Below are 57,671 nucleotides of genomic sequence, written 5' to 3' on the forward strand. Positions count from 1 at the left end.
CAACCTGCTCAACGACAGCCAGTTTAAAAGACAGAGAGTAATCGCGTTGTGTACGTTTAACATACTGTTTCATCACATTCTCCTGAAAACACCGGGTAAATGTGTCAACGCTATTCAGGACGGGTCAGTCGTAACAAAAAGGGAAGCCACTGGCTTCCCTTTTTTTATGCCTGTCAGGCACCGCCGCTGATTATGACGCGCTCGCCGCTGACCCAGGCGGACTCTTCAGATGCCAGAAACAGTGCAACCTGCGCCACATCCTCCGGCAGACCAAAACGCCCCAGCGGGGTAGCAGCCAGCAGTTGTGCCTTGAGCTGCGGACTCATTCTCTTCGCAGCCAGTAATCCTTCGGTCAGAATCATTCCGGGTGCCAGCGCATTAACCCGGATATTTTTTGCGCCCAGCTCGCGCGCCAGCCCCTGAGTCAGCGTATCCACCGCACCTTTGGTGGCCGCCCAGAGTACGGAACCCGGCGTGCTGTTTTTACTGTTCAGGGCACTGAGATTAATAATGCTGCCGCCATGGGCAGGAAAGTGACGAATCGCCTGCTGACAGACCATCAGCGTGCCGAGCAGGTTAACGTTAATCTGCTGCTGCATCTCCTCCTGCGTCAGCGCCGCAAACTCGCCGTGATGAAAGCTGCCCGCATTATTCACCACAATGTCCGGTGCGCCGAAACAGGCGACGGTGGTTGCAAACAGCCGTTCAACGTCCCGCAGATGAGAGATATCTGCCTGTACCGCCACGGCCTCACTCCCCAGCGTGACGATATCGCTGACCACGTCTGCCGCTCCCGCTTCATCCTGACGATAGTTGACCACGACCCGAGCGCCCGCTGTGGCAAACGCGATGGCAATCGCTGCACCAATGCCTTTTGAGGCTCCTGTCACCAGTGCGATTTTATTCTGCAGTGCTTTCATTATGTCATTCTCCGCCGTAATGATTGCGTCGAAAGACTATGCGCGCGGGTAACGAAAAGCGGGTAGCGCAATCCTGCAAGCTTCTTGCACGATCCTGCAAAAGTGCGGCAGCAGGACAGGCATTTCGCCAGACGTCAGGTAATATCGGCACAGAGAGCGGAAGGGGAGAACGCAGTGACAGAGAGTGACAAGTGGCAGGCGCTGGCACAGTTAATTGCGCGTCATGCGCCGGAGGATGGCCGGCATTCCAGCGCCATCGATTGCCTGTTTTTTGGCCGTGTTTCAGCTCCCACTGAGCCGATGCATTTTGCTCAATGGGCCAGTTTTGCGCTGGTGGCGCAGGGTAGCAAAGCGCTGCATATGGGGGAGGAGGTGCTGCACTATGGACCGGGGGATCTGCTGCTGGTGACGCTGGATATGCCGGTACGTGCCTGCGTGACCGTTGCTACGCCAGAAAAGCCGAATCTCGGGATAGGTATCGCCATCAATGAATCCCGGCTGATGCGCTACCTTGAACAGTTTCCGCCAACGCTACCGCTGGCGACAGCAGACAATGAACGTGGTGTTACCGTGCATAAGGTTTCACCCTTGCTGGTGGATGCGGTCATCCGGCTGGTGCGTCTGCTTGACCATCCGGAAGATATTGAGGCGCTGGCTCCGCTGATTGAGCAGGAGATCTTCTACCGGCTGCTGACCGGGCCGGAGGGCTCGCGCATCCTGAATATGGCGCTGGCTGAGCGGCCGGGTAACCGGGTGGCGCAGGCTGCCCGCTGGCTGCGGGAGAATTTTCATCAGCCGCTCAAGATCGATCAGCTCGCCAGCAGTGTCGGCATGAGTATCTCTTCGCTGCATCATCACTTCAAAGCCGTAACGGCCATGACGCCGATGCAATACCAGAAACAACTGCGGCTCAATGAGGCGCGGCGTCTGATGATGGTGGAAAAGCTGGATGCCGGTACGGCAGGCTATCGGGTGGGCTATCAGAGCGCATCACAGTTCAGCCGGGAGTATCGCCGCCTGTATGGGCAATCTCCTGCCAGGGATAGTCGTCAGCTGGCGGTGAGCCCGGATAGCCTGCGCCCACCGCAAAACTGATTACAGACTGTTTGCCGCTTCCATCGCAATCGCAAAGGAGCGCAGACGTGCCTCGCAGTCAAAAATCTGGCCATTAACCATAATTTCATCCGCCTGCGTTTCACGCATCAGCGAGGCCAGGCCATGACGCACCTTGTCGGTATCGCCCACCAGCGACATGCTGAGTGCCTGCTGAACGCCATACTGCTCTGACGGCGACCAGAGGTTATCCATGTTCTCAACCGGGGCTGGTAACGGGCCGGGTTTGCCGCGGCGCAGGTTAATAAACTGCTGCTGCTGAGAGGTAAACAGGAAGCGCGCATCACGCTCATTATCAGCGGCCACCACGTTAATGCAGACGGTGGCATACGGCTTGTCGAGACGCGCCGAGGGCTGGAAGTTCTCACGATACACGTGCAGCGCCTGGAACAGCTGGTCAGGTGCGAAATGGGAGGCAAAGGCAAACGGCAGGCCCATTTTCGCGGACAGCTGCGCGCTGTAGAGGCTTGAGCCGAGCAGCCAGACCGGGATCTTCAGGCCCAGACCTGGCACTGGCTGAACCGGCAATTGCGCATCCGGGTCAGTATCAAACCAGTTAATCAGCTCAGCCACATCTTCGGGGAAAGTGTCCGCGTGCATGCTGGCCTGATGACGGCGCAGGGCCATCATGGTGCGCTGGTCAGAACCAGGCGCGCGACCTAAACCGAGATCGATACGGCCAGGATAGAGAGAGGCCAGGGTGCCAAACTGCTCGGCGATGACCAGCGGCGCATGGTTAGGCAACATAATGCCACCGGAACCCAGCTTTAATTTCTCGGTGTTTGCCGCCAGATAGCCGATCAGCACCGACGTCGCAGCGCTGGCAATTCCTGTCATGTTGTGATGTTCAGCCAGCCAGTAGCGTTCGAAGCCCAGTTTTTCAGCCTGACGCGCCAGCGCCAGGGAATTATGGAACGCATCCCGTGCGGTTGCACCCTGTGGAATCGGCGCAAGATCCAGCACGGACAGGCGAAGAGGTTTTTTATCAGACATGACTACTCCCGTTGTATGGCGCAGGCGTAAAAACCTGCACCATTTAGTATTACGCATCATTCCTTATATTAAAACTGCTAACCTCAGCAGGAATATAGCCGGTATGTGCTTTTACTCAGGAAGCCAGCGTCATACCCGCCAGTTTGCGCCAGTAACCGTTACAATCGCAGCCTTTCGCGACCATAAGCGGAGCCTGACCATTTTCATTGGCGCGGAAACGGTCGATCTCCGCCAGCGTCGACGTATCCTGCGGCGAGAGTCTCACGCAATCGACCTTGCCACGCATCCCCACCAGATCGTTACCCAGGTTATAACAGTAGCCGCTCATGGTCTGGATGCCATTGAGGACGAATACCTGTTGTCCCTCCTGAGAGTTGACGCGGCGACCTGTCGGATAGTTGATGCAGCAGGTTTCGCAGTCATCTTTCGCGCGGTTTTCCGAGCGGGCAGTGAAACAGCGCGCCGAGAGCGCCAGTGGCAGATGACCGTAGCCCATCACCTCCACCTCAAACTGGTTCCGGATACCCCGCGTCTCGCACTGCGCCAGCAGCTGTAGCAGCCAGTCACGCGACATCTCGACCGGCATACACCAGCGCGTCATGCCCTCTTTGACCAGCAGCTGCAGCGTGTCGGCATTGTAGACATTCAGCGTGGGACCGGCGACAAAGGGCAAATGGCGCTCAGCGGCCATATTGACCGTGCCGATATCATTCGCTTCAATCAGGAACTCGCCGTTTTCTACGTAGCGCTGCAGCTCTTTCAGCTCAGAGGGTGATTGCAGCAGCGCCAGCGTGCTGAGTACAACCTGTTTGCCGCTGGACGCCACGTCACGCGCCAGCGCCATCCAGCGGGCATAGGGCGTGGCGCGGCGTTTACTGCACACCGCTTCGCCGAGATAAATAATATCCGCACTGCTGCGGACAGCCTGCTGGTAGAAATCTTCCAGCGTATCGGTCGGCCAGTACCAGAGCACCGGCCCCAGGGCATATTGCATCATGACTCCTTATTGCCATTCACGGTGATAAGCACCCAGCGTGGTTTGTGTGCCTTCGGAGAGATCGCCCAGCGTCTGCATCCACTGTGGCGCGACGTCAAACTGTTCCGGCTGCGCCTTGCAGCGATCGATCGCCTGACGCCAGACGCGCGCCACATCAGCGACGTAGGCGGGACTTCGCTGCCGGCCTTCGATTTTCACCGAGGCGATGCCTGCCCGCAGCAGCACCGGCAGCAGCTCCAGTGTGTTGAGGCTGGTGGGCTCCTCCAGCACGTGATAACGCTGATTGTTAACCTCATAGCGTCCTTTGCAGAGCGTCGGGTAACCGGCGCTCTCATCGGGCGCGTAGCGATCGATTAACACCTCATTCAGGCGTGACTCCATGCCCTGCGGCGTCTGCTGCCAGCGGACAAACTTCGCCGGGGAGCAGGCACCTGCGCTGTTAGGTGATTCGCCGGTCATCCAGGAGGAGAGGTAGCAGCGGCCTTCCGCCATAATGCACAGACTGCCAAAGGCGAACACCTCCAGCGGCACCGGCGTGCTGCGTGCCAGTTGTTTAACCTGATGAATCGACAAGACGCGCGGGAGTACCACCCGCTGCAGATTGAAGTGGCGATGATAAAAGCGAATCGCCTCAAGATTGGTTGCCGAAGCCTGCACAGAGAGATGACGTTCAACCTGTGGGTAGTGCTTCGCGGCGTACTCCAGCGTAGCGATATCAGCCAGAATCAGGGCATCTGCCCCGTTTTGCGCCGCCACATCAATCGCCCGCTGCCAGCGCCCCATGCCATCGGGATGGGCAAAAGTATTGATTGCCACATGCAGTTTGCGCTGATGCTGATGGAGATAGCGCGCCGCTTCAGCAAGCTTTTTATCGGTGAAGTTCAGACCCGCAAAGTGACGGGCATTGGTGTCATCTTTCAGTCCCACATAGACCGCATCCGCGCCATTTTCTACGGCGGTGCGCACTGCGGGTAAGTTTCCTGCCGGGCAGAGCAGTTCCATAGGTGTTCCTCTCAACATGCGATGGGCGTCGAGTCTAGGCATCTGGTCTGGTCTGCGTGTTGATTTGGGGCAGTGAAATTTCAGTTCATCTTTCCCGGCAGCGTTTTTTCCCGCTATAGACGCGTTTTTTATTGATCCCGGATGAGGCGCGCAGAAAAGGATATGGCAATATACGTAAAATTTTCTGAAGGGAGTGACGAAAGTGTTAGAGCGGATACATGCCCATTGTGTGAAGAACGGTCCAAAAATCTTAGGGTTACCTGTAGCGCTCACCCCATTCCCGGTCAAAAAGTTGATGCTGCAACAACTCTTAAACTGGCAATTTCGCCATGCTTTGGCTGAAGGTGAGTTAGACTTTCTGAACGGTCGCCTGCTGGGTATCGGGATTGCCGATCTCAATCTGCAATGGATAACCACGCTGCAGGATGGCCGACTGGCGGTATTGCAACAGTCCGAAGCGGATGTCTGGTTTCGGAGCAATGCCAATGATCTGTTGCTGGTGGCAGCACGTAAAGCAGATCCCGACATGCTGTTCTTTCAACGCCGTCTGGTGATTGAAGGTGACACAGAACTGGGACTTGAGGTGAAGAACGTAATGGATGCTATTGAACCCGAGGCTATGCCCACCGCGTTACGCACGGCTATTGAGCAGATGGCGGCATTTGTCGACGCCGGTATGAAACAGGACGCGAAGGCCACACAGGCACGCGCGGGTGCCGCATGTTGATCCGTAGCGAAATTGGTGTTGATGCCGCAGGCATCGACGTACTGCTCAGACGCTGCTTCAGTACCTCCGCTGAGGCGGAACTGACTCAGGCGCTGCGTGAAGATGGCCTGCTGACCTTAGGCGTGGTCGCCACGGATGACGAGGGACAGGTGCTGGGCTATGCCGCATTCAGTCCGGTCAGCGTTCAGGGCGACGATCGCGGCTGGGTGGCGCTGGCACCGCTGGCCGTTGATGAGACGCTGCGCGGTCAGGGCATTGCCAGCAAGCTGATTTATGAGGGGCTGGATACGCTTAATGAATTTGGCTACAGCGCGGTTGTCGTGCTGGGCGATCCGGCGCTGTTCAGCCGATTTGGTTTTGAACCCGCTGCACGCCATGGCCTGCGCAGTCGCTGGCCGGGAACAGAGACAACGTTCCAGGTCTACCGTCTGGCGGACAATGCCTTTGACGGCGCGGAAGGGCAGATCGACTACGCCGAGCCCTTTAATCGCCAGCCGTAATACTTAGCCAGCTCTCCAGGCTGATCGGCTGACCCGCCACCAGCAGTAACTTCTGCTGACGGGTCAGTTGCTTAACCTGATACTCCAGTCTGGAGGCGCTGGCGCGATCGCCCGCCTCACAGTGAAACACCAGGTCCAGCGGACCTTTGCCGCGCAGCGCGCGGGCACCGCGTCCGCTCTGGTGCTGAGCAACCCGGCGCACCACATCCGTGGTGATGCCGGTGTACAGGCTCCCTTTCGCCGTCCGGACGATGTAGAGTTGCCACTGCTGACTCATCGCAATCATTTCCCAAAAAAAGGTGCCGGGCAGTGTAGCGCGCTTCACGCTCTGGTGCACCGCCAGGAGTTTATCTTGTCCGATCACGCCCATCTGGTTCGTTACCTCAGAAAGCAGCATGTGCTTTCACTCTGCTGTGCCGCCGACGATCAACTCTGGTGCGCTAACTGCTACTACGTCTTTGATGAGACACGCATGGCCTTCTGGATTATGACTGAACCCGATACCCGCCACGGTGAATTAATGGTGAAGAATCAGCAGGTTGCAGGTACCGTCAATGGCCAGCCCAGAACCGTGCTGCTGATTAAAGGGGTGCAGTATCGTGGCCGGGTCAGACGGCTGGAGGAAGCAACAGAGCAGATCGCGAGAGCGGCTTATCAGAAACGTTTTCCGGTCTCACGCAAAGTGTCGGCCCCGCTGTGGGAGATTGAGCTGGATGAGGTGAAGATGACGGATAATGCGCTGGGATTTGGCAAGAAAATTGCCTGGCAGCGGGAAAAATAGAACGCCCCTTTCCGCTGAAAAGGGCGCAGCGGATTTACAGCGCTTCGAGAATCCGCAGAGATTCACGGTTAAAGGCCGGTAAATCGTCCGGCGTACGGCTGGTGACGAGCTTATCGCCGTCTACAACCACTTCCTTGTCATGGAAGTCAGCACCGGCATTGATCAGGTCAATGGCAACGGCTTTAACGGTGGTCATCTTGCGACCGCGCACGCCGTTCGCGCTAATCAGCAGCTGTGGACCGTGGCAGATGGCAAAGATCGGTTTGCCGCTGGCGACAAACTCTTTGGTAAAGGCAACAAAACGATCGTCACCGCGCAGAGCGTCAGGCGAGTGACCGCCTGGCAGCAGCAGGGCATCAAATTCCGCCGGGCTGACATCATCAATGCTGCGATCGATGGTTACTTCCGCTTCGCCTTTTTTGCCTTTAACGACATTACCGGCCTGCTTCTCAATGGTCACCACCTCAAAACCCGCGCCTTTGTAAGCTTCCGCAGGTGAGGTAAATTCTGAGTCTTCAAATTCGTCGGTAATCAAAACCGCAACTTTCTTGCTCATCTTTTTTCCTCCTTAACGTTGTGGAGCGCGAGGGGCGCTTTTCGGATAACGCTGTAAGCCTGGTCGCTGAGCGTGAGAACGCAAGCCAGCCCGTTAAGATCAGCTATCTTTTAAGCCGTCAGCAGTGAAATAAGGACGAATCTGAGATGAATCGCGTATTACTGACCGGTGCTACCGGCTTAGTCGGGTCGCATCTGCTGCGTTTACTGATTGAGGATCCCCGCATTGACGAAATCATTGCGCCAACCCGCCGGCCACTGCCCGCGATGCACAAAGTGGTGAATCCGGTAGAAGCCGATCTCACCGATGTTCTGGGACCGCTGCAATGTTCGCTGGACACCGTATTCTGCTGCCTGGGTACGACGCGCAGGCAGGCGGGCAGCAAACAGGCCTTTATCCATGTCGATTACACTCTGGTGGTGGACAGCGGATTAAGCGGATTACGTCTGGGGGCAAAGCAGATGCTGGTTGTCAGTGCGCACGGTGCCAACCGTCACTCCCCCTTTTTGTACAATCGCGTCAAAGGCGAAATGGAGAATGCGTTGCGTCATCAGGGTTGGCCGCGCCTGACGCTGGTGCGACCTTCACTGCTGCTGGGGGATCGCAGGCAGAAACGTCAGGGCGAAAGCCTGGCGGGGCCACTGTTTTCACTGCTGCCGGGCAACTGGCGGGCGGTTCACGCACGCGACGTGGCACGCTGTCTGCATCAGCAGGCATTCACGCCGGGCGGTGAGAGCGTCAACATCATTGAGTCGGGCGACATCCCGCGTCATTCAGCGTAACTGCCAGACGATCTGATTACGGCTGCCGCGCCATTGCAGCGTGGCATCCTTCTCCTCTTCGACAAAGCGGCCATCGATCAGCACGTCGAGATAGTCCAGCACGGCACGCTGTGCCGCATTCAGCTCCTGCATCCGATAGCCGGTCCAGAGCCAGATATCTTTACCAGGGCATGTCTGTCGCACCCGTTTCACCAGACGGCGAATGTGTGGCACGTTATGCGGATGAAGTGGATCGCCACCGCTCAGCGACAAGCCCTGGCGCGGAATGCGTGTGTCCTGCAAATCCGCCAGCAGTTGCTCCTCCATCGCCAGCGTAAAGGGCACGCCGGAATCAATACGCCAGGTGCTCTGGTTGTAGCAGCCGCGACACTGATGTTCGCAACCGGCAACAAACAGCGTGCAGCGGGTGCCGGGACCATTAACGATATCCACATCGTAGTAACGATGAATATGCATCATCCCAGCGGTCCTTCGGCCAGATGCTTAACGCGACGCTGCACTTCCTGCTGCTTACCGGCGTTGAAGGGTCGTGCATCCGGGCTGCCAAGATAGCCACAGACCCGCCGTGTAACAGAGACGCGCGCCGGATCGTGATTGCCACAGTTCGGACAGGTAAAGCCACGGCTGGTACAGGTGAACTCGCCGTTGAAGCCGCACTCGTAGCACTCATCAATCGGCGTATTGGTACCGTAATAGGGCACGCGGTCATAGCTGTAATCCCAGACATCCTCCAGCGCTTTGAGGTTATGCTGCACGTTCGGGTATTCGCCGTAACAGATGAATCCGCCATTCGCCAGCGGCGGATAGGGCGCTTCAAAGTCGATTTTGTCGTAAGGATTCACCTTCTTCTCAACGTCGAGATGGAAGCTGTTGGTGTAGTAGCCTTTGTCTGTGACGCCCGTCACCAGACCAAACTGCGCGGCATCAAGACGGCAGAAGCGGTCACACAGATTCTCACTCGGCGTGCTGTAAAGGCTGAAGCCGTAGCCTGTTTCCGCTTTCCAGCGGTCGGTGGCGGCGCGCAGGTACGCAATGATCTCCACGCCTTTGGCGCGCAGCGCCGCGTCATCGTAAGGATGCTGATGACCGCCACTAAGCGCATTCAGGGTTTCATGCAGGCCGATATAGCCCAGCGACAGCGACGCACGGCCATTGCGGAAAATAGGTCCTACCTCATCATCGGCATTCAGCCTGACGCCGCAGGCCCCTTCCATATAGAGGATGGGCGCAACGCGCGCTTTGGTCTTCTCCAGCCGCGCCACACGCGTCATCAGCGCCCGCTTAGCCAGCAGCAGGCGCGCATCGAGCAGCGTCCAGAAGCGGGCTTCATCCCCTGCCGCCTCCAGCGCGATGCGCGGCAGGTTCAGGCTGATCACACCAATGTTGTTGCGCCCCTCATGGATTTGCTCACCCTTCTCTTCATAAACGCCCAGGAAGCTGCGGCAGCCCATTGGCGTTTTGAACGAACCGGTGACTTTTACCACCTGATCGTAGTTGAGAATGTCGGGATACATCCGCTTGCTGGCACACTCCAGCGCCAGCTGTTTGATGTCGTAGTTAACATCGCCCGCCCGGCGGTTGACGCCTTCACGAATGCTGAACACCAGTTTAGGGAACACCGCGGTTTTGCGATTTTTTCCCAGACCGGCCAGACGGTTGCGCAGAATCGACTGCTGGATCAGCCGTGCCGCCCAGTCAGTCCCCAGGCCAAAACCAAAGGTGACAAACGGCGTCTGGCCGTTGGCGGTGTGCAGGGTGTTTACCTCGTACTCCAGCGACTGAAAGGCGTCGTAGCACTCTTTCTCCGTACGCTGGCGTGCATACTGTTCAGCCTGAGGAATCTGCCACTGTTCGGCGATCGCCAGATGCCGGGCATAGCTCTGCTCAACAAACGGGGCCAGCACTTCATCGATACGGTTAATGGTGGTGCCGCCGTAAATATGGCTGGCGACCTGGGCGATGATTTGCGCCGTCACGGCAGTGGCAGTGGCGATCGATTTAGGCGGCTCAATCTCAGCATTGCCCATCTTAAAACCGTTGGTCAGCATGCCTTTCAGATCGATCAGCATGCAGTTGAACATTGGGAAGAAGGGCGAATAGTCGAGATCGTGATAGTGGATTTCGCCGCGCTCATGCGCCAGAACGATATCGCGCGGCAGGATCTGCTGCTGTGCGTAGTGCTTCGCCACGATCCCGGCCAGCAGATCACGCTGCGTCGGGATCACTTTGCTGTCTTTGTTGGCATTTTCGTTCAGCAGCGCCGCGTTGGTCTGATCGACCAGACCGCGAATGGCGTGATGTAACTGGCTCTGACGATCGCGGGCGACATCACGATCGTGGCGATATTCAATATAGGCGCGTGCCAGCTGCGGATAAGGACCCGCCATCAGCGTCTCTTCTACCGCACACTGAATCTCACGGATATCCACCTCCGGACGATCGGCCAGCCGCAGGGCAACGCGCTCAGCGACCTGCGCACACCAGGCCACATCATCGACCTCTGCTGCCCGCGCCGCCGCCGCGACGGCCTGCTCGATACGCTGCGCATCAAAACCTGTCCGGCATCCATCACGCTTGATTACCACCGTTGCCATTACTCTCTCCATCAACTACATATAGGGGTTGCGTGAATTCTATTCCCTACATGTAGTGATTTCCGGAAATTAATGCGCACGGCTTTGACCTGAAACAAAGAAGGCTCAACATGGTGGATCGTGCTGACGGGTATAAAAAGGGAGAGCAGGTTAGCGTCTGGTGCGGGGGAGCGGCGGGGAGCGCGGATGCGCTGGACCCGCCGCCGTGACGTCAGGCCGGGCCGCTGACCGAATGACGGCGCACCAGCGTCGGGCTGAACATGTGAGTCACTTCCGGCAGCGGCAGATTGTTGGCCAGCGCCAGGGCCAGCTGGGCCGCCTGCTGTGCCATCGTAACAATCGGATAGCGGACGGTGGTAAGACGTGGTCGCACATAGCGCGACACCAGCACATCATCGAAGCCGATCAGCGACATCTCTTCCGGCACGCGGACGCCATTATCGCTCAGTACCGCCAGCGCGCCTGCGGCCATGGAGTCGTTGTAACAGGCGACGGCGGTGAAATTCCTGCCGCGTCCCAGCAGTTCCGTCATCGCCTGCTCACCGCCCACTTCGTCCGGTTCGCCCCAGGTCACCAGCCGATCGCTGCACGGCAGACCGTGCTCTTTCAGCGCGTCGTAGTAACCCTGCAGGCGATCTTCGGCATCGGAGATGGTGTGGGTTGAGCAGATAAAGGCGATATTCTGGTGGCCGAGCTGGATCAGATGACGGGTCGCCAGCCAGGCACCGTAGCGATCGTCGAGTGCAATACAGCGCTTTTCGAAGCCTTTGATCAGGCGGTTGAGCAGCACCATACCCGGCACCTGCTTCATCAGCACTTCCAGTTCGCCGTCGGGAATTTTCTTGGCGTGCACCACCAGCGCCGCGCAGCGGTGGCGCATCAGCTGTTCAATCGCCTGCCGCTCTTTTTGCTCATTATGGTAACCGTTACCAATCAGCAAAAAGTTACCGGTGTCGCCTGCCACTTCATCCACGGCTTTAACCATTGCGCCAAAAAAGGGATCGGAGACGTCGCCGACAATCAGGCCGAGCGTTTCGGTCGATTGCTGCGCCAGCGCGCGTGCGTTGGCATTCGGGTGATACTGAAGCTGCTCCATCGCCTGACCTACGGCCTGACGGGAGCTGTCGCTGGCTTTGGGAGAATTATTGATTACACGGGAGACTGTGGCGACAGAAACGCCAGCCAGTCGCGCAACATCCTTTATGGTAGCCATGCGTTGACCTGCTTTGGGGAAAACGTTTACACATCGCATCAGTGTTACGGAAAAGGGCGGACACATCAACCCGACAGAATGCCAGCGTTGTCGCAAAAAGGGGCAAAAACGGCCGCTGTTGCACATCTTCTGCTGAGACGTCGCACCATGTTATGCTCAGTTCCCCACCGGGCTACCGTGAAAAAACAACGATGAAAACCAAAGTGCCACATCTGGCGCACTGGGGCGCGTTTACCGCCGTCACTGAAAATGGTCGACTGACCGGCTGCGAACCTTTCTTCGCCGATGCCGATCCGTCGCCGATGATCCACACCATTCCTGAGCTGGTCTATTCAGACAAACGTATTCGCCAGCCGATGGTGCGCCGCTCGTGGCTGAAGTCACGCGAAAAGAGCGACCGCACGCTGCGGGGCCGGGAAGATTTTGTCGCCGTCGACTGGGAAACCGCGCTGGATCTGGTGGCGGAAGAGAATCGCCGCGTCCGCGAGCGTTACGGTGCATCGGGCATTTTTAACGGCTCCTACGGCTGGTCATCGGCCGGACGCGTTAACCACGCCCGCACCCTGGTGCGTCGTTTCTACTTTCAGGGCGGCGGCGGCGTCGATCAACAGGGCAACTACAGCTGGGGTGCCGCGCAGTTCTTTCTGCCCTATGTGATCGGCACCTATATGCCGCTGACCGGGCGCGTCACCGAGTGGCCGCAGGTGGTGGAACATGCCGAAATATTTGTCGCCTTTGGCGGGCTGGCGCTGAAAAACGCCCAGGTCGCCTCGGGTGGTGCAGGGCAGCACAGCCTGAAACCGGCGCTGATGCAGCTGGCGGCCAAAGGCACGCCGGTCATCAACATCAGCCCGATGCGCGATGACTGCCCGGAATTTGTGAACGCCGAATGGATCCCGATTCGCCCCAACACCGACGTGGCGCTGATGCTGGCGCTGGGGTATGAGATCACCCAGCGCGGCGCGGCTGACGAGGCGTTTCTCGCCAGCCACTGCACCGGCTGGCCGCAGCTGCGCGCCTATCTGCTGGGCGAAACTGACGGCGTAGTGAAAGCCGCCGGCTGGGCCAGCCGTATCACCGGCATCCCGGCTGACCGCATCGTGCAGCTGGCGCAGCAGCTGACCGGCAAGCGCAGCTTTATTACCTGCTCCTACTCCGTGCAGCGCGCCCATCGCGGCGAGCAGCCTTACTGGATGATGATTGCGCTCTCCTCAATGCTCGGGCAACCTGGCCTGCCGGGCGCGGGGTTCTCTTTCGGTCATGGGTCGATGAACAGCGTCGGCAATCCCCGTCAGGAGGGGCCTGCCCCGATGATGAGCACTGGCCCCAATCCGTCAGGGCTGTCGATTCCGGTGGCGCGCATCAGCGATATGCTGCTCAATCCCGGCCAACCTTACCGTTTCCAGGGCGAAACGTTGCACTACCCCGATATCCATATGGTGCACTGGGCGGGCGGCAATCCTTTCCACCATCATCAGCAACTGAACCGGCTGGTGGCGGGCTGGCAACGGCCTGATACGGTGGTGGTGCAGGATATCGTCTGGACGCCAGCGGCGCAGATGGCGGACATCGTGCTGCCTGCGACGACCACACTGGAGCGCAACGACATCGGCGGCTCGTCACGTGACCGCTTTGTGCTGGCGATGCATCAGGCGATTAAGCCGCAGCATCAGGCGCGCAACGACTTCGATATTTTTGCCGACTTAGCAGAGCGACTCGGCTATCGCGACACCTTTACCGAAGGGCGCAATGAGATGCAGTGGATTGCGCATCTTTATCAGCAGTGTGCGACGGCGCATCAGCGCAAAGGTATCGATTTCCCGGAGTTTGATGAATTCTGGCAGCGCGGCTTTGTGGAAATTCCGGAAGGCGGCAAGCCTTATCAGTTTATGGAGGATTTCCGTGCCGATCCGCAGGCCAATCCAATCAAAACCGCCAGCGGCAAAATCGAGCTGTTCAGTCAGACCATTGCGGACTACCAGCTGGATGACTTCGCCGGTCATCCGGAGTGGCGTGAACCGCAGGAGTGGCTTGGTTCGCCAGTCAGCCGCGACTATCCACTGCACATGATCTCCATTCAGCCTTCCGACCGGTTACACAGCCAGCTGGATGCCACCGACACGGTGCAGAGCAATAAAACGGCCGGACATGAAACGCTCTGCATGCATCCAGTGGATGCGGCTGCGCGCGGGCTGGTGGAAGGCGATGAGATTGAGGTGAGCAACGCACGTGGTGTGATGCTGGCGGGTGTGCAGATCACCGAGGGTGTGACGCAGGGCGTGGTGATTATCGCTACCGGTGCGTGGTTTGATCCTGGCTTCGGCAAGGCGTGGCAGCCTTTTGATCGCGCCGGTAACCCCAACGTACTGACGCTCGATATTGGTACGTCGTCGCTGACGCAGGGGCCAAACGCTATGAGTTGCCTGGTGGAAATCAAAAAACATCAGGATTGCACAATAGCGTAAGGATCTCATGGCTGGTTACATTTTGCGGGTAACTGTTGCGTTTGAACGATGGCAGCCGATCAATCCCCTTTGCTACATTCAGGGTCCCAGAGGTATTGATGGGTGAACATCAATAGATTTTCTTGATTACACCAACCTGCGCAGATGCGCAGGTTTTTTTTGCCAAAAATCCGTTGCCAATAACGAACTGATACACAGTTTTCCTGTTATACGGCCAGCGCTTTCTTTATAACTGCTGGCACCAGCCCCTTTCTCTTTATTTTGCGCAGCGGAATGCCATGCCCCGGATTAAAAAACTACTGGGAAAAGACCAGATAAAAGCGCCGTTCAACCCTTTTCGTTTTCGACTAATCTGCCTGGGTGTCACAACCTGTCTGGTGGTGCTGCTGGCGCGCGTTGCGGACCTGCAGTTCCTGAATCAGCCGATGCTGGAGCACGAAGCGGATCAGCGATCGCTGCGAACCGTCACGCTGCCCACCAGCCGCGGCACCCTGCTGGATCGTAACGGTGAAGCGCTGGCGCTCAGCGTGCCATCGCGCGATGTGATTGCCGATCCACTCCGGGTGCTGGAGAGCAACCCCGATTTTACCAGTGCCAAATGGGCCTATCTTGCGGCCGCGCTCAACACCCGTCCTGAAGAGCTGGCCGCGCAGATCACCGCCAATCCAAAACGTCGCTTCCTCTACCTGGGGCGTAAAGTCGAACTGGGCATCGCCAAAGACATTAAAGAGCTGAAGCTGAAAGGCATCAGTGAAGTTTATGACGACAGCCGTTTCTATCCGATGAGCGAAGCCTCTGCGCCGCTGATCGGCATCGTTGGGGCGGATAACGTCGGCCTGAACGGGCTGGAAAAAGGCTTTGATAAGGTGTTGCAGGGCGAGCCGGGCAAAGAGGTCTATCGTCAGGACGCGGCGGGCAATATCATCGCGATGATCAACTACCAGCCGCCTACGCAGCCGCCCACGGTGCAGCTCAGCATCGACAAATATGACCAGTACACGCTCTACAGCAAACTGCGCGACGGCGTGCTGATCAACAAGGCGGACTCGGGTGCCGCCGTGCTGGTGAAGATTGACACCGGTGAGATTCTGGCGATGGCTTCTTATCCGTCGTTTAACCCCAACAACTATGAAGGGGCCACCCCGGCGCAGATGCGTAACTCGGCCATCAATGACAGCTACGAACCGGGATCGACCGTCAAGCCGTTAGTAGTGATGGAAGCGCTGGAGCGCCATCTGGTTCGCCCGGACTCGGTGATCGACACCACGCCTTACAGCGTTAACGGCCACCTGATCCGCGACGTCGGCCACTGGCCGCGTCTGACCATGACCGGCATTCTGCAAAAATCGAGCGACATCGGGGTCTCTCATCTCGCGCTGGCGATGCCCGCGGAAGCGCTGGTGAATACCTATCATGCGTTTGGCCTGGGCAAACCGACCGGATTAGGGCTGACCGGCGAAAGCGTCGGTTACTTCCCGCTGCACCGCACCCGCTGGGCCGATATTGAGCGGGCCACCTTCTCCTTTGGTTATGGCCTGCGCGTCACGCCGCTGCAGATTGCCCGCGAATATGCCACGCTCGGCTCTTATGGCGTTTACCGTCCGCTGTCGATCACCCGCGTCACGCCACCGGTCATGGGACGGCAGGTCGCCAACCCGGAAACGGTGAAAGAGGTGGTGCATATGCTGGAGAGCGACGTGCTGCCGGGCGGAACCGGACTGAAAGCCGCGGTGCCGGGCTACCGTCTGGCAACCAAAACCGGTACGGCGGAAAAGATGGGCACCAGTGGCAAGTATGATGGCGGCTACGTCAACTACACCGCCGGTATTGCGCCTGCCAGCCATCCTGAAGTGGCGCTGGTGGTGATGATCAACCATCCGACGGCGGGCGATCACTTCGGTGGTTCGGTTGCTGCGCCGGTGTTCGGCAATATCATGGGGCCGGTACTGAAACACATGAACGTTGCGCCGGATGCCATCTATACCAAACCCGTGGCCAGTCCTTCGGGTAAATCTTAGTTAAATCAGAGTGTAAGCGAGGCGTGAAGGATATTCACACCTCGTTGCACTTCCCCGAATTCGGTTGCGTTTTCCCGCTGTCTCCGCGTGGTCAATCAGTGCGAGTATAGCCGTCCCAGAGGTATTGATGGGTGTGAAAACAACACCGCTTCGGCAGTGAGACCCTGTTATTACACCGACCCACGCAGAGGCGTGGGTTTTTTTTGCCTGCGTGTCGGCTCCTGCCTTTTCCGCCGTATAACCCGCCGTTAAATCATCATCGTTCTTAACGAAACCCTGACAGTTTGCCGATAGAAACGCGCGTCGCCTTTCACCGATAATGGCCGCCGTGACGCCTGGCGTTTTTTTGCTCGCCACCGCCGGTTTTCACTGCCGCATTCCGCACGTTCCGGGATTTCTTTTTCTGCTTATCTGAAGAGTTCGACGATGACTCACCTTTCTCGCCCCGCGCGTTCCCTTGGGCTTAAATGGCTGCTCCTGTTGCTGGTTGTTGCGATTGTCGCAGGCGTTATCTGGCGTCTGCTCTCTTCGGGGCACGGGCCGGGTGAGGGAATGCCGCCGGGCAGACCGGGTGCGCCTGGCATGATGGGCGACAGTGCAACGCTGGTTCACAGCGGGGTTGCCAGCACGGCGGATGTGCCGGTGTGGCTGAATGCGCTCGGTACGGTGATCCCCAACGCCAGCGTGACGGTGACCAGCCGCGTTGACGGCCAGCTGGAGCAGGTTTTCTTTACCGAAGGGCAGAAGGTCAGTGCCGGTCAACTGCTGGCGCAAATCGATCCGCGCAGCTATCAGGCGACGCTGAACCAGTATCAGGCTGAACTCAGCGAAAACCAGGCGCTGCTGAAAAGTGCCGAGCTGACGCTGGCGCGCTATCGCAAACTGGCTGCGCAGGATGCGCTGGCGCGCCAGGATCTGGACAGTCAGATTGCCACCGTCGGGCAGTATCGCGGCGCGGTCGCCGCCGATCAGGCACAGATCGCCAGTGCAAAGCTGAGCATTGAATATGCCCGGATTACCGCCCCGATCAGCGGGCGCGTCGGTCTGCGACAGGTCGATCCCGGCAACATGGTGCAGAGCTCCAGCAGCACCGGTCTGGTGACCATCACTCAGATGCAACCCGCCGCCGTCACCTTTAGCGTGCCACAAAGCAACATCCCGGCGCTGGTCAGCGTGCTGCATCAGGGGCAGAGCCTGCCCGCCACGCTGTTCGATCAGGACAACCAGCATCAGCTCGCCAGCGGCGAAGTGAAGTTCATCAGCAACCAGATCGACACCGCTACCGGCACCGTGGCGCTGAAAGCGGTGTTTGCCAATCAGGATGAAGCGCTGTTTGCTAACCAGTTTGTAAATATCAGGCTGCAGACCCGGGTGCTGAAAGGCGCGACGGTGATCCCGGCGCAGGCGCTGCAGTTGAGCAGCGACGGCAGCTTTGTCTTTGTGATCAATCAGGATCACACCGTTACGCGCAAAGCGGTCACCACCGGCCCCGCCTTCGGCGACGATCAGCAGGCGATCCTCAGCGGCGTCGCACCGGGGGATCGGCTGGTAACGGAAGGGATCGATCGTCTGACCAGCGGCAGCAAAGTCACGCTGGCCGATGAGACGCCTGCTGCCGGTACTGAGCCAAAATGAACCCGTCTCGCCTGTTTATTCTGCGTCCGGTCGCCACCATTCTGCTGATGGTTGGCGTGCTGATCGCGGGCATCTTTGCCTATAAATTCCTGTCGACCTCGGCGCTGCCACAGGTCGACTATCCGACTATTCAGGTCACCACGCTCTATCCGGGTGCCAGCCCGGATGTGATGGCGTCATCGGTCACCTCACCGCTGGAGCGCCAGTTAGGGCAGATGGCGGGGCTGAGCCAGATGAGCTCCACCAGCGCCAGCGGCTCGTCGATCATTACCCTGAAGTTCAGCCTGGATCTGTCGCTGGATGTCGCCGAGCAGGAGGTACAGGCGGCCATTAATGCGGCAAATAACCTGCTGCCCGACGATTTGCCTGACCCGCCGACCTACAAAAAGGTCAATCCGGCGGACAGCGCGGTGGTGACGCTGGCAGCCAGCTCCGGCACGCTGCCGCTGACCGAGGTGCAGGATTTGGTCAATACCCGGGTGGCGCTGAAGCTGTCGCAGATTTCCGGCGTCGGCATGGTGACGCTGGCGGGCGGTCATCAGCCCGCGATACGGGTGCAGATGAACCCGCAGGCGCTGGCGGCGCATCATCTGACGCTGGAGGCGGTGAATACGCTGATTGGCAACAGCAACGTTAATGGCTCCAAAGGCGGCTTTGACGGGAAATATCATTCGGTCACCATCGACGCCAACGACCAGCTGCGTACCGCCGAAGAGTACGGCAACCTCATTCTCACTTACGAGAACGGCGCGGCGCTGCGCCTGAAAGATATCGCCCATATCGAACAGGGTCCGGAGAACAGCTTCCAGTCAGCATGGGCCAACAACCAGCCCGCGATTGTCATCAGCGTGCAGCGCCAGCCGGGCGCAAACGTGATTCAGGTGGTGGACAATATCAAGGCGCAGCTTCCTGCACTGCAGGCGGCGCTGCCAGACGGGGTGAAGATGACCATTCTCTCCGACCGCACCCAGACCATTCGCGCTTCAATCAGCGACGTGCAGTTTGAGCTGATGCTGTCGATTGCGCTGGTGGTGATGGTGACCTTCCTGTTCCTGCGCAACGTTGCCGCCACACTGATCCCCAGCGTGGCGGTGCCGCTGTCGCTGATTGGCACCTTTGGCGTGATGTATCTGGCGGGCTTCAGCCTGAATAATCTGTCGCTGATGGCGCTGACCATCGCCACTGGCTTTGTCATCGATGACGCTATCGTGGTGGTGGAGAACATTTCCCGACGGCTGGAGCAGGGCGAGTCGCCGATGGAGGCGGCGCTGAAAGGCTCACAGCAGATTGGCTTCACCATCATCTCGCTGACCTTTTCACTGATTGCGGTGCTGATCCCGCTGCTGTTTATGGGCGATGTGGTCGGGCGGCTGTTCCGGGAGTTCGCGATTACGCTGGCGGTGGCGATCCTGGTGTCGATGGGGGTGTCGCTGACGCTGACCCCGATGCTGTGTGCCTATCTGCTGCGGCACATTCCGCCAGAGCAGCAGTCAACCTTTGCCCGCAAGGGCGGCGCGCTGTTTGACCGGCTGGTGCGCGGCTATGACCGGCTGCTGACCATGGTGCTGAACCATCAGAAACTGACGCTGCTGGTGGCGCTGGCGACCTTCGGGCTGACGGCGCTGCTCTATCTGATGGTGCCGAAAGGCTTCTTCCCGACCCAGGATACCGGGCTGATTCAGGGCGTCACCATCGCCTCACAGGATGTTTCTTTTAACGCGATGGCTACGCGGCAGCAGGCGCTCTCTAAACTTATCCTGACAAACCCGGCGGTGGAGAGTGTCTCATCGACCATCGGTATCGACGGCACCAACACCAGCCTCAACAGCGGCCGGTTGCAGATCAACCTTAAGCCGTCTGGCTCCCGCGATCTCAGTGCCAGCGAGGTGATCAGCCAGCTGAACCAGGCAACCGCCAGTGTGCCGGGTATCCGGCTCTATCTGCAACCGGCGCAGGATCTCACCGTCAACGACCAGGTCTCGCCGAGTCAGTATCAGTTCACCCTTGACGATGCCGACAGTGAAAATCTGGTTAGTGAGACGCCGAAACTGGTGGCGGCATTGCAGCAGCGGCCCGAGTTTAATGGCGTGGTAAGTAACCTGCAGGATCAGGGGCGCGTCTCTTACGTGGAGCTGAACCGGGACAAAGCGGCGCGCTTCGGCATTACCGCATCGGACGTGGACACCGCGCTCTATAACGCCTTTGGTCAGCGGCTGGTCTCGACCATTTTTACCCAGTCGAATCAGTATCGGGTGGTGCTGGAAGTGGCCCCGGCCTTCCAGCAGGGACCGGCGTCGTTTGATGATATTTATCTGCAGCCCTCTTCCAGCAGCAGTTCGTCGTCATCCAGCAGCACGATGTCATCAACCACCCCATCCTCATCCTCATCCTCAGCCACGGAGAGCACCACGTCCGGCAGCGGCATGGTAAAACTCACCGCTATCGCCACAATTCATCAGCGTACCGGATCACTGATGCACATGCGGCTGAATCAGTTCCCGGCGGTGATGATCTCCTTCAACCTCAATCCAGGCTACTCGCTGGAGGATGGCCAGCGGGCAATTGCGGAGGTGCGCCAGCAGCTGCAGCTGCCGGAGAGCACCACGCTGCGTTACCAGGGGGAAACGTCGGCGTTCCAGAGCGCCACCGGCAATACGCTGTGGCTGATTCTGGCGGCGCTGATCACCATGTATGTGGTGCTCGGCATCCTCTACGAAAGCTTTATCCATCCGGTCACGATTCTCTCTACGCTGCCGTCGGCGGCGGTGGGCGCGCTGCTGACACTGTTGCTGGCGGGCACGGAGTTCAGCCTGATTGCGCTGATTGGCGTCATCCTGCTGATCGGCATCGTGAAAAAGAACGCCATTATGATGATCGACTTCGCGCTGGAGGCGGAACATCAGCAGCACCTCAGCGCGCGTGAGGCGATTCATCAGGCCTGCCTGCTGCGCTTCCGCCCGATTCTGATGACGACGATGGCGGCGCTGCTCGGCGCGCTGCCGCTGATGCTCGCCTCCGGCTCGGGTGCCGAACTGCGTCAGCCGCTGGGGCTGGTGATTGTCGGCGGGCTGATTGTCAGTCAGGTGCTGACGCTCTTCTCCACGCCGGTCATTTACCTCTGGTTTGACGGGCTGGCGCAGCGCGGCAACGCCTGGGTGAAACGCCGTCAGCAGCAGGCGCGGAGCGGGCAATGAATCTGACCCGGCTGTTTATCTTTCGTCCGGTGGCGACGCTGCTGCTGACGCTGGCGATCCTGCTGCTCGGCGCGCTGGGCTACCGGCTGCTGCCGGTGGCACCGCTGCCGCAGGTCGATTTCCCGACCATCATGGTCAGCGCCAGCCTGGCGGGGGCCAGCCCCGAAACCATGGCAGCGACGGTCGCGACCCCGCTGGAACGTTCACTCGGGCAGATTGCCGGTATCAGCGAGATGACCTCCAGCAGTTCGCAGGGATCCAGCAGCATCATCCTGCAGTTTGAGCTGGACCGCGATATCAACGGCGCGGCGCGCGACGTGCAGGCGGCGATCAACGCGGCGCGCAGCCTGCTGCCGAGCGCGATGGCCTCGCTGCCAACTTATCGCAAAGCCAACCCGTCAGATGCGCCGATTGTGATGCTGGCGCTGACCTCTGCTACCCGCACGCCCGGCGAGCTTTACGATCTGGCGGAGAGCAAAATCGAACAGGCGATGGGGCAGGTACAGGGTGTCGGCGAAGTGTCGCTGATGGGCAGCGCCTTACCCGCGGTGCGGATTGATCTGCAGCCGCTGAAGCTGACCCATTACGGCATCTCGCTGGAGACGGTACGTGCCGCCGTCGCCGACAGCACCACCAATCTGCCCAAAGGGATCTTACAGGGCAGTGATCAGTCGTGGCTGGTGGACAGCAACGGCCAGCTGGAGAAGGCCGCCAGCTACCGTGATCTGATTATCACCTGGCAGCAGGGTAAGGCGGTGCGGCTGAGCGACGTCGCCACGGTCTATGACTCGGTGGAAGATCGCTATCAGGCGGGATTCCTCAATGCCACGCCTGCGGTGATGATCGGCATTAAACGTCAGGCGGGCGCTAACATGCTGGAAACCATCGATGCAATAAAAGCGCAGTTGCCGCTGCTGGAAAAGAGCCTGCCCGCTGACAGCCAGCTGAAGGTGGTAGTTGACCGCTCGCCCGGCGTGCGCGCCTCGCTGTATGACACCGAAGAGACGCTGCTGATCGCGGTACTGCTGGTGATTGCGGTGGTGTTTATTTTCCTGCGCAATCTGCAGGCGGTGATCATTCCGGCCCTGGCGCTGCCGGTGTCGCTTATCGGGACCTGTGCGGTGATGTACCTGCTGGGTTACAGCCTGGATAACCTGTCGCTGATGGCGCTGATTATCTCCACCGGCTTCGTGGTGGATGATGCGATTGTGGTGCTGGAGAACATCACCCGTCACATTGAGCGCGGGCTGAGTCCGCTGCGGGCGGCGCTGCGTGGGGCGCAGGAGGTGAGTTTCACTGTGCTGTCGATGACCGTATCGCTGATCGCGGTGTTCATCCCGATTCTGCTGATGGGCAGCATTGTCGGGCGGCTGTTCCGCGAATTTGCTGTCACACTCACCGTGTCGCTGCTGATCTCGCTGTTTGTCTCGCTCAGCCTGACGCCGATGCTTTGCGCACGCCTGCTGAAACCGAAGCCGCCCGTGAGCAAGCGGCCGCATCCGCTTTATCAGTTTATTGAAAACCAGCTAAATCGCCTGCTGGCCGCCTACGGACGCGGGCTGGCCTGGGTGATGCGCCATCAGAAACTGACCATGCTCAGCCTGCTGCTGACCGTGCTGCTCAATGTTTTTCTGTTCACCGTGGTGCAGAAGGGCTTTTTCCCCAATCAGGACACCGGGCTGCTGATGGGCGCACTGCGTGCCGATCAGAACATCTCATTCCAGGCCATGAAGCCGAAAATGTTGATGTTCACGAAGATCATTCAGGAAGACCCGGCGGTCGAGAGCGTGATGTCGTCGATGGGCAGCGGGATGTTTGGCTCCCGTAACAGCGCCAACTTCTTTGTGCGGCTGAAGGACTTTGACCAGCGTGATGCCACGGCCACCGAAGTGGCCAACCGGCTGACGCGCAAAACCAGTCACATCGCCGGGGCACAGATGTTCCTGATGGCGGCGCAGGATCTGCACATTGGCGGACGCAGCGCTAACGCGACTTATCAGTACAGCCTGCAGGCGGACGATCTTGATCTGCTGCGGGTCTGGACGCCGAAAGTACAGGCGGCGCTGGCGGCAATCCCCCAGCTCAACAGTGTGGACTCGGACTCGCAGACGGGCGGTCAGGAGGTGGAGCTGAGCATTGATCGTGACCGCGCCACACGGCTGGGTGTCAATGTGAAAATGCTCGATACGCTGCTGAATAATGCGTTCAGCCAGCGACAGATCGCCACGCTCTACCACACCCTGAATCAGTATCACGTGGTGATGTCGCTGCAGGACAGCGACACCGCCAATCCGGAGACGCTGCAGCAGCTCTATGTAATTAACGACAGTGGTGACCGTGTGCCGCTCTCCGCCTTTACCCGCTTCAGCGGCGGCAATGCGCCGCTGTCGGTGGCGCATCAGGGCCAGTCCGCCACCAGTACCGTAGCATTCAACCTCAATGAAGGCGTCTCGCTGGAGCAGGCGCAGTTCCTCATTAAACAGGCGATGGCGAAGCTGGGTCTGCCGTCGACCATTCATGCCGGTTTTGCCGGTACCGCTGCTGCCTTTTCCCAGCTGACCGCTACCATGCCGTGGCTGATTCTGGCGGCGCTGGCGGCGGTCTATATCGTGCTCGGCGTGCTCTACGAGAGCTACATCCATCCGCTGACCATTCTCTCGACCCTGCCGTCAGCGGGCGTCGGCGCGCTGTTACTGCTGCTGCTGACCAACACGCAGCTCACGGTGATCGCGCTGATTGGCATCATCCTGCTGATCGGCATCGTGAAAAAGAACGCCATTATGATGATCGATTTTGCCATCGACGCGGAGCGGCGGCAGGGTATGTCGCCGCAGCAGGCGATTACCCAGGCGTGCCTGATGCGCTTTCGGCCGATCATGATGACTACGCTGGCCGCCTTTTTCGGCGCGTTGCCGCTGGCGCTGGGCAGCGGCGGTGATGCCGATCTGCGCAGCCCATTAGGTATCGCCATCGCGGGCGGACTGGCGCTGAGCCAGCTGCTGACGCTGTTTACCACGCCGGTGGTTTATCTGTGGCTCGATCGTCTGGGTCGCGCCACTCAACGTCAATGGCGTCGTCTGCGCCATGCGGAATCCTGATCCATGAAACCATTTATCCCGTTTATTGTGCTGCTGCTGGCTGGCTGTAGCGTGGGTCCCGACTATCAGCGCCCGGCGGTGGCGATGCCGGTTCACTATAAAGAGGCCCGGGGCTGGCAGCAGGCGACGCCGCTGGATGCGCAAAGCAAAGGCGAATGGTGGTCGGTCTACCATGACGCCACGTTAGGCGGGCTGCTGAGCCAGGTGAGCGTATCGAATCAGAACGTGGCGACCTATGCCGCGCAGTACCGGCAGGCGCAGGCGCTGGCGGCGGAGTCTCGCGCGTCGTTGTTTCCTTCGCTGGGCTATGACAGCAGCGTGACGCGCAGCGGCAGCCATGCCACTGGCAGCAGCGTTCGCACCACCAGCAGCAGCTATCAGGCGGAGCTGAGTGCCAGCTGGGAGCTGGATCTGTGGGGCAAACTGCGGCGCACGCTGGAGGAGAACCGCGCCAGCGCCTCGGCCAGCGCGGCAGAACTGGCCAACATCACCCTGAGCGCCCAGTCTGAGCTGGCGCAGGACTATTTCCAGCTGCGCATCATGGATCAGAAAATCGCGTGCTATCAGCAGAGCGTTGACGCGTATCAGCGCTACCTGAACGTCATCAACAGCCAGTATCAGGCGGGCACCGCATCGCGTGCGACGCTGGCACAGGCACAGCTGCAACTGGAGAGCGCCAGCGCCTCGGCGCAGGATTATCAGTGGCAGCGTGCGCAGATGGAGCACGCGATTGCGCTGCTGGTCGGCAAAGCCCCCGCTGACTTCAGCCTGCCCGCCGCACCGCTGACCGCCACGCTGCCCGCGATTCCGGCGAGTCTGCCGGGCGAGCTGTTGCAGCGCCGTCCCGACATTGCGTACGCCGAACGCAACATGGCCGCTGCCAATGCCGCCGTGGGTGTAGCGGTGGCCGGTTACTATCCCGACCTGACCCTGAGCGCCAGCGGGGGCGTCAGCGCTTCGGTGCTGCATTCGCTGTTCTCGCTACCAAACCGCGTCTGGTCACTGGGGCCTGAGCTGAGCGGCACGCTGTTTGACGCGGGCGCGACCTCTGCCAAAGTCGATCAGGCGCGGGCAGGCTGGGATGCCAGCGTCGCGACCTATCGTCAGACGGTGCTGTCTGCGATGCAGGAAGTGGAAGATAAGCTGGTGGAGCTGAACACGCTGCAGGGCGAAATCGCCGCACAGCAGCGCGCCACCGATGCAGCACAGACCTCAGCGCGGGTGACGCGTCTGCAGTATGAGGCGGGCATGATTAACTACCTGGATGTGGCGACCACGGAGAACAGCAGCCTGAGTGCACAGCAGAGTTTGCTGACGCTGCAGAGCACACAGTGGGTCAGCAGCGTGGCGCTGATTGCCGCGCTCGGCGGTGGCTGGCAGGCCCCCTGAAGCTGCGTCAGATTGCCCATAATTTGGTTGTCGAACCGCGTCAAATCCTGCATCGTGAGGGCTATTTTTTACGATGCTAAGGAGCTGGCATGGCTTTCAAACTATTACGCCTGATATTTCGCCTGTTATGGCGGGTCGAACTGCGTGGCGACGTCGCCGGACTGCATAAGCAGAAGGTATTAATCACGCCGAACCATATGTCGTTTCTCGACGGCATGCTGCTGGCGCTGTTTTTACCGATTAAACCGGTGTTTGCCGTCTACTCGACCATCAGCGAAAGCTGGTTTATGCGTCTGATTAAACCCTTTATCGACTTTGTGCCGCTGGATCCGACCCGGCCTATGGCGCTGAAGCAGCTGGTACGGCTGATTGATACGGGCCGTCCGGTGGTCATCTTCCCGGAAGGAAGGATAACCGTGACCGGATCGCTGATGAAAATCTACAGCGGGGCCGGCTTTGTCGCCGCGCGCTCAGGCGCTAACGTGGTGCCGATGCGCATCGAAGGCGCAGAGTTCACGCCGTTCGGTCGTCTGGCTGGCGTATTTAAACGTCGCCTGTTCCCGCGCATCACCCTGACCGTGCTGCCCGCGACCCGCATTCCGATGCCAGAGGCGAAACGGGCGCGCGACCGTCGCGTGCTGGCCGGTGAGCATCTGCATCACGTGATGATGGAAGCGCGCATGGCGGTGCGTCCGCGTGAAACCCTGTTTGAGGCGTTTCTGGCGGCGCGTACCCGTTATGGCGCGTTTAAGCGCTGCATCGAAGATGTCAATTTCAAGCCTGACAGCTACAACGGACTGCTGAAGAAGTCGCTGGGCGTGGGCTGTATTCTGGAGCGCTACAGCCAGCCGCGCGAAGTGGTGGGGCTGCTGCTGCCGAATACCACCGTGACAGCGGCGGCGATTTTCGGCGCTACGCTGCGCGGGCGCGTCCCGGCGATGCTCAACTACAGCGCGGGCGTTAACGGCATGCGGGCGGCGCTGACCGCCGCGCAGATCAAAACCGTCTTCACCTCACGGCAGTTCCTGGACAAAGGCAACCTGTGGCATCTGCCACAGGGGCTGGACGATGTGCAGTGGATTTACCTGGAAGATCTCAAAGATACCGTCACCGGCAAGGACAAGCTGTGGATCCTCGCCCATCTGCTGATGCCGCATCGTGCCCAGTTGCCTCAGCAGCCGGAAGATGCCGCCATGGTGCTGTTTACCTCCGGATCTGAAGGTAATCCTAAAGGCGTGGTGCATTCGCATAAAAGCCTGCTGGCGAATGTCGAACAGATCCGCACCATCGCCGACTTCACGCCGCGTGACCGCTTTATGTCGGCGCTGCCACTGTTCCATGCCTTTGGTCTCACCGTCGGGCTGTTCACGCCGCTGATGACCGGTGCCCAGGTGTTCCTCTATCCCAGCCCGCTGCACTATCGCATTGTGCCGGAGCTGGTTTATGACCGTAACTGCACCGTGCTGTTTGGCACCTCAACCTTCCTGGGCAACTACGCGCGCTTTGCCGCGCCCTATGATTTTGCGCGCCTGCGCTATGTGGTGGCGGGTGCGGAGAAGCTGCAGGAGAACACCCGTCAGCTCTACATGGAGAAGTATGGCATCCGTATTCTTGAGGGCTACGGCGTAACCGAGTGCGCGCCAGTTGTGGCAATCAATGTGCCGATGGCGGCGAAGGCGCACACCGTGGGACGCATTCTGCCGGGCATGGATTCACGGCTGATGTCGGTGCCGGGCATCGAGCAGGGCGGTCGGCTGCAGCTGCGCGGGCCGAACGTGATGAAAGGCTATCTACGGGTCGAAAATCCTGGTGTGCTGGAAGCACCGGTCGCTGACGATGGCGAAGGCAATATGGAAGCGGGCTGGTACGACACCGGTGATATCGTCAGCTTCGATGAAGGCGGCTTCTGCCAGATTCAGGGCCGTGCCAAACGCTTTGCAAAGATTGCCGGTGAGATGGTGTCGCTGGAGCTCGTCGAGCAGATCGCCCTCAAAGCGTCGCCGGACAAACAGCACGCCGCCTCGCTGCGCCCGGATGGTCAGCGCGGTGAGGCACTGGTGCTGTTCACTACCGACGCTGAGCTGGCACGCGACAGACTGCAGAAGGCGGCCCGCGAGCTGGGTGCGCCAGAGCTGGCACTGCCGCGTGATATCCGTGTCATGAAGCAGCTGCCGCAGCTGGGCAGCGGTAAACCCGACTACGTCACGCTGAAAAAAATGGCGGAAGAGGAGCAGGCATGAGCCTTGATCGTAATGCGCCGCTGATGTCGCGCGGCATGATCGCCGTGATTATCGCTCAGTTCTTTTCGGCCTTTGGCGATAACGCGCTGCTGTTTGCCACGCTGGCGGTGCTGAAAAGTCAGTTCTATCCCGAGTGGAGCCAGCCGGTATTACAGATGCTGTTTGTCGCAGCCTACATTCTGCTGGCACCGTTTGTCGGTCAGGTGGCGGACAGCATGGCGAAAGGGCGGGTGATGATGCTCGCCAACAGTCTGAAGCTGCTGGGCGCGCTGGTGATCTGCTTCGGCTTCAATCCCTTCCTTGGCTACACCCTGGTGGGCGCGGGCGCAGCGGCCTACTCGCCAGCCAAATATGGCATCCTCGGTGAGATCACGCATGGCGAGAAGCTGGTAAAAGCCAACGGGCTGATGGAGGCCTCGACCATCGCCGCCATTCTGCTTGGCTCGGTGGCGGGCGGGATGCTGGCTGACTGGCATATTCTGGCAGCGCTGGGGATCTGTGCGCTGACCTACGGCATCGCCGTGGTCGCGAACCTGTTTATCCCGAAACTGCAGGCGGCACGTCCGGGGCAGAGCTGGCAGTTTGGCGAGATGACACGCAGCTTCTTCAGTGCCGCTGCGCTGCTGTGGCGTGATGCCGAAACGCGCTTCTCGCTGCTCGGCACCAGTCTGTTCTGGGGGGCAGGCGTGACGCTGCGTTTCCTGCTGGTGCTCTGGGTACCAGTGGCGCTGGGCATCAATGACAACACCACGCCAACCACGCTGAATGCGATGGTCGCGATCGGTATCGTGATTGGCGCGGCGGCGGCGGCAAAGCTGGTGACGCTGGAGACGGTACGCCGCTGCATGCCCGCGGGCGTCCTGATTGGCGTGATGGTCGTCGTCTTCTCGCTGCAGCATTCGCTGGTCAGCGCCTATCTCCTGCTGATGCTGATTGGTGCGCTGGGCGGTTTCTTTGTGGTGCCGCTGAATGCGCTGCTTCAGGCGCGGGGCAAAGAGAGCGTCGGTTCCGGCAACGCGATTGCGGTGCAGAATCTGGGTGAGAACAGCGCGATGCTGGTGATGCTGGGGCTCTATACGCTGGCGATCAAGGCGGGCGCACCGGCGGTGGCGACGGGCGTCGGTTTTGGCGTGCTGTTTGCGCTGGCGATTGCGGTTCTGTGGCTGTGGCGACCGGCTAAGCGTTAACGAATTCGCCGCCTCTCTCCGGCTTACGCGGGCAGAGGCGGCCTGAGCTTAACGACGGACGGCAATCGCTTCGATTTCGATCTTCACATCTTTTGGCAGACGCGCTACTTCAACACAGGAACGCGCCGGGAAGTCAGCCTCATGCTCGGTGAAAAACGCTTCATAGGTCGCGTTGACCGTGGCGAAATCATTCAGGTCCTTCACAAACACCGTGGTCTTCACGATGTCACCCACCTTCAGACCCGCGGCTTCAACAATCGCCTTCACATTTTCCAGTGACTGACGCGCCTGTGCGGCAATGTCATCTGCCACCTGGCCGGTCGCCGGATCGACCGGGATCTGACCTGAGGTAATGATCATGCTGCCCAGATCGACACCCTGAACATAGGGACCGATCGCGGCAGGGGCTTTCTCAGTACTGATTTCACGAGACATCATGGCTCCTTTGATTATGTCGTCAGGCGGCGATGCCGCCGGGGTTGCCCATTATAAGGTCGGGCAGGGCGATTACCAGTGACCCAGCACCACGTGGCGGGCGAACTCTTTCTCGCAATATTTGCACTTCAGATGCACATCGTCGGCACGCTGCTTCACGGCAAAGCTGGAGAAGACCGGCTCGCTGCGGCTGATGCAGTTGCTGTTCGGGCAGGTCAGCACCCGTTCGATGCGATCCGGCAGCGTCGGGGCGATCTTGGCCACCACCTCATAGTCGTCGATGCGGTTAACCGTGGCATCGGGCGCATAGACCGCCAGCTGATTCACCTGATCGTCGGTGAGAAAGGTGTTTTCAATCTTGATCAGATCTTTGCGGCCCATCTCGCCCGACGGCAGATTCAGGCCGATGGTGATGCGCTGGTCGGTTTCGGTCAGCCGGAACAGAGAGAGCAGCTTAAAGCCGATCTGTGCCGGAATGTGGTCGATGACCGTGCCGCGTTTGATCGCTTCGACCTGCAATTTGTTGTCCTGCGTCATGATGAGATCTCCTTACAGGGCGAGTTCGCTGTTTAAAACTAGTGCCAGCAGAGCCTGGCGTGCGTAGATGCCGTTACCCGCCTGCTGGAAATACCAGGCGTAAGGGGTGCTGTCGACATCGGTGGTGATTTCGTCGATGCGCGGCAGCGGGTGCAGCACTTTCATGTTGTCACGCGCCGTGGCGAGATCGGCGGCGCGGAGGATGAACTGCGCTTTGACGTTGGCATATTCAGACGGATCGAGCCGCTCTTTCTGCACCCGCGTCATGTAGAGGATATCGAGCTGCGGCATGACCTCTTCAAAGCTGTCGTGACGGGACCAGGGGATACTCTTCTCGTCCAGCATATCGGTGATATAAGCCGGCATCGCCAGCGCATCGGGCGCGATAAAGAAGAAGCGGTTGCCATCAAACTTCGCCAGCGCCTGGGTCAGGGAGTGCACGGTGCGGCCATACTTCAGGTCGCCCACCATCGCCACGTTCAGGTTATTCAGACGGCTCTGGGTCTCCTGGATGGTGAAGAGATCGAGCAGCGTCTGGGTCGGATGCTGGTTTGCGCCGTCACCTGCGTTGAGAATCGGAATGCCGCCGGAAAACTCGGTCGCCAGTCGCGCCGCGCCCTCCTGCGGATGGCGCATCACGATCGCATCGACGTAGGTGCCGATGACAGAAATGGTGTCGGCCAGCGTTTCGCCTTTTTTGCCCAGTGATGTGTTGCTGCCGTCCGCAAAGCCCACCGCTGACGCACCAAGACGATGAATCGCGGTTTCAAACGACAGGCGGGTACGGGTCGAGGCCTCAAAGAAGCAGCTGGCAATCACCTTGTGCTTCAGCAGTTCCGGCTGCGGATGGGCTTTCAGCGTAGCGGCGGTGTGCAGCGCCAGCTCCAGCTCTTCCCGACTGAGGTCGTTAATTGAAATGATGTGCTTGCGATATAGCGGGTTAGGCATAGCTCTCTCCTCTGCGCGGCCGGATTGCGGACAAAAAAAAGCCCCTGCTTAAGGGGCTTTTTTATGATCGGGTCGATGACCGAAAGAAACAGCAGCGCCGCCTGCGGTCAGGCGTGATTGAGCGTTAAATTGTCCGCTGTGCTGTCGCATATTTCCTCCGGCAAATTGGGCCGCATTATACCCGTTCGCGGTGGGGCGGCAAGAGGAAAACGTTTGCGCTGCGAGAGGGCCGTGGCGGCAGGTGGGCGACAACCTATGGCGTCAGCCCGCCTGCCGCCGGACGATCAGCGCTGACCCAGCGTGGCGACCATCACCGCTTTGATGGTGTGCATCCGGTTCTCGGCCTGGTCGAACACAATGCTGTGCGGCGACTCAAACACCTCGTTGCTCACTTCCATGCCGTTGGGCAGATCGTACTGCTCTGCCATCTGCTGGCCCAATGTAGTCTGGTCGTCGTGGAAAGCGGGCAGGCAGTGCAGGAATTTCACCTGTGGGTTGCCGGTCAGATCGAGCATCGCGCGGTTAACCTGATAGTCACGCAGCAGGGCAATACGCTCGGCCCAGACTTCTTTGGCTTCGCCCATCGACACCCAGACGTCGGTGTAGATAAAGTCAGCGTCTTTTACGCCATCAGCAATATCTTCGGTGAGAGTAATTTTACCGCCGGTCTGCTGCGCGGCGTCGCGGCACTGCGCCACCAGTTCGTCCTCTGGCCAGCAGCTCTTCGGTGCCACCAGACGCAGATCCAGACCGACCTGAGCGGCGGCTTCCAGCATGGTGTTACCCATGTTGTTGCGCGCATCGCCAACATAAACCAGCGTCATCTCGCTGAGCTTTTTGCCCGGCAGATGCTCCTGCATGGTCAGCAGATCGGCCAGCAACTGGGTTGGGTGAAACTCGGTGGTCAGACCGTTCCACACCGGCACACCGGCATGTTCCGCCAGCGTCTCTACCAGCTCCTGGCCGTAACCGCGATACTGAATGCCATCGTACATGCGGCCCAGCACCCGCGCGGTGTCGCGCATTGACTCTTTATGGCCGATCTGACTGCCACTCGGACCAAGATAAGTCACGTTTGCACCCTGATCGTAAGCGGCAACTTCGAAAGAGCATCGGGTACGGGTCGAGTCTTTTTCGAAGATGAGCGCGATGTTTTTGCCTTTCAGATACTGCACTTCGCTGGCGCTTTTTTTCGCCTGTTTTAATTCAGCGGAAAGGGAAAGCAGGTGATCGATTTCGGCGGGGGTAAAATCCAGAAGCCTGAGGAAATGGCGCTGATACAGCTGACTCATACAACACTCCGGTAACCATCAAAATGAATTAAAATTCAATTTAACCGTATGAATATGCATTTTCAAGTCTGGAGCCAATAAACTTTTCGTTTTGTGTAGTGGCGCGACAGGCAGTGTGGGAAAATAATTGATTATTGCCGAACTCAGAGAGGACATTGTCATGGCATATGAAGCATTACTGGAAGAGCAGCAGGAAGAGACGCGGCAGATTATCGAAGAGCTGCTGGAGGATGGCAGCGATCCTGATGCGCTCTATACCATCGAGCATCATCTCTCATGCAATAATTTTGATTCACTGGAAAAAGCCGCGGTTGATGCGTTCAAGCTGGGTTATGAGGTGACTGAGCCGGAAGAGCTGGAGCTGGAAGATGGCACAACCGTGATGTGTGTCGACATCATCAGCGAATCTGCGCTGAAGCCTGAACTGATCGATGTGCAGGTTGAGCAGCTGGTGAACCTGATTGGTAAGTACAACGTCGACTACGACGGCTGGGGCACCTATTTCGAAGATCCTGATGCCGAAGATGAAGACGAAGATGACGACGCCATCGAAGATGAAGATGATGATGGTATTCGCCACTAAGTAGCCGGGGCGGAGAGTTCTCCGCCTGTCACTTCTGCCACCCCTGTTCTGACATCATGAATTACGCACCCTTACTCGAACCGATTTATCAGTTTCTGCACTGCCGTACGCCACAGGCCTGGATTGATGAGGCGCGGAAGCCGGAAAACCTGACCCTGCTGTTAACCGACCATCTGGTGTGCGAGTTGAAAGCCGCCCAGACAGCGGTGTGGCTGATCCGCAAATATGTCGCTGACAAACCCAGCGGCGATGCCATTCTGGCGTGGCTCAAGCCCTATGAAGATTTTATCTTCCGCGAAGATGGCGACAGCGACTTTATCAACGCCCATAAAAATCTGACGAAACGCATCATCGTGCGCAATGCGCTGCCGTGGGCGGATGAACTGGTGGAGAAGATGGTGCTGCTGATTAAAGAGGAGCTGCATCACTTCTATCAGGTGTGGGAAATTATGCAGTCGCGCGGGCTGGTCTATCAGAAGATCACCTCCAGCCGCTATGCCAAATCGCTGCTGCGTGAAGTGACCACCCATGAGCCGGAAACGCTGGTGGATAAGCTGATTTGTGGTGCCTACATTGAGGCGCGATCCTGCGAGCGTTTCGCCAGTCTGGCACCGTATCTTGATGATGAACTGGCGAAGTTCTATATTTCGCTGCTGCGCTCCGAGGCGCGGCATTATCAGGACTATCTGACCCTGGCGGCGCAGATTGCCGGTAAAGATATCACGCCGCGGGTGCAGGCGATTGGCGTGACAGAAGGGCGGTTAATCAGCGAACCCGATAACGAATTACGCTTTCACAGCGGCGTTCCGGCGTTCTGATTCAATCATATCAGCGGGGGCTGTCTGCCCCGATTGTCACAGCAGTTTCAGCATGCGCACTTCGCAGTCGACATGGCCGGTACAGCCCATCGCGCCGTCGATATGCTCAAAGCCCAGCGACTCATAGAGTTTAATGGCCCGCGTCAGGCTGGCGGTCGTTTCAAGGTAGCAGCGACGGAAGCCGTGGCTGCGTGCATGCTCCATCGCCCGCAGCGCCAGTTCGCGCGCCAGACCCTGACCTCGCACCGCAGGCAGAAAGTACATCTTTTGCAGTTCGCAGATATCGGGCGCGCTGCAGGCGAGAGGCGCCACGCCTCCGCCACCCACGACCTTGCCCTGATACTCCACAATCCAGTAGGCGCTCTGCCCGGCACTGTAGAGCTCAAACAGCTGGTCGAGCTGGGGATCGGATACGGTATAGCCCTTGTCAGCCGTCAGGCCGAACTCCGCAGAAACATCACGGATCACCTGGGCAATATGCGGATTATCGGCGGCCGTAATTGGCCGCACCTGGAGGTGTTGAGAGTCAGAAATCATGTTGGGATTGAGTTATGCGAATCGGTTAAACATTTACCACAAGTAACATTATCGTCATCTAAAAGCAATATTCACCACAGGGCAAGGAGCCACACGTTATGTTTTTTAAATTCAATCTAAAAATCATCAAAGATCTTTCCTTACTTTTTATTATAATGGGGTTTATGAATGTATGGGGTTATTTTAAATGGATTGGTAGGGTTGATGTATTTCCTCTTATTATAAATAATGTAACTGGTGTGATTGCCATTCTGATAACTTCTCTTTTCTTTTTTGGCGTATTTTCAATTGTCTTGCTAGTTCCGTCAGTGCTTTGTTCACTTTCCGGCATGCAAAATAGTAAAGGGAATCGATTCAATAGGAAATATAACGAAGGCTGCTGTGCCATAACTGCTTTAACTGCGGTTGTTACTGCCTTTACATTATTGTTATTCGAGGTTATGTCTTATTCATGGTGGCTTTTAATAACGACTACTGCTGCAGCGTCACTGATACATGTTATATTTAATTATTTTCTTAATGGTAAAAGACAAGAAAACCGACGTAAAGCTCTATCTCGGTTAGAGGTAATAAAAATTAAATTCATTGAAGAATCTATTATAAAAAAAATGAAATTTACGATGCTATATATTAGGCTTAGCGCTGTTTTTGTTAATGCATGCTACATCTTATATTCTCTCCTGGTTGCTATAATATCAACACTCCCACTTGCATATTTATTACAGGGCGGTGTTTATTTTTCAGAAAGCGGTTCGTTGACTGAGTATTTTATATTTTTAGTGTTGTATTTATTGCTTTTTATGCCTGTTTTACTTTCACTTGTGATGTATAAAAAGAAAGTACACCACGGCATAAAACCCGTTATGGCTCTTTCTCCAGCAATAGTAATTGCAATCTTCGCCATATTTTCTGTTCAGCTTATACAGATTAATCAACGATCAATTGAAATAGTTGGAATGGCTTCATGGCACGAAAGGGCCTTTGCTTTCAAATCTGAAATTTTCCCTGCGCATTATTTTCCACAGGATATTTGGGGTGCGAGTAAGGTCTCTGGCTCAGACCGTATTATTGAGGGCGTAGAACTTTTCTCAAATGGAGAAACTCATCTCATCTGCCCAAAAAATATTAAGATGCTAAGAGAGTTAGCGTTGAAAAAAAATGCCTTTGCCTGGCAGGTGGATGAAAAAGCCAAGAAGAAGTTAACTGACATGAGCCAGTATTGTTTATTAGCGAAAAGCGAGCAGGTTAGAACAGGTGCTGTATTTTCCTCATTATTTGAAACTCAAAAGCACTAAATATTTTCCCTTAAGAGTCGTTTATAAATAAAAAACCCCGCGCCAGAGCGCAGGGTTTTTTCAGAGCAGCGAATCAATCAGAGCGCCGCAATGACCGCCTGCTGTTCAATCAGTTTTGCTTTTGATTGTTGCAGGTCTGCCACGCGTTCGCGCTCTTTCGCAACGACCGCTTCCGGCGCACGCGAAACAAAGCCTTCGTTCGCCAGCTTGGTCTCGATCTTTTCGATTTCCACATCCAGCTTAACCAGCTCTTTCGCCAGACGCTCCAGCTCAGCGGTTTTGTCGACCAGATCCGCCATCGGGATCAGCAGCTCTGCGCCTTCCACAATTTTAGTGACCGAGACCGGACCTTTCTCGCCTGCCGGCAGAATGGTCAGGCTTTCCAGACGCGCCAGGCGCGACAGGAAGTTGCGGTTCTCTTCAACGCGGCGCTGGGCAGCCGGTGAACAGTCACGCAGCAGCACATCCAGCGGCTTGCTCGGCGCAATGTTCATCTCCGCACGGATATTACGCACGGCAACGATCGCCTGCTTCATCCACTCGATATCGGCTTTCGCTTCCGCATCTTCTTTCGCCGCATCGTACTGCGGGAAAGGCTGCAGCATGATGGTGTCGTCGCTGATATTTTTCAGCCCCTTCACGCGCTGCCAGATGGTTTCAGTGATAAACGGAATAATCGGGTGCGCCAGACGCAGCAGCGCTTCCAGCACGTGAACCAGCGTATGACGGGTGCCGCGCAGCTCCGCTTCGCTGCCACTGTTCATCACCGGCTTGGTCAGCTCCAGATACCAGTCACAGAACTGGTTCCAGGTGAAGTCATACAGAATGTTCGCAGCGATATCGAAACGGTAGCTGTCCAGTGCTTCACGGTAGGCTTTCACCGTATGGTTGAACTCGGTCAAAATCCAGCGATCCGCCAGCGACAGCATCATGTCGCCGCCGTTCTGTCCGCAATCCTGGTCTTCGGTGTTCATCAGCACAAAGCGGCTGGCGTTCCACAGCTTGTTACAGAAGTTGCGATACCCTTCCAGGCGCTTCATGTCCCAGTTGATGTCGCGACCGGTTGAGGCCAGTGCCGCCAGCGTAAAGCGCAGCGCATCGGTGCCTGATGGCTCGATGCCGTTCGGGAACTGCTTCTCGGTACGTTTGCGGATCTTCTCGGCCAGCTGCGGCTGCATCATGTTACCGGTACGTTTTTCCAGCAGCGCTTCCAGCGAGATGCCGTCGACCATATCCAGCGGGTCAATCACATTGCCCTTGGATTTTGACATCTTCTGGCCTTCTTCATCGCGGATCAGACCGGTCATGTAGACGGTTTTGAACGGCACCTGCGGTTTGCCATTTTCATCTTTGATGAAGTGCATGGTCAGCATGATCATGCGGGCAATCCAGAAGAAGATGATGTCGAAGCCGCTGACCAGCACGCTGGTTGGATGGAAGGTGCGCAGCGCTTCGGTATTCTCCGGCCAGCCCAGGGTGGAGAAGGTCCACAGACCTGAGGAGAACCAGGTGTCCAGCACGTCATCATCCTGACGCAGCGCCACATCGGCGGCCAGGTTGTTTTCCGCGCGCACTTCCTCTTCGGTACGGCCAACGTAGACGTTACCGTTGTTGTCATACCACGCCGGAATGCGGTGACCCCACCAGAGCTGACGGGAAATACACCAGTCCTGAATATCGCGCATCCAGGAGAAGTACATGTTTTCGTACTGCTTCGGCACGAACTGGATGTCGCCATTCTCAACGGCTTCAACCGCCACTTTCGCCAGCGGCGCGGTACGCACATACCACTGGTCCGTCAGCATCGGCTCGATCACCACGCCGCCACGGTCACCGTAAGGTACGGTCAGGTCGTGCGGTTTGATCTCGTCAAGCAGGCCCAGCTCATCGACAGCGGCAACAATTGCTTTACGCGCGGCAAAGCGTTCCATGTTCTGGAAAGCCGCCGGGATCTCATCGGAACAGGCATCGCTGGCTTCGCCGTTGGTGTCATACACCTGGGCGCGGTCGCGGATATCACCGTCGAAGGTGAGGATGTTGATCATTGGCAGCTTGTGACGACGACCGACTTCGTAGTCGTTGAAGTCATGCGCCGGGGTGATCTTGACGCAGCCGGTGCCTTTTTCCATGTCGGCGTGTTCGTCGCCCACAATAGGAATCAGACGACCAACCAGCGGCAGCATCACGAATTTGCCAATCAGATCTTTATAACGAGGATCTTCCGGGTTGACCGCCACGCCGGTATCGCCCAGCAGGGTTTCCGGACGGGTGGTCGCGACCACCAGGTAATCTTTACCGTCGGCGGTTTTTGCGCCATCAGCCAGTGGATAGCGGATATGCCACATGGAGCCTTTGCTCTCGCGGTTTTCCACTTCCAGATCGGAGATCGCGGTGCGCAGCTTAGGATCCCAGTTCACCAGACGTTTGCCACGGTAGATCAGGTTCTCTTTGTAGAGGCGAACAAACACCTCTTTCACGGCGTTGGAAAGGCCGTCGTCCATCGTGAAGCGCTCGCGCTCCCAGTCGACGGAGTTACCCAGGCGGCGCATCTGACGGGTAATAGTGCCGCCGGACTCCGCTTTCCACTGCCAGATTTTCTCGATGAACGCATCGCGGCCATAGTCCTGACGCGTTTTGCCCTCTTCAGCCGCAATTTTGCGCTCAACCACCATCTGCGTAGCGATGCCCGCGTGGTCAGTACCCGCCTGCCACAGGGTATTTTTCCCCTGCATGCGCTGGTAACGGATCATGGTGTCCATGATGGTTTGCTGGAAGGCGTGACCCATGTGCAAGCTACCGGTGACGTTCGGCGGCGGGATCATGATGCAAAAGCTTTCCTGTCTGGTATCGCCATTCGGTTTGAAGTAGCCCTGCTTTTCCCAATGCTCGTAAAGCGGCTGCTCGATATCTTGCGGGTTATATGTCTTTTCCATTTCTGCTATGTCGTTTGCGGCTGTGGTGGCGCTGCCGTATTCAATTGGAATCCAACGCTGCGATACGCTTTGTAGCGGTCGCGCGCCAGTTGTTTGAGAGCGTCCTCGTAAGGAACGAAGTCTATCACTTCATGGAAAGCAGTAGCAAAATCTGCGAAGTGGGGCAGCAGGCTAATCAGCAGGTCGCGCTGTGAACTGCCGCGACGCTGTGGCCAGGCCAGCTCAACCGGCGCACCGTAGCGCGGGCCTTCACCCGCCAGGTTGTGCGGCACGAATGCGTTTGCCGGTCGTTGCCACAGCGCTTCGTCAAGACGAATGGCCTGTTGTTCATCTTCGCAGGCGATCAACACCCGCTTTCCGGCCCGCCAGCGTGTTTCCGCCAGATTACACACCAGCGCTTCAACGGCGCTCAGGCCATCGCTCGGGGCATCGGTTTCCAGCACGTAGAAGGTTGCGTTTTTCATCGGTTAGCTCATCAGAAGATCAAGGGCGGATTCACATCCGCCCCTGCTGTCAGAAAAGAGGGCGCTTAGTCGTCGCCGTTCAATCCTGCCCGATTCAACAGAAACTGCGACAGCATCGGCACCGGACGTCCGGTGGCACCTTTGGCCTTGCCGGAACGCCAGGCGGTACCGGCGATATCCAGGTGCGCCCAGTTATATTTGCGGGCAAAGCGTGCCAGGAAGCAGGCGGCGGTAATCGCGCCGCCAGGACGGCCACCGATGTTGCCCATATCGGCAAAGTTGGACTCCAGCTGCTCCTGGAACTCATCCGCCATCGGCAGACGCCAGGCGCGGTCGCCTGACTGCTCCGAGGCGCTGATCAGCTCATGCGCCAGCGGATTGTGGTTCGACAGCAAACCGCTGATGTGATGGCCCAGCGCAATCACGCAGGCTCCGGTCAGCGTTGCCACGTCAATGACCACTTCCGGGTCGAAGCGTTCCACGTAGGTCAGCGCATCGCACAGCACCAGACGGCCTTCGGCGTCAGTGTTCAGTACTTCAACTGTCTGGCCAGACATGGTGGTCAGCACGTCGCCCGGACGCATTGAGCGGCCATCCGGCATGTTTTCACAGCCCGCCAGCACGCCCACCACGTTCAGCGGCAGATTCAGCTCTGCCACCATACGCATCACGCCATAGACGGCAGCCGCGCCGCACATGTCATATTTCATTTCGTCCATGCTGTCGGCAGGTTTGATGGAGATGCCGCCGGAGTCAAAGGTCAGCCCTTTACCCACCAGCACAATCGGGCGCGCTTCAGCATCCGGATTGCCTTTGTATTCAATCACCGACATCAGCGATTCGTTCTGCGAACCGGCACCGACAGCGAGATAGGCGTTCATGCCCAGCTCTTTCATCTGCTGTTCGCCGATCACGCGAGTAGTGACATTTTTGCTGAAGGCATCAGCCAGCTGGCGCGCCTGTGACGCCAGATAGGCGGCATTACAGATGTTTGGCGGCATATTGCCGAGATCTTTAGCGGCTTTCATGCCGGCAGCGACCGCTAATCCATGCTGGATAGCGCGTTCGCCGCTGGTCAGCTCACGGCGGGTCGGCACGTTAAATACCAGTTTGCGCAGCGGACGACGCGGCTCGGCTTTATTACTTTTCAGCTGATCAAAGTTGTAGAGCGCCTCTTTTGAGGTCTCCACGGCCTGACGTACTTTCCAGTAGGTATTGCGGCCTTTGACATGCAGCTCGGTCAGGAAGCAGACCGCTTCCATAGAGCCGGTATCGTTCAGCGTATTAATGGTTTTCTGAATGACCTGCTTGTACTGGCGTTCATCCAGCTCACGCTCTTTACCGCAGCCAATCAGCAGAATACGCTCAGACAGGATATTTGGCACATGATGCAGCAGCAGTGTCTGGCCCACTTTTCCTTCCAGCTCGCCGCGGCGCAGCAGGGCACTGATGTAGCCATCGCTGATTTTATCCAGCTGCTCGGCAATCGGTGACAGACGACGCGGTTCGAAAACGCCAACGACAATGCAGGCACTGCGCTGTTTTTCCGGGCTTCCGCTTTTTACACTGAACTCCATGCACTCTCCTGAATCTTAAAGACAACGGCCGCTGCTGCCGCTAGAATGTAGCGCGCTCATGACCCATTTATTCATCGTCGCAGCATGACATTCTGCCGCTGGAGGTCATAATGAATCAGGGTGACAAGATGTTGTTTTTTCACCACCCGGACGCGTTTTTCATACAAATTTAGCTACGGCGACGGCCATCGATGAAGAAAAATGGCTGATAAGCGTTGAAACTAGCGATTTTCCTGCAAAAAGACAAGTTTTCACAGGCGTACTAAGCGTGATCATCATTAGATATCTGGTTCGGGAAACGCTCAAAAGCCAGCTGGCTATCCTGTTTATCCTGCTACTCATCTTCTTTTGCCAGAAGTTAGTCAGGATCCTGGGAGCCGCGGTGGATGGCGAAGTGCCGACAAACCTCGTTCTGACCTTGTTAGGACTCGGTGTGCCTCAAATGGCACAACTTATACTGCCCTTAAGTCTGTTTCTGGCGATCCTGATGACCCTGGGGCGTCTCTACACGGAAAGTGAAATTACCGTGATGCACGCCTGCGGCCTGAGTAAGGCCGTCCTGGTAAAGGCGGCGATGGTACTGATGCTGTTTACCTCGATAGTGGCGGCGGTGAACGTCATCTGGCTGGGGCCGTGGTCATCCCGCTATCAGGATGAGGTGACGCAGAACGCCAAAGCGAACCCAGGTGCTGCAGCGATGGCTGCCGGACAGTTCCAGACCTCCAGCGACGGCAGTGCCGTGCTGTTTGTGGAGGATGTGAAGGGCAATAATTTCGGTAACGTGTTCCTGGCGCAGTTACGGCCAAAAGGCAATGCGCGTCCTTCGGTGGTGCTGGCAGACAGCGGTCACATGGAGCAGCATAAAGATGGCTCGCAGGTGGTGACGCTGGATAAAGGCACCCGCTTTGAGGGCACGGCGCTGCTGCGTGATTTCCGTATTACCGACTTCACCAACTATCAGGCCATCGTGGGATATAAAGCGGCAACGCTCGATCCTAACGATGCAGAGCAGGCCAGCATGACTGACCTGCTCGCGAATAAGACACCGGATTTCCAGGCCGAGCTGCACTGGCGTCTGACGCTGGTGTTTGCGGTGCTGGTAATGGCGCTGATGGTGGTGCCGCTCAGCGTAGTGAACCCGCGTCAGGGTCGCGTGCTGTCGATGCTGCCCGCCATGCTGCTCTATCTGATCTTCTTCCTGTTGCAGAGCTCGCTGAAGTCGAGCGGGGCGAAAGGGCGGCTCGATCCGGCACTCTGGATGTGGGTGGTGAATATCAGTTATCTGGTGCTGGCGGTGCTCCTTAACCTGTGGGATACGGTGCCGATGCGTCGGATTCGCGCCCGCTTTACCCGCGGAGGGTCGGTCTGATGTTTCGCGTACTTGACCGCTATATCGGTAAAACCATCTTCAATACCATCATGCTGACGCTGTTCATGCTGGTGTCGCTTTCTGGCATCATCAAGTTCGTCGATCAGCTGCGTAAAACCGGTCAGGGCAGCTATAGCGCCCTGAGTGCCGGTTATTACACCCTGCTGAGCGTGCCGAAAGATATTGAAATTTTCTTCCCGATGGCGGCCCTGCTGGGCGCGCTGCTGGGACTGGGCGCGCTGGCGCAGCGCAGTGAGCTGGTGGTGATGCAGGCGGCGGGCTTTACCCGCATGCAGGTGGCGCTGTCCGTGATGAAAACGGCGATCCCGCTGGTGCTGCTGACCATGGCGATTGGTGAGTTTGTTGCGCCATCGGGCGAGCAGATGGCGCGTAATTATCGGGCGCAGCAGCTCTATGGCGGCGCACTGGTCTCAACGCAGAATGGTCTGTGGGCAAAAGATGGCAATAACTTCATCTATATTGAGCGCATCAAAGGCGACAACGAAATTGATGGGGTGAGCATCTATAACTTTAACGATCAGCGTCGTCTGCAGAGCGTGCGTTACGCGGCGACGGCGACCTGGGATGCGGCTAAGAAGCGCTGGATGCTGTCACAGGTCGATGAGTCAAATCTGACCGATCCGAAGCAGATTACCGGTTCACAGAGTCTGAGTGGCGAATGGAAAACCAATCTGACGCCGGACAAGCTGGGGGTGGTGGCGCTGGATCCGGACGCATTGTCGATTCGCGGTCTGCACAGCTACAGCAAGTATCTGAAGCAGAGCGGCCAGGAAGCGGGACGTTATCAGCTGAATATGTGGAGCAAGATTTTCCAGCCGCTGTCGGTGGCGGTGATGATGCTGATGGCGCTGTCGTTTATCTTCGGTCCGCTGCGTAGCGTGTCGATGGGAGTGCGTGTCGTAACCGGTATCAGCTTCGGCTTCCTGTTCTACGTGCTGGACCAGATTTTCGGTCCGCTGAGCCTGGTTTACGGCTTGCCGCCGATTCTGGGGGCGATTCTGCCGAGCTTTGCGTTCTTCGCGATCAGTCTGTTTATGCTGATTAAGCGGCGCTAAGCGCAATGAATGCAGTAAAAGAAAAGGCCGCGCAAGCGGCCTTTTTTGCGACCCGTGTAAGGCTCAGGGAGCCTGCGCTTTCCACAACGACGCTACCCATGCCCGGCAATGCTTTACGACAGGCGTATGCGCCCATCGTTTTATGTCTGCCAGCCGGAGGAGTACTGCAGTGGCCTGAAACGGCGTTACGCCACGCTATTTATCCAGCCTGACAGTGCGGGCAGGGCAGCGGGCAGCTGCGACAGCAGATAGAGAATCAGCCCGATGGTGCCGCCGACCAGCGTACCGTTGATACGGATAAACTGCAGGTCCTTGCCGATGTTAAGTTCAATCTGCTGCGACATATCGCGCGCATCCCAGCTCTTCACGGTGTCGCTGATATGACGCGTCAGGAAGCTGGCAAACTCCGGCGCAACGCTGCGCGCCGCCTGTTCCAGATGCTGGTTCATGGAGTCACGCAGCGCCGGGTCGGCGGCCAGGGTTTCGCCGAGCCACAGGGCTGCACCGCGCACTTTCTCCTGCACGCGCGAATCATCGCTGCTGAGATCGGCCTTGAGCCAGTTGCGCATATCATTCCACAGTTCGCCGATGTAGCGATTGAATGAAGCATCTTCTTTCAGCCAGCCCTTAATCTCTTCGGCGCGCTCCGCCATTTCCGGGTCGGTCTGCAGTTTAACGATCAGTTTATCAACCGCCCGGTTGAAGCCGAGGCGCAGCTCATGGCCCTGATCCAGCGCCACATCATCCAGCAGGGAATCGACCGCGTTTGCCACCAGCTCGGCGCTGTGTTCGCCCAGCCATTCAGTCGGCAACATTTTGGATTTGATCGGATGCTCGCGTTTCAGCCAGCGCACCAGCTGCATGGCGATAAACTCGCGGGTACTGGGCTTATGCAATAACTTCAGCAACTGGTCGATGGCCGCGTCCAGCAGTGCCTGATGACGGTTATTTTTGGTCAGGCTTTCCAGCACCATGGCGCTGGTCTGGCTGAGATCGACCTTGTCGATGGCGCGATGCACCGCGCGGCGCATAAAGGTCTGAATCCGTGCGTCATCGGTGAGATCCAGAAAGCCGCGCATCACCTGAAGCAGATGGCGGCCAACGCGGTCGGCGTTGCCCGGCGCATTCAGCCATTGTGCCAGCAGGTTTGAGGGATCGTGACGGCGAATCAGATTCAGCAAAGAGTCGGTATCAAGAAACTTCTCCTGCACAAAGCGCCCGAGGTTTTCACCGATACGATCTTTGTTACGCGGAATGATGGCGGTATGGCGCGAGATAAAGGGCACCGGCACGCGCCGGAACAGCGCCACCACGGCAAACCAGTCCGCCAGTGCGCCGACCATCGCAGCCTCCGCAATCGCTTTGACGCCGCTGACCCAGAAGCCAGGCGGCAGAAAAAGGGTGACGATAAAAGTGGCGACGGCGAGCAGCAGCAACAGCAGCGCCAGGCGTTTCATCCGTTTCAGTTCGTAGTGTTTATCCATAACCTGATCTTAGCAGAGAGCGGGATTCATCGGCGACGGCCACCCAGCAGGCTGCCGAGCACCCCACGGATAATCTGATTGGTGATCTGGCGGGTGGCGCTTTTCGCCATGGTCTGCACCACGCCATCGTGTTTGCCGCCGCGCGGGCCGGTGTGACCGAACAGGATCTCTTTCAGACCGCCGAGAATGCCATTATCGACTGCGACAGCGTCGCCTTTGGCCGGTGGCGCACTCGCCTCATCGCTGGCGGCCTGGAAGCCTTTTTGCAGCTTTTCAAACGCCGATTCGCGATCGATTTCGGTGTCATATTTGCCATAGAGCGGCGAGTGGTTGATCAGGCCGTTACGCTCATCGCCGGTGACCGGACCCATGCGCGAGCCTGGGGCAATGACCATGGCGCGTTCCACCACCGACGGACTGCCTTTGGCATCCAGAAAGGAGATCAGCGCTTCGCCGGTGCCCAGCGCCTGAATCGCTTCCACGCTGTCAAACGCCGGGTTGGCGCGCAGCGTATCGGCGGCCGTTTTCACCGCTTTCTGATCTTTCGGCGTGAAGGCACGCAGGGCATGCTGGACGCGGTTGCCGAGCTGTCCCAGCACCCGGTCGGGAATATCTGCCGGGTTCTGAGTGACGAACCAGACGCCGACGCCTTTGGAACGGATCAGCCGCATCACCTGCTCGATTTTTTCCAGCAGGACGGCTGGCGCGTCAGTAAACAGCAGGTGCGCCTCATCAAAGAAAAACACCAGCTTTGGCTGATCGAGATCGCCCGCTTCCGGCAGATGCTCGTAAAGCTCTGACAGCAGCCACAGCAGGCTGGTGGCGTAGAGTTTTGGCATCTGGTAGAGCTTCTCGGCGGAGAGGATGTTGATGACGCCTTTACCGTTGCTGTCGACGCGCATCCAGTCGGCGATATCCAGCATCGGTTCGCCAAAGAAGTGTTCCGCACCCTGTTGCTCCAGCGTCAGTAATCCGCGCTGGATCGCGCCCACCGAGGCGCTGTTGATATTGCCGTAGTGGGTCTGGAAGTTTTTGGCGTTGTCACCGATGTATTGCGTCATGGCGCGCAGATCTTTGAAGTCCAGCAGCAGCAGACCCTGATCATCGGCGATGCGGAAAATAATCTGCAGCACGCCGCTCTGTACTTCATTCAGATTCAGCAGGCGCGCCAGCAGCAGCGGACCGAGATCGGAAACGGTGGCGCGCACCGGATGGCCTTTCTCGCCGAAGATATCCCACAGCACCACCGGATTGCTCTGCGGCTGCCAGTCGGTGACGCCGATTTTCGCCAGCCTCTCCTGCAGCTTTTCGCTGGACTGGCCCGCCATCGCCACGCCGGTTAAATCGCCTTTAACATCAGCCATAAAGACCGGCACGCCAATGCTGGAGAACGATTCGGCCAGCTTCTGCAGCGTCACGGTTTTCCCGGTGCCGGTCGCACCGGTAATTAAACCGTGACGGTTGGCCATTTGCGGTAACAGATGAAGTTCGACGTCTGGCGTACGGGCAATCAGTAGCGGGGAAGTCATGGTTTTCCACTCTCAGTCAAAGGATTATGCCTGAAGGATAGCAAGCGGAGCATAGACAGGAGGAGAACAATTCGTCAAAAACGCGGCCGCTGCCCGCAGAGCAGCGGCCTGAAAGGCAGGATTACTTCTGGACCTCTTCGAAATTGAGCAGGCTGACGCCGATGCCCTGCTGCAGATGACTGAGGTTGCTGCGCACCGCCACCTGGGTCGCGCCCTGTAAGAGTACGATAAACGGCGAATCCTGCTGGATGCGGGTTTGCAGCCCGGTATAGAGGCTACGGCGTTTAGCCGCATCGCTCTCTCCGGCGGCGGCGCGGGTCTGTGCACTCAGCGCCGGAATGGTCCAGCCGACACGCCATGCCAGGGTTTTGCCGCCGCCTGGCACGTTAGAAGCAAAGGTGCTGGCATTGGTGTTAGGGTCGATATAGTCCGCGCCCCAGTAAGTGAAGATTGCCTGGAAGTCGCGGCTGCGCATTTTGCTCCACAGCTCCGATTCCGCCACCGGCTGGATATCGAGCTGCACATCCGCTTTGGCAAAACTCGCCTGCAGCGCCTGCGCCACATCGATATAAGGCGGCTGGTTCACCACCGTCAGCGCGATGTGAGTGCCCGGTTTGATGCCGCCTTTCTGCAGGATTTCCTGCGCCTTTTTCAGATCGTAATGGAACGGCGTGGTGTTCAGTGCACCATCGAAGCCATCCGGCAGGAAGCTCTGATGGATGCGGTACTGACCTTTCAGCAGCTGATTTGCCAGGCTGTCATAGTCCACCAGCCAGCGTGCCGCCTGCCACAGGGCCGGATTTCCCAGTGCCGGTTGCTGTGCGCTCTGAGTGTTTAAGCCGATGTAATAAACCAGGCTGGACGGGAAGGCATCGACCCGCACATTTGCCTGTGTTTTCAGCGCGGCTATCTGGTCCGGACCAAGCTGATAGGCGACATCCACATCACCCTGCTGGAGCAGCAGTCGGCGGCTGCCGGCATCGGCTACGCCCTTGAGCAATACCCGCTTCAGATGCGGCTTCTGCGTGCTGTAAGAGTTAGCTTCCAGCACCAGCGCTTGCAGCGGGACAAACTGTTTGATGGCATACGCCGCGCTGCCAGCCGAGCGCGTTTTCAGCCAGGCGTTGCCGTAATCGTTATTGCTGACGTGTTCCTGGGCCAGTTTACTGTCAACGATGGAGGCGACCGGCGCGGTCAGCAGGCGCAGCGCCAGATCGCTGCCAATTTCAGCGGGCCAGCGCAGCTCAAGCTGGTGGTCACTGATCACCGTGAACTGCTGATCGATATTTTCCGGCGTCCAGCCAAACTCCCCCAGGATAAAAGAGGGCGCTTTATTCAGCTTCACCGCGCGGGTTAAGGAGAAGACCACATCCTGCGCGGTCAGCGGATGACCGCTGGCGAAACGGGCCTGCGGGTTGAGGTCAAATACCAGGCTGCGCGGCGTTTTTCCGGCCTGCCAGCGTGTGGCGGCGAGTGGCGAGAGCTGCTGCGGGTTCTGATGATTCGGCTCCAGCAGCGTCTGGTAGATATTGCGCAGGCTGCTGTTACTGACGGTTTCAAAACTTTCCGCCGGATCGAAACTGATGATGCCATCGAGTGGCACGGCGACCACCAGCGTGTCGGCAGGCGTTGCGGCCTGTGCCGGGTGAATCAGTGCCAGTGCAGTCAATAAAGAGAGTGAGAGTAGCGTTTTGCGCATCGAGAGTTATCCTGAGTCGTTGATCACTCTACTTTATCGGGTGCCGGATAATCTCAAAATGCCGCTTTGTTATGAGCTTTGCACAATTACTTGCTTAGTTATTCAGGCAAAAACACAAATTAAGATAATGTCCGTCTGTCATTATTTCAGCGTCATTTTACAGCAGGCGAAATAAAGCAGGATTTACTCAGGCGATCACAATTTGCGCACTGTCTGATTGTATGGCCATCAGAGTCACTATAGTGTTAACGATGAGAATGATTCTCTTGTATGGAAGTATGATATTTTTTTATCGGTTATTCGGCGTGATGATGACGGGAGGAAAATAATATCCGTGGCTTCTGCGTCAAAAAGGCTAAATACCCGATGTTTATGCGGTTTCATACGCAATTTCCTCGCTGTAAATCTTTTACCTATCCGTAACCCTTCCGCAACACCATGATAAACTTTCACTGCGACACATTTTAAATTCAATTTTTACATTCAGACATGGTTATATCCCTAATATTGCCAGGCTATTAACCGATATGTTCCGTTAGTCACCGAACCATAATTCTACCTGCCTTCTCTGTTCTGCCATTGTCTGTGCTGTGCGCGTTTATCTCTGCGGAGAGTTTCCTGCCTGCACCCGGCCTTTCAGCGTCATAACACAGTAAGCGGGTATTTAGCAGATGAGAGTCGTGCGGATATGCTTTTAGAAAAACCCACCACCAGGCGTAAATTTTTGCTCGGTTCACTGCTGGCGTTGCCATTAAGTGAGCTGGTCCTGAAAGGCATGACTGCGGCACAGGCTGCAGAGATGGCCGCACCCGAGTTAGCCGATTACAAACCGATCTTTTTTAGTGCCGACGAATGGCAGTTCATTCTGGCCGCCACCGACCGTTTGATTCCGGCGGGCGGCAAAGGTAAAGCGCCGGGCGCGCTGGAAACCAACGTGCCGATCTTTATCGATCAGCAGCTGCACAGCGAAGCGTTTGGCAGCGAAATCTATATGCAGGGGCCTTTCAACACGAAAGCACCCGCCACGATGGGTTATCAGATCCCGTTCCGTCCCCAGCAGATGTATCAGACCGGTATCCGGCTGATCAATCAGTGGTCGCAGAACACGCACCAGAAAGCGTTTCATGCGCTGACGCTGGAAGAGAAAGATGCGGTGCTGACCCAGGTCAACAAAAACGAGATCGACTTTGCCGCGCTGGGTGAAGCCGATCTTAAACCTTCCCATTTCTTCAGCCAGCTGCTTTCCGATACTAAGCATGGCTACCTGGCCGACCCGATGTACGGCGGTAATAAAGGCATGAAAGCCTGGATCGCCATCGGATTCCCGGGCGCGCGTGCCAGCTTCACCGAATGGGTGAAACAGCACAACGTTCCTTATCCGCTCGGCCCCGTCAGCATCAAAGGTGAACGCGCATAAGCGCTTCCACATCAGGTAAACAGGATTATCATGGCACAGGTTACTAAAAAAGAAGTCGACGTCGTGGTCTGCGGCCTCGGCTGGGCAGGCTCGCTGATGAGCATCGAGCTGGCACTGGCAGGTCTGGACGTGCGCGCCCTGGAGCGCGGCGGCGATCGCGATTATGACGAGTTCGCCTACCCGAAACCGGCGGATGAATACGCCTATGCGGTGCGCAACAAAGTGTTTGCCACACCCGCCGAAGTGGCGGTCACCGTGCGCTACAACAGCAGCCAGACGGCATTGCCAACCCGTAAATGGGGCGCGTTTGCACCAGGCACTGGCGTAGGCGGTTCCGGCCTGCACTGGACGGCGGTATTGATCCGTCCGACGCCGACCGATATCAAACTCAAAACCTACGTTGACGAGGCTTACAAGCCGGGCATTCTGCAGGAAGATATGCGGGTGATGGACTTTCCGTTTAGCTGGGAAGAGATCGAGCCCTATTTTTACAAATTTGAACTGATTTGCGGCCAGTCGGGTAACACCGGCAACCTGCGCGGCAAAATCCTGGAAGGCGGCGACCCGTTTGAAGGCCCGCGTTCCGAGCCTTATCCGCTGCCCGCGCTGGATGACACGCTGAACAACGTGATGTTCAAAGAGGTGGCGACCAAACTCGGTTACCACCCGTTCCCGAACCCGTCAGCATGTGTATCGCGTGCGTGGAAAAACCCGTACGGCAACCAGATCGCACCGTGCAACTACTGCGGCTACTGCAGTAAATATCCGTGCCTGAACTACTCCAAAGCGTCGCCGCAGACGGCGGTGATGGATTCGCTGAAGCGGATGCCGAACTTCTCGTATGAAGTGAATGCGGAAGTGATTAAGGTCGTGCTGAACGATGATAAGAAAACCGCCAAAGGCGTAATCTACATCGATGCGCAGGGCAATGAGTGCTTCCAGCCCGCGAAAATCGTGGTACTGAGCAGCTTCCAGCTCTACAACGTGCGCCTGATGCTGCTTTCCGGCATCGGCAAACCTTACAACCCGATTACCGAAGAGGGCGTGGTAGGCCGTAACTACGCGTTCCTGTCGAACGGCGGCGCAACGCTGTTCTTCAAAGATAAAAACTTTAATCCGTATGCGACTGCGGGCGCGACCGGCCAGATGTTTAACGATATCTCGCCAGGCAACTTCGACGGCCCTTCACTCGGCTTCCTGGGCGGCGCGAAGATCCACAGCTCACAGGCAACCGGCACGCCGATCAGCACCGCGCTGCCAAAAGGCACCCCGACCTGGGGCATGGGTTACAAGGAAGGGCTGGAGGAGTGGTACGGCCATTCGATGAAGATCAGCATCACCACCACCTGCCAGTCTTATCGCGACATCTATCTGGATCTCGATCCGAACTACAACGATCACCGTGGCCTGCCACTGCTGCGTATGACGTTTAACTGGAAAGAGAACGAGCTGAAGCTGCAGCAGCATCTGAAAGGCATCGTCGGCAACATCGCCAAAGAGCTGAACCCGGACAGCATGAGCATGAGCTTCCTGCCGATGGGCGCGGACTTCGATATCACCAAATATGTCTCTACGCACAACGTGGGCGGCGCGGTAATGGGCGATAACCCGAAAACCTCGGCGCTGAACAAGTATCTGCAGAGCTGGGATGTGCATAACGTCTTTGTGCCCGGCGGCAACGCCTTCCCGCAGAACTTCCAGGCGAACCCGACCGATACCATCGGTGCGATTACTCTGATGGCGGCGCAGGCGATCAAAGATCACTACCTGAAAAATCCCGGCCCACTGGTACAGGCATAAGCGCATGAATAAGCTGAAACTGAAGTCTTTTATTTTTGCTAACGCGGTGCTGCTGGCCAGCGGATTTGCGCTGCCGGTTCACGCCGAAGATGAAGCGCAACTGATTAAGCAGGGCGAGTATCTCTCGCGGTTGGGCGACTGTATGGCGTGCCACTCGCTGCCCGGCAAACCGGCCTATTCGGGTGGACTGGCGATTGAGTCGAACCTCGGCACCATCTTCTCCACCAACATCACGCCGGACAAGCAGTATGGTATCGGCAACTACAGCGAGCAGCAGTTCTCTGATGCGGTGCGCAAGGGTGTATTACCGGACGGATCGCATCTCTATCCGGCGATGCCATATCCTGACTACGCCAAAATCAGCGATGCCGATATCCACGCGCTCTACGTCTACTTCATGAAAGGCGTGCAGCCGAGCGCAGAACAGCCACCGGAAACCGATCTGAGCTTCCCGTTCAGCCAGCGCTGGGGCATGCGGTTCTGGAACTGGGCGTTCGCGTCCGATAAGCCGTTCCAGCCGATTGGCGGTGCATCAGCCGAAGTTAACCGCGGTGCCTATATCGTGGAGAGTCTGGGTCACTGCGGCAGCTGTCATACGCCGCGTGGTCTGGGCATGAACGAGAAAGCGCTGGATAGCGGTGACGATAAATTCCTGGCGGGCGGCAGCCTGAATAACTGGGATGTGCCGTCACTGCGTGGTCTGCCACACTGGAGCGAGCAGGAAGTCATCGATTACCTGCAGACCGGCCGTAACGATAAAGCGGCAGTAGGCGGCGAGATGACCTCGGTGGTGGAGCACAGCAGCTCACACATGACCGATGCCGATCTCAAAGCTATCGCGGCCTACCTGAAGTTCCTGGGCGGCAATCCGCCATTGCAGGCCTTTAACGTGCAGGCGCAGCAGGCAACGGAAGCGAAACTCACCGTCGCGAAGAACCTCAGCGAAGGCGAGCGTCTCTATCTGGATAACTGTGGTGCCTGTCACTTCGTGACCGGCAAAGGCGCACCGGGGATCTTCCCGGAGTTGGATCAGGCGACGATCGTCAATGCCAAAGATCCAACCGGCTTGATTCACACCATCCTGGCGGGCGCACAGCAGCCTTCCACCGCGAAAGCCCCGTCGAAACTGGCGATGCCGGGCTTTGCCCAGCGTCTGAGTGATGATGAAGTCGCGCAGCTGGCGACCTTTATTCGTCAGGGCTGGAGCAATACCGCGCCTGCGGTGAGCAAAGATCAGGTTGCTGAAGTGCGTAAAACGCTGAAGTAATCGCGCTTTCCCCTCTGCCTGTCCGGAGAGGGGAAAACCCGGATTAGTGAAAGGTGCGCACCACTTCCAGTACGCCGTTAATGATAAACTGCACGCCCATACAGACCAGCAAAAATCCCATCAGGCGTGAAATCGCCTCAATACCGCTTTTGCCCACCAGCTTCATGATGGCCCCCGAACTGCGCAGCGAGATCCACAGGATCAGGCTCACCAGCAGGAAGGTCAGCACCGGCGCAACACTGATCACCCAGGCGGGAAAATCGACGCCACTTCTCACCGTTGAGGCAGAGGAGATGATCATCGCAATGGTTCCCGGTCCCGCCGTGCTTGGCATCGCCAGCGGCACAAAGGCGATATTCACCGGCTCTTTGGCCCCATCCAGCTCATCCAGTTTATGTTTCGCTTCGACCGAATGACCTGCGGGCTTCGCCGGAAACAGCATCCGGAAGCCGATAAAGGCGACAATCAGACCGCCCGCCATACGCAGACCCGGTATAGAGATACCGAAGGTGTTCAGCACTGCGCTGCCCGCGTACCACGCCACCATCATGATGGCGAAAACGTAGATGGAAGCCTGGCGCGCCTGACGGTTGCGCTCCTGGAAGTTCATGTCACCCGCCAGCCCTAAAAACAGCGCCACGGTGGTGAGCGGATTCGCGAGCGGCAGAATGACGACCAGCCCCAGGCCGACCGCTTTAATCAGCTCCAGCATGTCCGATCTCCCTGGTTAGTGTTTCGGGCGCTCCAGCGCCTCAAGCAGCTCCGGGAAGAAGTCCTGCAGGATTTCGGGCGTCATCAGTTCGGGATACTGCATAAGATGTTCGCGGATACGCTCATTGACGTCCGGCATCAGACGCTGGGCCGCGGCGCTGGCGGTGATTTTGTGCTTCTTCATGGCGCGCAGCAGATCGCCTGGCAGCGCGTCTTCGTCATCGCCGTCGTCGACCATCTCCAGCGCATCCAGCTCGTCGAACATCTCCATCAGCGCTTCGGTCTGCGGCGTGCGCGACTCATATTCACGCGGATGTTCATCTTCCAGGAAGCGCAGCATGGCGCGCATCGGCGTGCCGTCTGGCGTGGAAGGCGGTTCAGCGGCGAACCAGCTCAGCAGCTGGTGCATGGTGACCTGATGGACACGATAGCCGCTGTCGACCAGCTCATCGGCCAGCAGTTCGGCGGTTTCATTTTCAATCAGGCAGATGTGGGTGCGTTTGGGTTCGTACTGCTCCAGCCACTGGTAGATCTCTTCAATCACGCCATCGTCATACTCGAATTTTTTGCTGAGATAGCTGCCGTCCTGTTCATGAACGCAGGCCTGAATCTGATCGGGGTCGAAGTAAAGTGCGATGTTGATGCCTTTCATGCGTGCTGTCCTGTAGAAACCAAAACAACACTATAGCGCTCAACCCCAGGTTAAGGGAATGTCAGGCATCACAGCAAAGCGGGGTTTAACGCTCCCCTCAGAGAAGAGAGGGGAGAGAAGAGAAGAGGGGTCAGGAGATAAAGTTTTTGCCCTGCTTCAGGACCACGTCGCAGGCTTTGGTTTTCAGCTTCTCACCCATCGGTGAGTTGCTCAGGCTTTGCAGATTGAGCTGCTGGCCGTTCCCGGTGTTCAGCAGTCCTGCCACGCCCTGGGTGTAGTCGGTTTTCTGTTCCTGCGCGGTAGCCGTGTTCAGACCGAGCTTGCTCAGTACCTGATCTTTCACCGACTGCACGTTGTTTTTCACCACGTTATGTTCGACGCAGTACTGCATCACACCGGCGGCATTGGTCATGCTGTTGGCGCTGACCGCTTTGTCGCCGCCGCCCAGCATGCTGGTAATAGTAGAGAGCGACATGCCGCCATTCTGCTGGGTGGTGCTGGTGGTGCTGCCGTTATTCTGCTGGCTGAGCTGCGACGCTGCACTGCTCAGCTGATCCTGCCAGCTTGCCGCTGATGCACTGCCTGCCACCAGAAGTGCCGCCATGCCCAACATCCATGCACTGCGTTGTGCCTGTTTCATCTTAACCTCAGTATCTGCGTATTCAGTTTTGCTAAGAGAGCCTGACGTCCAGAAAGTTCCTGAACTTCCTTCATAAATAACGCTTTGGGAATCTTCTGTAATAAAGACGATAAAATATTCATATGAGCACGGGGGTTATTATTTCGTGAGGCGATTCTCCCTGATGCGTTAATTATCTCTCCGGCTGAAACATTCTTTAATATTCTCTCCGCTTTTATCAGGAATTGTCCTGGTCTGAATTAAAAAATTCGTTTTTCTATAAGCGGATTTATAATCCTTTGCGTCTGCGGTGTTAATATTTACCCATGCAATTAATTTTTCACAACTTGCAGTTTTATAAGGGATTTTTATTTTTAGCGTAGCGGTAGGGAAAGAGAGTTTACGGGTTTCAGACGAGGTTTTTCGTGCCGAAATTAAATCGTGCCCGCAAAATTTTTTATTATTCTGCCTTGCGAAAATCGTGAGGGTGTTCATGCTTAACCACTGTGTCAGGCAGTTGTGGCCGATATTTAAAATTAACGGGAGAGTTATTATGGCTGGACAGCCAGAGCACAATAATAATGCAGAGGTCACGCTTAAACTCGCTGAAGAGCAAATAGCCCTGACGAAGCAAAAGATTGTGGATGGACATGTCCGCGTTACCCGTTCCACAACTGAACATGACGAGGTCATCAGTACACTGCTTACCCAGGAGAAGGTTGAGGTTAAGCATGTAGTGAAAGCACAGCCCGTTGAAACGATGCCCGAAATCAGGGAAGAGAACGGTGTACTGATTGTCCCGGTAGTCGAGGAAGAAATCCAAATCGTCAGAAAGCTGGTGCTTAAAGAGGAAATCCACATCCGAAAAGTGCAGGAGAATGTTCCTTTTCAGGAAGTGGTGACCCGACGTGAGCAGCAGGTGAACGTTGAGAGAGATGACGATCAAATCAGCTAACAGAGAGGAACCTATCATGGCACAGGAAAAAATCGTAACACTGTTCGATTCTGCAATTCAGGCAGAGGCCGCGAAAAGAAATCTCGTGAAAGCAGGCTTTTCTGATCGGGACATCAGTCTTATCAGTGGAGAACGTTTGCAGCAGGAAGGGCAGTCTATCCGCCATCCGAGCCTGTGGCAGCGTCTGTTTGGGCATGACGTCGATAAAGATGAGGCAGATGTCTATACCCGAGCAATGGACAAGGGCGGCGTCGTGCTGACCATCCGCACCGAGGAAGAGAAGCTGGCCCGCGCCATGACGATTCTCCATTCTCATGACTCAGTGGATGTGCCGTCACGTATGCAAAGCTCCGTTGAGAACGGCACCACCGCGCCCGGCATCAACCCGACCGCTGGTAAGCAGTTTGCCGGTGAGACCAACGACCGCCCGGCTGAGCCGCTACGCACCTCACTGACCGGTGATGAGAGCGAAGCTGATATTCTGCGTCTGGCCGAAGAGCAGATCGAAGTGGGCAAACGTCTGGTAAGCGAAGGTTCCACCCGCGTACGACGCTATACCGTGACCGATAACGTTTCTGAAGATATCTCGCTGCATGAGCAGCACGCTGACATCTTCCGTCGCTCGGTGAATGAACCGGCACTGGCCGGAGAAGTGGACTGGTCTGAGAAAACCGTCGAAGTCGCTGAGACCCATGAGCAGCCGGTGATTAACAAAACGACCCACGTTAAAGAAGAAGTGGTGGTGCGTACCGACGGCAGCGATCGTACCGAGACCATTAACGACACGGTGCGTCGTCAGGAAGTGGACATCGACCATGCACGAGGTGGTCTGGAGAGCGAACTGCCGGGTACGACCGCAGGGGTAAAACCTGCCGTCGCTACGCAGTCACCAGCAGCGCATAACCGCAACCACAAAGAGAGCCTGACTGATAAGGTGAAGGACAAAGCTGGCGAAGTGAAGGATAAGGTGGAGCATAAGCTGCATGATCATTCGCATTGAGGCGCTCATCCTGACAACGACAGGCGCTAATGGGTATCGCTGATACCCGATGCTGAAGATGCAAGAAAGAGCCAACCGCAAGGTTGGCTCTTTTGCGTTGTGGGGGAGGGCAATAAAAACGGATAACGACGTCAAATTCTCTTCGATATAATCAGGCGCTATCTGTGCAGGCCGGACAGAAATAAAACCTGAGGGATTAAAGTGAACTGTAAACCGATGCTTTTCGTACTGGCCATGCTCTCCCTGTCGGCTCAGGCCGCCCAGAGCGGAAAAACGCTTGAGCACAAAGACTGGGAAGTTGTCTGTGATAACACTCGGACCTGCCGCATTGCGGGTTATGCCAAAGAAGAGGACCCCTCCGGCTCCATCCTGCTCACCCGTGCCGCTGGACCCGCAACGGAGACAGTGGGCGAAGTGACGCTCGGCGACACCGAAGATGACAGCGAACCGGCGGAAAAGCTGACGCTGTGGATCGATGGGAAATCCGCTGGCGATCTGGTGGCGGCCGATGACAACTGGCGAATGTCTGCCAGTCAGACCGCTGCTGTCATTAGCGCCGTCAAGGGCAGCGGTAAAGTTGAATTTAAAGGCGGCACCAGGCCATTCCAGCTTTCCGGCGAAGGCGCGTATGCCGTGTTGCTGAAAGCGGACGACGTACAGGGCCGTATCGGCACGCCAGGTGCGCTCACCAAAAAGGGCAATAAACCGGAAAGCAGCGTGGTTAAGGCTGTGCCCGCACCGGTTATCCAGGCAGCGAAAACCCTCGGCGGCGAACCGCGTTTGCTGACTGCCTCGGAGAGCGACGCGCTTAAAACCCGACTGCTTGCAACGGTCAATCATAATGATGATGACACATGCGACAGCCTGTATTCACCTGCAGAAAACAGTGACCCTGAAACTGACGGACTCACGCTTACGCCACTGGATGACACACACGCTTTGCTTTCGGCGCTCTGCTGGCGTGCCGCTTATAACGAAGGCTATGGCTACTGGGTCATCGATAATCAGCTAAAAGGAAAGCCTGAACTGGTGACCATTTCCGGGTCGGATTATGACAAGGGCGAGATTACCAGTGTGCAGAAAGGACGGGGTATCGGGGACTGCATGAGCCAGGAGAGCTGGGTATGGGATGGCAAGGCTTTCCGCAAAAGCTATGACGGCGGGACCGGCATGTGTCGTTACATCCATGCGGGCGGCACCTGGGATCTGCCGACGCTGGTAACGGACGTGAAGCCTGTTTCGGGTTAAGCAGGTGAACCTGAGAACCCAA

48 protein-coding genes are annotated in these 57,671 nt (G+C 57.5%); 24 read left to right on the top strand and 24 right to left on the bottom strand.

Annotated elements, in window-relative coordinates; genetic code table 11:
• Window positions 1-173: 173 nt before the first annotated feature.
• Window positions 174-920, bottom strand: a complete 747-nt coding sequence (locus tag F3I20_RS20570; protein ID WP_150015631.1) for an SDR family NAD(P)-dependent oxidoreductase — start codon at window positions 918-920, stop codon at window positions 174-176.
• A 174-nt stretch (window positions 921-1,094) separates the two neighbouring features.
• On the opposite strand from F3I20_RS20570, the gene F3I20_RS20575 reads away from it, so the two are divergent.
• On the top strand, window positions 1,095-2,015 hold the full coding sequence (locus F3I20_RS20575) for an AraC family transcriptional regulator (RefSeq protein ID WP_150015632.1): 921 nt from the start codon (window positions 1,095-1,097) through the stop codon (window positions 2,013-2,015).
• Here F3I20_RS20575 and F3I20_RS20580 read toward each other — a convergent pair whose 3' ends face one another.
• The 3 genes from F3I20_RS20580 to ubiU form a co-directional block, all read right to left on the bottom strand.
• Window positions 2,016-3,026, bottom strand: coding sequence for a luciferase-like monooxygenase (locus F3I20_RS20580; RefSeq protein ID WP_150015633.1), 1,011 nt, complete (start codon window positions 3,024-3,026; stop codon window positions 2,016-2,018).
• A 115-nt stretch (window positions 3,027-3,141) separates the two neighbouring features.
• A complete protein-coding gene (locus F3I20_RS20585) occupies window positions 3,142-4,020 on the bottom strand; it encodes a U32 family peptidase (RefSeq protein ID WP_150015657.1) in 879 nt (292 codons plus the stop codon).
• A 9-nt stretch (window positions 4,021-4,029) separates the two neighbouring features.
• Window positions 4,030-5,025: a ubiquinone anaerobic biosynthesis protein UbiU gene (ubiU, locus tag F3I20_RS20590; RefSeq protein WP_150015634.1), complete on the bottom strand. Its 996-nt coding sequence runs from the start codon at window positions 5,023-5,025 to the stop codon at window positions 4,030-4,032.
• Between the two features lie 202 nt (window positions 5,026-5,227).
• On the opposite strand from ubiU, the gene ubiT reads away from it, so the two are divergent.
• A complete protein-coding gene (gene ubiT / locus F3I20_RS20595; RefSeq protein ID WP_150038459.1) occupies window positions 5,228-5,752 on the top strand; it encodes a ubiquinone anaerobic biosynthesis accessory factor UbiT in 525 nt (174 codons plus the stop codon).
• Window positions 5,746-6,252 (top strand): GNAT family N-acetyltransferase, encoded by a 507-nt coding sequence (locus F3I20_RS20600; protein WP_150015636.1) that lies wholly within the window; start codon window positions 5,746-5,748, stop codon window positions 6,250-6,252. The genes ubiT and F3I20_RS20600 overlap by 7 nt, the downstream gene beginning before the upstream one ends.
• Here F3I20_RS20600 and F3I20_RS20605 read toward each other — a convergent pair.
• The gene (locus tag F3I20_RS20605) at window positions 6,236-6,529 is read right to left on the bottom strand and encodes a GIY-YIG nuclease family protein (protein WP_190285988.1); all 294 of its coding nucleotides are present in this window, start codon (window positions 6,527-6,529) and stop codon (window positions 6,236-6,238) included. The genes F3I20_RS20600 and F3I20_RS20605 overlap by 17 nt on opposite strands.
• Before the next feature lie 75 nt (window positions 6,530-6,604).
• Between F3I20_RS20605 and F3I20_RS20610 the strand changes: the two genes are divergently transcribed.
• Window positions 6,605-7,033 (top strand): YhbP family protein, encoded by a 429-nt coding sequence (locus tag F3I20_RS20610; protein ID WP_150015638.1) that lies wholly within the window; start codon window positions 6,605-6,607, stop codon window positions 7,031-7,033.
• 34 nt (window positions 7,034-7,067) lie between these two features.
• On the opposite strand, the gene F3I20_RS20615 is transcribed toward F3I20_RS20610, so the two are convergent.
• Window positions 7,068-7,589 carry a type 1 glutamine amidotransferase domain-containing protein gene (locus F3I20_RS20615; RefSeq protein ID WP_033731332.1) on the bottom strand — a complete coding sequence of 174 codons (522 nt, stop codon included), beginning with the start codon at window positions 7,587-7,589 and terminating at the stop codon, window positions 7,068-7,070.
• A 146-nt stretch (window positions 7,590-7,735) separates the two neighbouring features.
• Between F3I20_RS20615 and F3I20_RS20620 the strand changes: the two genes are divergently transcribed.
• Complete coding sequence (locus F3I20_RS20620; protein WP_150015639.1) at window positions 7,736-8,371, top strand: NAD-dependent epimerase/dehydratase family protein; 636 nt, start codon at window positions 7,736-7,738, stop codon at window positions 8,369-8,371.
• Here F3I20_RS20620 and nrdG read toward each other — a convergent pair.
• The 3 genes from nrdG to galR form a co-directional block, all read right to left on the bottom strand.
• On the bottom strand, window positions 8,363-8,830 hold the full coding sequence (gene nrdG / locus F3I20_RS20625; RefSeq protein WP_150015640.1) for an anaerobic ribonucleoside-triphosphate reductase-activating protein: 468 nt from the start codon (window positions 8,828-8,830) through the stop codon (window positions 8,363-8,365). The two genes, F3I20_RS20620 and nrdG, sit on opposite strands and share 9 nt — an antisense overlap.
• The gene (gene nrdD / locus F3I20_RS20630; RefSeq protein WP_150015641.1) at window positions 8,827-10,965 is read right to left on the bottom strand and encodes an anaerobic ribonucleoside-triphosphate reductase; all 2,139 of its coding nucleotides are present in this window, start codon (window positions 10,963-10,965) and stop codon (window positions 8,827-8,829) included. The genes nrdG and nrdD overlap by 4 nt, the downstream gene beginning before the upstream one ends.
• A 211-nt stretch (window positions 10,966-11,176) precedes the next feature.
• A complete protein-coding gene (galR, locus tag F3I20_RS20635; RefSeq protein WP_150038461.1) occupies window positions 11,177-12,178 on the bottom strand; it encodes an HTH-type transcriptional regulator GalR in 1,002 nt (333 codons plus the stop codon).
• 191 nt (window positions 12,179-12,369) lie between these two features.
• Here galR and F3I20_RS20640 point away from each other — a divergent pair, with 191 nt between their 5' ends.
• The 8 genes from F3I20_RS20640 to lplT all read left to right on the top strand — a co-directional run bounded on the left by F3I20_RS20640 (window position 12,370) and on the right by lplT (window position 29,404).
• A complete protein-coding gene (locus F3I20_RS20640) occupies window positions 12,370-14,643 on the top strand; it encodes a molybdopterin-dependent oxidoreductase (protein ID WP_150059929.1) in 2,274 nt (757 codons plus the stop codon).
• Window positions 14,644-14,921: 278 nt separating this feature from the next.
• Window positions 14,922-16,661 (top strand): penicillin-binding transpeptidase domain-containing protein, encoded by a 1,740-nt coding sequence (locus tag F3I20_RS20645; protein ID WP_150038465.1) that lies wholly within the window; start codon window positions 14,922-14,924, stop codon window positions 16,659-16,661.
• 426 nt (window positions 16,662-17,087) lie between these two features.
• Window positions 17,088-18,296 (top strand): efflux RND transporter periplasmic adaptor subunit, encoded by a 1,209-nt coding sequence (locus F3I20_RS20650; protein ID WP_150038467.1) that lies wholly within the window; start codon window positions 17,088-17,090, stop codon window positions 18,294-18,296.
• Complete coding sequence (locus F3I20_RS20655; RefSeq protein WP_150038469.1) at window positions 18,293-21,490, top strand: efflux RND transporter permease subunit; 3,198 nt, start codon at window positions 18,293-18,295, stop codon at window positions 21,488-21,490. Before F3I20_RS20650 ends, F3I20_RS20655 begins: the two co-directional genes overlap by 4 nt.
• The gene (locus F3I20_RS20660) at window positions 21,487-24,588 is read left to right on the top strand and encodes an efflux RND transporter permease subunit (protein ID WP_150038471.1); all 3,102 of its coding nucleotides are present in this window, start codon (window positions 21,487-21,489) and stop codon (window positions 24,586-24,588) included. The genes F3I20_RS20655 and F3I20_RS20660 overlap by 4 nt, the downstream gene beginning before the upstream one ends.
• Before the next feature lie 3 nt (window positions 24,589-24,591).
• Window positions 24,592-25,977, top strand: a complete 1,386-nt coding sequence (locus tag F3I20_RS20665; RefSeq protein ID WP_150038473.1) for an efflux transporter outer membrane subunit — start codon at window positions 24,592-24,594, stop codon at window positions 25,975-25,977.
• A gap of 89 nt (window positions 25,978-26,066) precedes the next feature.
• A complete protein-coding gene (aas, locus tag F3I20_RS20670) occupies window positions 26,067-28,217 on the top strand; it encodes a bifunctional acyl-ACP--phospholipid O-acyltransferase/long-chain-fatty-acid--ACP ligase (protein WP_150038475.1) in 2,151 nt (716 codons plus the stop codon).
• Entirely contained in the window at window positions 28,214-29,404 is a 1,191-nt protein-coding gene (gene lplT / locus F3I20_RS20675; RefSeq protein WP_150015650.1) for a lysophospholipid transporter LplT, read from the top strand. Before aas ends, lplT begins: the two co-directional genes overlap by 4 nt.
• Before the next feature lie 48 nt (window positions 29,405-29,452).
• On the opposite strand, the gene ridA is transcribed toward lplT, so the two are convergent.
• The 4 genes from ridA to argF form a co-directional block, all read right to left on the bottom strand.
• A complete protein-coding gene (gene ridA / locus F3I20_RS20680; protein ID WP_033731344.1) occupies window positions 29,453-29,839 on the bottom strand; it encodes a 2-iminobutanoate/2-iminopropanoate deaminase in 387 nt (128 codons plus the stop codon).
• Window positions 29,840-29,911: 72 nt separating this feature from the next.
• The gene (gene pyrI / locus F3I20_RS20685; protein ID WP_150015651.1) at window positions 29,912-30,376 is read right to left on the bottom strand and encodes an aspartate carbamoyltransferase regulatory subunit; all 465 of its coding nucleotides are present in this window, start codon (window positions 30,374-30,376) and stop codon (window positions 29,912-29,914) included.
• 12 nt (window positions 30,377-30,388) lie between these two features.
• Entirely contained in the window at window positions 30,389-31,324 is a 936-nt protein-coding gene (gene pyrB, locus F3I20_RS20690) for an aspartate carbamoyltransferase (RefSeq protein WP_150015652.1), read from the bottom strand.
• A gap of 284 nt (window positions 31,325-31,608) precedes the next feature.
• Complete coding sequence (gene argF, locus F3I20_RS20695) at window positions 31,609-32,616, bottom strand: ornithine carbamoyltransferase (protein WP_150038477.1); 1,008 nt, start codon at window positions 32,614-32,616, stop codon at window positions 31,609-31,611.
• A 160-nt stretch (window positions 32,617-32,776) separates the two neighbouring features.
• Here argF and rraB point away from each other — a divergent pair, with 160 nt between their 5' ends.
• Both rraB and miaE read left to right on the top strand, forming a co-directional pair.
• Window positions 32,777-33,199: a ribonuclease E inhibitor RraB gene (gene rraB / locus F3I20_RS20700; RefSeq protein ID WP_013359940.1), complete on the top strand. Its 423-nt coding sequence runs from the start codon at window positions 32,777-32,779 to the stop codon at window positions 33,197-33,199.
• 56 nt (window positions 33,200-33,255) lie between these two features.
• The gene (miaE, locus tag F3I20_RS20705; protein ID WP_150038479.1) at window positions 33,256-34,017 is read left to right on the top strand and encodes a tRNA isopentenyl-2-thiomethyl-A-37 hydroxylase MiaE; all 762 of its coding nucleotides are present in this window, start codon (window positions 33,256-33,258) and stop codon (window positions 34,015-34,017) included.
• Window positions 34,018-34,053: 36 nt separating this feature from the next.
• On the opposite strand, the gene F3I20_RS20710 is transcribed toward miaE, so the two are convergent.
• Entirely contained in the window at window positions 34,054-34,554 is a 501-nt protein-coding gene (locus tag F3I20_RS20710) for a GNAT family N-acetyltransferase (RefSeq protein WP_150038481.1), read from the bottom strand.
• Window positions 34,555-34,652: 98 nt separating this feature from the next.
• Here F3I20_RS20710 and F3I20_RS20715 point away from each other — a divergent pair, with 98 nt between their 5' ends.
• Entirely contained in the window at window positions 34,653-35,849 is a 1,197-nt protein-coding gene (locus F3I20_RS20715; RefSeq protein ID WP_150038483.1) for a hypothetical protein, read from the top strand.
• A gap of 77 nt (window positions 35,850-35,926) precedes the next feature.
• Here the strand turns inward: F3I20_RS20715 and F3I20_RS20720 are convergent, their stop codons facing one another.
• The 3 genes from F3I20_RS20720 to pepA all read right to left on the bottom strand — a co-directional run bounded on the left by F3I20_RS20720 (window position 35,927) and on the right by pepA (window position 40,823).
• Complete coding sequence (locus tag F3I20_RS20720) at window positions 35,927-38,782, bottom strand: valine--tRNA ligase (protein ID WP_150038485.1); 2,856 nt, start codon at window positions 38,780-38,782, stop codon at window positions 35,927-35,929.
• A 5-nt stretch (window positions 38,783-38,787) separates the two neighbouring features.
• Complete coding sequence (locus F3I20_RS20725) at window positions 38,788-39,246, bottom strand: DNA polymerase III subunit chi (RefSeq protein ID WP_090963995.1); 459 nt, start codon at window positions 39,244-39,246, stop codon at window positions 38,788-38,790.
• A gap of 65 nt (window positions 39,247-39,311) precedes the next feature.
• The gene (pepA, locus tag F3I20_RS20730) at window positions 39,312-40,823 is read right to left on the bottom strand and encodes a leucyl aminopeptidase (protein ID WP_009092357.1); all 1,512 of its coding nucleotides are present in this window, start codon (window positions 40,821-40,823) and stop codon (window positions 39,312-39,314) included.
• A gap of 268 nt (window positions 40,824-41,091) precedes the next feature.
• On the opposite strand from pepA, the gene lptF reads away from it, so the two are divergent.
• A complete protein-coding gene (lptF, locus tag F3I20_RS20735; protein WP_150015882.1) occupies window positions 41,092-42,192 on the top strand; it encodes an LPS export ABC transporter permease LptF in 1,101 nt (366 codons plus the stop codon).
• On the top strand, window positions 42,192-43,268 hold the full coding sequence (gene lptG, locus F3I20_RS20740; RefSeq protein WP_033731354.1) for an LPS export ABC transporter permease LptG: 1,077 nt from the start codon (window positions 42,192-42,194) through the stop codon (window positions 43,266-43,268). The genes lptF and lptG overlap by 1 nt, the downstream gene beginning before the upstream one ends.
• A 185-nt stretch (window positions 43,269-43,453) precedes the next feature.
• On the opposite strand, the gene F3I20_RS20745 is transcribed toward lptG, so the two are convergent.
• The 3 genes from F3I20_RS20745 to F3I20_RS20755 all read right to left on the bottom strand — a co-directional run bounded on the left by F3I20_RS20745 (window position 43,454) and on the right by F3I20_RS20755 (window position 47,980).
• A complete protein-coding gene (locus tag F3I20_RS20745) occupies window positions 43,454-44,752 on the bottom strand; it encodes a DUF445 domain-containing protein (RefSeq protein WP_150038487.1) in 1,299 nt (432 codons plus the stop codon).
• 26 nt (window positions 44,753-44,778) lie between these two features.
• On the bottom strand, window positions 44,779-46,281 hold the full coding sequence (locus tag F3I20_RS20750) for a helicase HerA-like C-terminal domain-containing protein (protein WP_150015880.1): 1,503 nt from the start codon (window positions 46,279-46,281) through the stop codon (window positions 44,779-44,781).
• A 121-nt stretch (window positions 46,282-46,402) separates the two neighbouring features.
• Complete coding sequence (locus F3I20_RS20755; RefSeq protein WP_150038489.1) at window positions 46,403-47,980, bottom strand: ABC transporter substrate-binding protein; 1,578 nt, start codon at window positions 47,978-47,980, stop codon at window positions 46,403-46,405.
• 688 nt (window positions 47,981-48,668) lie between these two features.
• Here F3I20_RS20755 and F3I20_RS20760 point away from each other — a divergent pair.
• From F3I20_RS20760 to F3I20_RS20770, 3 genes are read left to right on the top strand one after another with little or no spacing between them, the layout of a single operon-like run.
• On the top strand, window positions 48,669-49,397 hold the full coding sequence (locus F3I20_RS20760) for a gluconate 2-dehydrogenase subunit 3 family protein (protein ID WP_095706284.1): 729 nt from the start codon (window positions 48,669-48,671) through the stop codon (window positions 49,395-49,397).
• A gap of 30 nt (window positions 49,398-49,427) precedes the next feature.
• Entirely contained in the window at window positions 49,428-51,197 is a 1,770-nt protein-coding gene (locus F3I20_RS20765; protein ID WP_150038491.1) for a GMC family oxidoreductase, read from the top strand.
• Between the two features lie 4 nt (window positions 51,198-51,201).
• Window positions 51,202-52,464 carry a c-type cytochrome gene (locus F3I20_RS20770; protein WP_150038493.1) on the top strand — a complete coding sequence of 421 codons (1,263 nt, stop codon included), beginning with the start codon at window positions 51,202-51,204 and terminating at the stop codon, window positions 52,462-52,464.
• Window positions 52,465-52,507: 43 nt separating this feature from the next.
• Here the strand turns inward: F3I20_RS20770 and F3I20_RS20775 are convergent, their stop codons facing one another.
• The 4 genes from F3I20_RS20775 to F3I20_RS20790 form a co-directional block, all read right to left on the bottom strand.
• Window positions 52,508-53,176 carry a MarC family NAAT transporter gene (locus F3I20_RS20775; protein ID WP_150015875.1) on the bottom strand — a complete coding sequence of 223 codons (669 nt, stop codon included), beginning with the start codon at window positions 53,174-53,176 and terminating at the stop codon, window positions 52,508-52,510.
• A 15-nt stretch (window positions 53,177-53,191) separates the two neighbouring features.
• Window positions 53,192-53,827, bottom strand: coding sequence for a hypothetical protein (locus tag F3I20_RS20780; protein WP_150015874.1), 636 nt, complete (start codon window positions 53,825-53,827; stop codon window positions 53,192-53,194).
• Between the two features lie 130 nt (window positions 53,828-53,957).
• Window positions 53,958-54,467 carry a YjjA family protein gene (locus F3I20_RS20785; protein WP_150015873.1) on the bottom strand — a complete coding sequence of 170 codons (510 nt, stop codon included), beginning with the start codon at window positions 54,465-54,467 and terminating at the stop codon, window positions 53,958-53,960.
• 168 nt (window positions 54,468-54,635) lie between these two features.
• Window positions 54,636-54,941 (bottom strand): hypothetical protein, encoded by a 306-nt coding sequence (locus F3I20_RS20790; RefSeq protein ID WP_150038495.1) that lies wholly within the window; start codon window positions 54,939-54,941, stop codon window positions 54,636-54,638.
• A 58-nt stretch (window positions 54,942-54,999) separates the two neighbouring features.
• Between F3I20_RS20790 and F3I20_RS20795 the strand changes: the two genes are divergently transcribed.
• The 3 genes from F3I20_RS20795 (at window position 55,000) to F3I20_RS20805 (ending at window position 57,649) form a co-directional block, all read left to right on the top strand.
• Window positions 55,000-55,401 carry a DUF2382 domain-containing protein gene (locus F3I20_RS20795; RefSeq protein WP_150038497.1) on the top strand — a complete coding sequence of 134 codons (402 nt, stop codon included), beginning with the start codon at window positions 55,000-55,002 and terminating at the stop codon, window positions 55,399-55,401.
• 16 nt (window positions 55,402-55,417) lie between these two features.
• Window positions 55,418-56,401: a YsnF/AvaK domain-containing protein gene (locus tag F3I20_RS20800; protein ID WP_150038499.1), complete on the top strand. Its 984-nt coding sequence runs from the start codon at window positions 55,418-55,420 to the stop codon at window positions 56,399-56,401.
• A 216-nt stretch (window positions 56,402-56,617) separates the two neighbouring features.
• On the top strand, window positions 56,618-57,649 hold the full coding sequence (locus F3I20_RS20805; protein WP_150038501.1) for a DUF1176 domain-containing protein: 1,032 nt from the start codon (window positions 56,618-56,620) through the stop codon (window positions 57,647-57,649).
• The last annotated feature ends 22 nt before the right edge of the window (window positions 57,650-57,671 follow it).

The sequence above is a fragment of the Candidatus Pantoea gossypiicola genome (assembly GCF_008632075.1).
In the GTDB taxonomy this organism is placed as follows: domain Bacteria; phylum Pseudomonadota; class Gammaproteobacteria; order Enterobacterales; family Enterobacteriaceae; genus Pantoea; species Pantoea gossypiicola.

What these genes read in the sequence shown, in the direction of transcription:
- ridA (WP_033731344.1), bottom strand. Translation starts at nt 29,839, where the DNA reads ATGTCTCGTGAAATCAGTACTGAGAAAGCCCCTGCCGCGATCGGTCCC.
- miaE (WP_150038479.1), top strand. Translation starts at nt 33,256, where the DNA reads ATGAATTACGCACCCTTACTCGAACCGATTTATCAGTTTCTGCACTGC.
- F3I20_RS20755 (WP_150038489.1), bottom strand. Translation starts at nt 47,980, where the DNA reads ATGCGCAAAACGCTACTCTCACTCTCTTTATTGACTGCACTGGCACTG.
- F3I20_RS20585 (WP_150015657.1), bottom strand. Translation starts at nt 4,020, where the DNA reads ATGCAATATGCCCTGGGGCCGGTGCTCTGGTACTGGCCGACCGATACG.
- pepA (WP_009092357.1), bottom strand. Translation starts at nt 40,823, where the DNA reads ATGGAGTTCAGTGTAAAAAGCGGAAGCCCGGAAAAACAGCGCAGTGCC.
- F3I20_RS20660 (WP_150038471.1), top strand. Translation starts at nt 21,487, where the DNA reads ATGAATCTGACCCGGCTGTTTATCTTTCGTCCGGTGGCGACGCTGCTG.
- F3I20_RS20760 (WP_095706284.1), top strand. Translation starts at nt 48,669, where the DNA reads ATGCTTTTAGAAAAACCCACCACCAGGCGTAAATTTTTGCTCGGTTCA.
- argF (WP_150038477.1), bottom strand. Translation starts at nt 32,616, where the DNA reads ATGAGTCAGCTGTATCAGCGCCATTTCCTCAGGCTTCTGGATTTTACC.
- F3I20_RS20780 (WP_150015874.1), bottom strand. Translation starts at nt 53,827, where the DNA reads ATGAAAGGCATCAACATCGCACTTTACTTCGACCCCGATCAGATTCAG.
- F3I20_RS20790 (WP_150038495.1), bottom strand. Translation starts at nt 54,941, where the DNA reads ATGAACACCCTCACGATTTTCGCAAGGCAGAATAATAAAAAATTTTGC.
- F3I20_RS20645 (WP_150038465.1), top strand. Translation starts at nt 14,922, where the DNA reads ATGCCCCGGATTAAAAAACTACTGGGAAAAGACCAGATAAAAGCGCCG.
- lptG (WP_033731354.1), top strand. Translation starts at nt 42,192, where the DNA reads ATGTTTCGCGTACTTGACCGCTATATCGGTAAAACCATCTTCAATACC.
- F3I20_RS20770 (WP_150038493.1), top strand. Translation starts at nt 51,202, where the DNA reads ATGAATAAGCTGAAACTGAAGTCTTTTATTTTTGCTAACGCGGTGCTG.
- F3I20_RS20745 (WP_150038487.1), bottom strand. Translation starts at nt 44,752, where the DNA reads ATGGATAAACACTACGAACTGAAACGGATGAAACGCCTGGCGCTGCTG.
- F3I20_RS20775 (WP_150015875.1), bottom strand. Translation starts at nt 53,176, where the DNA reads ATGCTGGAGCTGATTAAAGCGGTCGGCCTGGGGCTGGTCGTCATTCTG.
- F3I20_RS20805 (WP_150038501.1), top strand. Translation starts at nt 56,618, where the DNA reads ATGCTTTTCGTACTGGCCATGCTCTCCCTGTCGGCTCAGGCCGCCCAG.
- lplT (WP_150015650.1), top strand. Translation starts at nt 28,214, where the DNA reads ATGAGCCTTGATCGTAATGCGCCGCTGATGTCGCGCGGCATGATCGCC.
- F3I20_RS20605 (WP_190285988.1), bottom strand. Translation starts at nt 6,529, where the DNA reads ATGAGTCAGCAGTGGCAACTCTACATCGTCCGGACGGCGAAAGGGAGC.
- F3I20_RS20710 (WP_150038481.1), bottom strand. Translation starts at nt 34,554, where the DNA reads ATGATTTCTGACTCTCAACACCTCCAGGTGCGGCCAATTACGGCCGCC.
- F3I20_RS20725 (WP_090963995.1), bottom strand. Translation starts at nt 39,246, where the DNA reads ATGAAAAACGCAACCTTCTACGTGCTGGAAACCGATGCCCCGAGCGAT.
- ubiU (WP_150015634.1), bottom strand. Translation starts at nt 5,025, where the DNA reads ATGGAACTGCTCTGCCCGGCAGGAAACTTACCCGCAGTGCGCACCGCC.
- nrdD (WP_150015641.1), bottom strand. Translation starts at nt 10,965, where the DNA reads ATGGCAACGGTGGTAATCAAGCGTGATGGATGCCGGACAGGTTTTGAT.
- F3I20_RS20570 (WP_150015631.1), bottom strand. Translation starts at nt 920, where the DNA reads ATGAAAGCACTGCAGAATAAAATCGCACTGGTGACAGGAGCCTCAAAA.
- galR (WP_150038461.1), bottom strand. Translation starts at nt 12,178, where the DNA reads ATGGCTACCATAAAGGATGTTGCGCGACTGGCTGGCGTTTCTGTCGCC.
- pyrB (WP_150015652.1), bottom strand. Translation starts at nt 31,324, where the DNA reads ATGCCTAACCCGCTATATCGCAAGCACATCATTTCAATTAACGACCTC.
- F3I20_RS20715 (WP_150038483.1), top strand. Translation starts at nt 34,653, where the DNA reads ATGTTTTTTAAATTCAATCTAAAAATCATCAAAGATCTTTCCTTACTT.
- rraB (WP_013359940.1), top strand. Translation starts at nt 32,777, where the DNA reads ATGGCATATGAAGCATTACTGGAAGAGCAGCAGGAAGAGACGCGGCAG.
- F3I20_RS20720 (WP_150038485.1), bottom strand. Translation starts at nt 38,782, where the DNA reads ATGGAAAAGACATATAACCCGCAAGATATCGAGCAGCCGCTTTACGAG.
- pyrI (WP_150015651.1), bottom strand. Translation starts at nt 30,376, where the DNA reads ATGACGCAGGACAACAAATTGCAGGTCGAAGCGATCAAACGCGGCACG.
- F3I20_RS20800 (WP_150038499.1), top strand. Translation starts at nt 55,418, where the DNA reads ATGGCACAGGAAAAAATCGTAACACTGTTCGATTCTGCAATTCAGGCA.
- F3I20_RS20650 (WP_150038467.1), top strand. Translation starts at nt 17,088, where the DNA reads ATGACTCACCTTTCTCGCCCCGCGCGTTCCCTTGGGCTTAAATGGCTG.
- F3I20_RS20750 (WP_150015880.1), bottom strand. Translation starts at nt 46,281, where the DNA reads ATGACTTCCCCGCTACTGATTGCCCGTACGCCAGACGTCGAACTTCAT.
- F3I20_RS20580 (WP_150015633.1), bottom strand. Translation starts at nt 3,026, where the DNA reads ATGTCTGATAAAAAACCTCTTCGCCTGTCCGTGCTGGATCTTGCGCCG.
- F3I20_RS20785 (WP_150015873.1), bottom strand. Translation starts at nt 54,467, where the DNA reads ATGAAACAGGCACAACGCAGTGCATGGATGTTGGGCATGGCGGCACTT.
- F3I20_RS20765 (WP_150038491.1), top strand. Translation starts at nt 49,428, where the DNA reads ATGGCACAGGTTACTAAAAAAGAAGTCGACGTCGTGGTCTGCGGCCTC.
- F3I20_RS20600 (WP_150015636.1), top strand. Translation starts at nt 5,746, where the DNA reads ATGTTGATCCGTAGCGAAATTGGTGTTGATGCCGCAGGCATCGACGTA.
- F3I20_RS20655 (WP_150038469.1), top strand. Translation starts at nt 18,293, where the DNA reads ATGAACCCGTCTCGCCTGTTTATTCTGCGTCCGGTCGCCACCATTCTG.
- F3I20_RS20615 (WP_033731332.1), bottom strand. Translation starts at nt 7,589, where the DNA reads ATGAGCAAGAAAGTTGCGGTTTTGATTACCGACGAATTTGAAGACTCA.
- F3I20_RS20640 (WP_150059929.1), top strand. Translation starts at nt 12,370, where the DNA reads ATGAAAACCAAAGTGCCACATCTGGCGCACTGGGGCGCGTTTACCGCC.
- F3I20_RS20620 (WP_150015639.1), top strand. Translation starts at nt 7,736, where the DNA reads ATGAATCGCGTATTACTGACCGGTGCTACCGGCTTAGTCGGGTCGCAT.
- aas (WP_150038475.1), top strand. Translation starts at nt 26,067, where the DNA reads ATGGCTTTCAAACTATTACGCCTGATATTTCGCCTGTTATGGCGGGTC.
- F3I20_RS20795 (WP_150038497.1), top strand. Translation starts at nt 55,000, where the DNA reads ATGGCTGGACAGCCAGAGCACAATAATAATGCAGAGGTCACGCTTAAA.
- nrdG (WP_150015640.1), bottom strand. Translation starts at nt 8,830, where the DNA reads ATGATGCATATTCATCGTTACTACGATGTGGATATCGTTAATGGTCCC.
- F3I20_RS20665 (WP_150038473.1), top strand. Translation starts at nt 24,592, where the DNA reads ATGAAACCATTTATCCCGTTTATTGTGCTGCTGCTGGCTGGCTGTAGC.